This is a genomic window from Halobacteriovorax sp. JY17, assembly GCF_002753895.1.
In the GTDB taxonomy this organism is placed as follows: domain Bacteria; phylum Bdellovibrionota; class Bacteriovoracia; order Bacteriovoracales; family Bacteriovoracaceae; genus Halobacteriovorax.
Window position 1 is genome coordinate 173015 of record NZ_NJER01000003.1, and the last position, 57671, is coordinate 230685.

At 36.2% G+C, this 57671-nt stretch carries 55 protein-coding genes and 1 tRNA gene (2 of these 56 running past the window's edge); 26 read left to right on the forward strand and 30 right to left on the reverse strand.

All coding sequences use genetic code 11. The annotated features are described in order from the left end of the window. The 6 genes in view from CES88_RS13160 to CES88_RS13185 are tightly spaced (at most 10 nt apart) and all read left to right on the forward strand, a layout consistent with a single transcriptional unit that may run on beyond the window. Nucleotides 1-629, forward strand: the 3' portion of a protein-coding gene (locus CES88_RS13160; protein ID WP_290735173.1) for an outer membrane beta-barrel protein. 25 nt of this gene lie to the left of the window's left edge; the window shows 629 of its 654 coding nt (coding positions 26-654); its start codon lies beyond the left edge, outside the window; the stop codon is at nucleotides 627-629. Between the two features lie 2 nt (nucleotides 630-631). Beyond that, a complete protein-coding gene (locus CES88_RS13165; protein WP_290735177.1) occupies nucleotides 632-1423 on the forward strand; it encodes an ArsA-related P-loop ATPase in 792 nt (263 codons plus the stop codon). Beyond that, nucleotides 1420-2475, forward strand: a complete 1056-nt coding sequence (locus tag CES88_RS13170; protein ID WP_290735180.1) for an ArsA-related P-loop ATPase — start codon at nucleotides 1420-1422, stop codon at nucleotides 2473-2475. Before CES88_RS13165 ends, CES88_RS13170 begins: the two co-directional genes overlap by 4 nt. Before the next feature lie 9 nt (nucleotides 2476-2484). Continuing rightward, nucleotides 2485-3702: a glutamate--cysteine ligase gene (locus CES88_RS13175; RefSeq protein WP_290735183.1), complete on the forward strand. Its 1218-nt coding sequence runs from the start codon at nucleotides 2485-2487 to the stop codon at nucleotides 3700-3702. A gap of 10 nt (nucleotides 3703-3712) precedes the next feature. Then, complete coding sequence (locus tag CES88_RS13180) at nucleotides 3713-5095, forward strand: pyridoxal-phosphate dependent enzyme (RefSeq protein ID WP_290735187.1); 1383 nt, start codon at nucleotides 3713-3715, stop codon at nucleotides 5093-5095. After that, entirely contained in the window at nucleotides 5095-6264 is a 1170-nt protein-coding gene (locus CES88_RS13185; protein ID WP_290735190.1) for a PLP-dependent aspartate aminotransferase family protein, read from the forward strand. The genes CES88_RS13180 and CES88_RS13185 overlap by 1 nt, the downstream gene beginning before the upstream one ends. Here CES88_RS13185 and CES88_RS13190 read toward each other — a convergent pair. Then, a complete protein-coding gene (locus CES88_RS13190) occupies nucleotides 6261-6869 on the reverse strand; it encodes a hypothetical protein (RefSeq protein WP_290735193.1) in 609 nt (202 codons plus the stop codon). The genes CES88_RS13185 and CES88_RS13190 overlap by 4 nt on opposite strands. Next, a complete protein-coding gene (locus CES88_RS13195; RefSeq protein ID WP_290735196.1) occupies nucleotides 6850-7950 on the reverse strand; it encodes a hypothetical protein in 1101 nt (366 codons plus the stop codon). The genes CES88_RS13190 and CES88_RS13195 overlap by 20 nt, the downstream gene beginning before the upstream one ends. Before the next feature lie 258 nt (nucleotides 7951-8208). Between CES88_RS13195 and CES88_RS13200 the strand changes: the two genes are divergently transcribed. Continuing rightward, complete coding sequence (locus CES88_RS13200; protein ID WP_290735199.1) at nucleotides 8209-8937, forward strand: HD-GYP domain-containing protein; 729 nt, start codon at nucleotides 8209-8211, stop codon at nucleotides 8935-8937. Between the two features lie 59 nt (nucleotides 8938-8996). On the opposite strand, the gene CES88_RS13205 is transcribed toward CES88_RS13200, so the two are convergent. Next, nucleotides 8997-10046: a hypothetical protein gene (locus CES88_RS13205; protein ID WP_290735201.1), complete on the reverse strand. Its 1050-nt coding sequence runs from the start codon at nucleotides 10044-10046 to the stop codon at nucleotides 8997-8999. Nucleotides 10047-10131: 85 nt separating this feature from the next. Here CES88_RS13205 and CES88_RS13210 point away from each other — a divergent pair, with 85 nt between their 5' ends. After that, the gene (locus CES88_RS13210) at nucleotides 10132-10743 is read left to right on the forward strand and encodes a class II aldolase/adducin family protein (RefSeq protein ID WP_290735203.1); all 612 of its coding nucleotides are present in this window, start codon (nucleotides 10132-10134) and stop codon (nucleotides 10741-10743) included. Here the strand turns inward: CES88_RS13210 and CES88_RS13215 are convergent. The 4 genes from CES88_RS13215 to CES88_RS13230 are packed head-to-tail and all read right to left on the reverse strand — an operon-like array spanning nucleotide 10717 to nucleotide 16396. Continuing rightward, a complete protein-coding gene (locus tag CES88_RS13215) occupies nucleotides 10717-11703 on the reverse strand; it encodes a hypothetical protein (RefSeq protein ID WP_290735206.1) in 987 nt (328 codons plus the stop codon). The genes CES88_RS13210 and CES88_RS13215 overlap by 27 nt on opposite strands. Next, entirely contained in the window at nucleotides 11691-12512 is an 822-nt protein-coding gene (locus CES88_RS13220) for a DUF455 family protein (RefSeq protein WP_290735209.1), read from the reverse strand. The genes CES88_RS13215 and CES88_RS13220 overlap by 13 nt, the downstream gene beginning before the upstream one ends. A gap of 3 nt (nucleotides 12513-12515) precedes the next feature. Further along, nucleotides 12516-15152, reverse strand: a complete 2637-nt coding sequence (locus CES88_RS13225) for a helicase-related protein (RefSeq protein ID WP_290735212.1) — start codon at nucleotides 15150-15152, stop codon at nucleotides 12516-12518. Nucleotides 15153-15208: 56 nt separating this feature from the next. After that, nucleotides 15209-16396, reverse strand: coding sequence for a M20/M25/M40 family metallo-hydrolase (locus CES88_RS13230; RefSeq protein ID WP_290735215.1), 1188 nt, complete (start codon nucleotides 16394-16396; stop codon nucleotides 15209-15211). A gap of 167 nt (nucleotides 16397-16563) precedes the next feature. Between CES88_RS13230 and CES88_RS13235 the strand changes: the two genes are divergently transcribed. After that, nucleotides 16564-17553 carry a nitronate monooxygenase gene (locus CES88_RS13235; protein WP_365993271.1) on the forward strand — a complete coding sequence of 330 codons (990 nt, stop codon included), beginning with the start codon at nucleotides 16564-16566 and terminating at the stop codon, nucleotides 17551-17553. 8 nt (nucleotides 17554-17561) lie between these two features. Further along, nucleotides 17562-18608: a saccharopine dehydrogenase gene (locus CES88_RS13240; RefSeq protein ID WP_290735221.1), complete on the forward strand. Its 1047-nt coding sequence runs from the start codon at nucleotides 17562-17564 to the stop codon at nucleotides 18606-18608. 25 nt (nucleotides 18609-18633) lie between these two features. Here CES88_RS13240 and CES88_RS13245 read toward each other — a convergent pair whose 3' ends face one another. The 4 genes from CES88_RS13245 to CES88_RS13260 all read right to left on the reverse strand — a co-directional run bounded on the left by CES88_RS13245 (nucleotide 18634) and on the right by CES88_RS13260 (nucleotide 23218). After that, nucleotides 18634-20664 (reverse strand): M3 family metallopeptidase, encoded by a 2031-nt coding sequence (locus CES88_RS13245; RefSeq protein WP_290735223.1) that lies wholly within the window; start codon nucleotides 20662-20664, stop codon nucleotides 18634-18636. After that, a complete protein-coding gene (locus tag CES88_RS13250; RefSeq protein ID WP_290735225.1) occupies nucleotides 20661-21926 on the reverse strand; it encodes a hypothetical protein in 1266 nt (421 codons plus the stop codon). Before CES88_RS13250 ends, CES88_RS13245 begins: the two co-directional genes overlap by 4 nt. 76 nt (nucleotides 21927-22002) lie before the next feature. Further along, nucleotides 22003-22692, reverse strand: a complete 690-nt coding sequence (locus CES88_RS13255) for a hypothetical protein (protein ID WP_290735228.1) — start codon at nucleotides 22690-22692, stop codon at nucleotides 22003-22005. After that, entirely contained in the window at nucleotides 22679-23218 is a 540-nt protein-coding gene (locus CES88_RS13260; RefSeq protein WP_290735231.1) for a metal-dependent transcriptional regulator, read from the reverse strand. Before CES88_RS13260 ends, CES88_RS13255 begins: the two co-directional genes overlap by 14 nt. A 196-nt stretch (nucleotides 23219-23414) precedes the next feature. Here CES88_RS13260 and CES88_RS13265 point away from each other — a divergent pair, with 196 nt between their 5' ends. The 3 genes from CES88_RS13265 to CES88_RS13275 are packed head-to-tail and all read left to right on the forward strand — an operon-like array spanning nucleotide 23415 to nucleotide 26191. Continuing rightward, a complete protein-coding gene (locus CES88_RS13265) occupies nucleotides 23415-25025 on the forward strand; it encodes a hypothetical protein (protein ID WP_290735233.1) in 1611 nt (536 codons plus the stop codon). A 15-nt stretch (nucleotides 25026-25040) separates the two neighbouring features. Further along, nucleotides 25041-25436: a DCC1-like thiol-disulfide oxidoreductase family protein gene (locus CES88_RS13270; RefSeq protein ID WP_290735234.1), complete on the forward strand. Its 396-nt coding sequence runs from the start codon at nucleotides 25041-25043 to the stop codon at nucleotides 25434-25436. 26 nt (nucleotides 25437-25462) lie between these two features. After that, nucleotides 25463-26191 carry a polyprenol monophosphomannose synthase gene (locus CES88_RS13275; RefSeq protein ID WP_290735235.1) on the forward strand — a complete coding sequence of 243 codons (729 nt, stop codon included), beginning with the start codon at nucleotides 25463-25465 and terminating at the stop codon, nucleotides 26189-26191. Between the two features lie 48 nt (nucleotides 26192-26239). Here the strand turns inward: CES88_RS13275 and CES88_RS13280 are convergent, their stop codons facing one another. The 4 genes from CES88_RS13280 to ahcY all read right to left on the reverse strand — a co-directional run bounded on the left by CES88_RS13280 (nucleotide 26240) and on the right by ahcY (nucleotide 29797). Then, the gene (locus CES88_RS13280) at nucleotides 26240-27247 is read right to left on the reverse strand and encodes a hypothetical protein (protein WP_290735237.1); all 1008 of its coding nucleotides are present in this window, start codon (nucleotides 27245-27247) and stop codon (nucleotides 26240-26242) included. Between the two features lie 90 nt (nucleotides 27248-27337). After that, complete coding sequence (locus CES88_RS13285; protein ID WP_290735240.1) at nucleotides 27338-28009, reverse strand: hypothetical protein; 672 nt, start codon at nucleotides 28007-28009, stop codon at nucleotides 27338-27340. Next, a complete protein-coding gene (gene rpiB / locus CES88_RS13290) occupies nucleotides 28009-28449 on the reverse strand; it encodes a ribose 5-phosphate isomerase B (RefSeq protein ID WP_290735242.1) in 441 nt (146 codons plus the stop codon). Before rpiB ends, CES88_RS13285 begins: the two co-directional genes overlap by 1 nt. A gap of 52 nt (nucleotides 28450-28501) precedes the next feature. Then, nucleotides 28502-29797 (reverse strand): adenosylhomocysteinase, encoded by a 1296-nt coding sequence (gene ahcY, locus CES88_RS13295; protein WP_290735244.1) that lies wholly within the window; start codon nucleotides 29795-29797, stop codon nucleotides 28502-28504. Between the two features lie 154 nt (nucleotides 29798-29951). On the opposite strand from ahcY, the gene CES88_RS13300 reads away from it, so the two are divergent. Further along, the gene (locus CES88_RS13300) at nucleotides 29952-30890 is read left to right on the forward strand and encodes a phosphotransferase (protein WP_290735246.1); all 939 of its coding nucleotides are present in this window, start codon (nucleotides 29952-29954) and stop codon (nucleotides 30888-30890) included. After that, complete coding sequence (locus tag CES88_RS13305) at nucleotides 30883-32118, forward strand: hypothetical protein (protein WP_290735249.1); 1236 nt, start codon at nucleotides 30883-30885, stop codon at nucleotides 32116-32118. The genes CES88_RS13300 and CES88_RS13305 overlap by 8 nt, the downstream gene beginning before the upstream one ends. 4 nt (nucleotides 32119-32122) lie before the next feature. Here CES88_RS13305 and CES88_RS13310 read toward each other — a convergent pair whose 3' ends face one another. From CES88_RS13310 to CES88_RS13320, 3 genes are all read right to left on the reverse strand, one after another. After that, the gene (locus CES88_RS13310) at nucleotides 32123-32929 is read right to left on the reverse strand and encodes a hypothetical protein (RefSeq protein ID WP_290735251.1); all 807 of its coding nucleotides are present in this window, start codon (nucleotides 32927-32929) and stop codon (nucleotides 32123-32125) included. A gap of 65 nt (nucleotides 32930-32994) precedes the next feature. After that, on the reverse strand, nucleotides 32995-34713 hold the full coding sequence (locus CES88_RS13315) for an acyl-CoA dehydrogenase (protein ID WP_290735253.1): 1719 nt from the start codon (nucleotides 34711-34713) through the stop codon (nucleotides 32995-32997). A 110-nt stretch (nucleotides 34714-34823) separates the two neighbouring features. Beyond that, nucleotides 34824-35549, reverse strand: coding sequence for a hypothetical protein (locus tag CES88_RS13320; RefSeq protein ID WP_290735255.1), 726 nt, complete (start codon nucleotides 35547-35549; stop codon nucleotides 34824-34826). Nucleotides 35550-35797: 248 nt separating this feature from the next. Between CES88_RS13320 and gpmI the strand changes: the two genes are divergently transcribed. Together gpmI and pfkA are read left to right on the forward strand one after the other, a co-directional pair. Further along, nucleotides 35798-37333: a 2,3-bisphosphoglycerate-independent phosphoglycerate mutase gene (gpmI, locus tag CES88_RS13325; protein ID WP_290735258.1), complete on the forward strand. Its 1536-nt coding sequence runs from the start codon at nucleotides 35798-35800 to the stop codon at nucleotides 37331-37333. Between the two features lie 10 nt (nucleotides 37334-37343). Further along, complete coding sequence (gene pfkA / locus CES88_RS13330; RefSeq protein ID WP_290735261.1) at nucleotides 37344-38321, forward strand: 6-phosphofructokinase; 978 nt, start codon at nucleotides 37344-37346, stop codon at nucleotides 38319-38321. On the opposite strand, the gene CES88_RS13335 is transcribed toward pfkA, so the two are convergent. Beyond that, nucleotides 38302-38832: a hypothetical protein gene (locus CES88_RS13335; RefSeq protein WP_290735264.1), complete on the reverse strand. Its 531-nt coding sequence runs from the start codon at nucleotides 38830-38832 to the stop codon at nucleotides 38302-38304. The two genes, pfkA and CES88_RS13335, sit on opposite strands and share 20 nt — an antisense overlap. 137 nt (nucleotides 38833-38969) lie before the next feature. On the opposite strand from CES88_RS13335, the gene CES88_RS13340 reads away from it, so the two are divergent. Then, nucleotides 38970-39815, forward strand: coding sequence for a serine protease (locus CES88_RS13340; protein WP_290735268.1), 846 nt, complete (start codon nucleotides 38970-38972; stop codon nucleotides 39813-39815). Here the strand turns inward: CES88_RS13340 and CES88_RS13345 are convergent. The 5 genes from CES88_RS13345 to CES88_RS13365 all read right to left on the reverse strand — a co-directional run bounded on the left by CES88_RS13345 (nucleotide 39804) and on the right by CES88_RS13365 (nucleotide 44524). Beyond that, nucleotides 39804-40283, reverse strand: coding sequence for a hypothetical protein (locus tag CES88_RS13345; protein WP_290735271.1), 480 nt, complete (start codon nucleotides 40281-40283; stop codon nucleotides 39804-39806). The two genes, CES88_RS13340 and CES88_RS13345, sit on opposite strands and share 12 nt — an antisense overlap. 7 nt (nucleotides 40284-40290) lie before the next feature. Continuing rightward, nucleotides 40291-41550 (reverse strand): Glu/Leu/Phe/Val dehydrogenase, encoded by a 1260-nt coding sequence (locus CES88_RS13350; protein ID WP_290735274.1) that lies wholly within the window; start codon nucleotides 41548-41550, stop codon nucleotides 40291-40293. Between the two features lie 150 nt (nucleotides 41551-41700). Next, nucleotides 41701-42543, reverse strand: coding sequence for a hypothetical protein (locus tag CES88_RS13355; RefSeq protein ID WP_290735277.1), 843 nt, complete (start codon nucleotides 42541-42543; stop codon nucleotides 41701-41703). A gap of 270 nt (nucleotides 42544-42813) precedes the next feature. Then, on the reverse strand, nucleotides 42814-43713 hold the full coding sequence (locus CES88_RS13360; protein ID WP_290735280.1) for a ParB/RepB/Spo0J family partition protein: 900 nt from the start codon (nucleotides 43711-43713) through the stop codon (nucleotides 42814-42816). Between the two features lie 37 nt (nucleotides 43714-43750). Then, nucleotides 43751-44524 (reverse strand): ParA family protein, encoded by a 774-nt coding sequence (locus tag CES88_RS13365; RefSeq protein ID WP_290735281.1) that lies wholly within the window; start codon nucleotides 44522-44524, stop codon nucleotides 43751-43753. A gap of 205 nt (nucleotides 44525-44729) precedes the next feature. Between CES88_RS13365 and CES88_RS13370 the strand changes: the two genes are divergently transcribed. The 4 genes from CES88_RS13370 to CES88_RS13385 are packed head-to-tail and all read left to right on the forward strand — an operon-like array spanning nucleotide 44730 to nucleotide 48440. Beyond that, complete coding sequence (locus tag CES88_RS13370; RefSeq protein WP_290735283.1) at nucleotides 44730-45050, forward strand: rhodanese-like domain-containing protein; 321 nt, start codon at nucleotides 44730-44732, stop codon at nucleotides 45048-45050. 11 nt (nucleotides 45051-45061) lie between these two features. Beyond that, nucleotides 45062-46168 carry a quinolinate synthase NadA gene (gene nadA / locus CES88_RS13375; protein ID WP_290735286.1) on the forward strand — a complete coding sequence of 369 codons (1107 nt, stop codon included), beginning with the start codon at nucleotides 45062-45064 and terminating at the stop codon, nucleotides 46166-46168. A gap of 32 nt (nucleotides 46169-46200) precedes the next feature. Further along, a complete protein-coding gene (locus CES88_RS13380; RefSeq protein ID WP_290735289.1) occupies nucleotides 46201-47361 on the forward strand; it encodes a cysteine desulfurase family protein in 1161 nt (386 codons plus the stop codon). Nucleotides 47362-47363: 2 nt separating this feature from the next. After that, nucleotides 47364-48440 carry a hypothetical protein gene (locus CES88_RS13385; protein ID WP_290735292.1) on the forward strand — a complete coding sequence of 359 codons (1077 nt, stop codon included), beginning with the start codon at nucleotides 47364-47366 and terminating at the stop codon, nucleotides 48438-48440. Here CES88_RS13385 and CES88_RS13390 read toward each other — a convergent pair. After that, nucleotides 48437-49348 (reverse strand): hypothetical protein, encoded by a 912-nt coding sequence (locus CES88_RS13390; RefSeq protein WP_290735295.1) that lies wholly within the window; start codon nucleotides 49346-49348, stop codon nucleotides 48437-48439. The genes CES88_RS13385 and CES88_RS13390 overlap by 4 nt on opposite strands. Next, nucleotides 49341-50543: a hypothetical protein gene (locus CES88_RS13395; protein WP_290735298.1), complete on the reverse strand. Its 1203-nt coding sequence runs from the start codon at nucleotides 50541-50543 to the stop codon at nucleotides 49341-49343. The genes CES88_RS13390 and CES88_RS13395 overlap by 8 nt, the downstream gene beginning before the upstream one ends. A 97-nt stretch (nucleotides 50544-50640) precedes the next feature. On the opposite strand from CES88_RS13395, the gene CES88_RS13400 reads away from it, so the two are divergent. Together CES88_RS13400 and CES88_RS13405 are read left to right on the forward strand one after the other, a co-directional pair. Beyond that, on the forward strand, nucleotides 50641-52833 hold the full coding sequence (locus CES88_RS13400) for a hypothetical protein (protein WP_290735302.1): 2193 nt from the start codon (nucleotides 50641-50643) through the stop codon (nucleotides 52831-52833). A gap of 15 nt (nucleotides 52834-52848) precedes the next feature. Beyond that, a complete protein-coding gene (locus CES88_RS13405) occupies nucleotides 52849-53925 on the forward strand; it encodes an RluA family pseudouridine synthase (RefSeq protein ID WP_290735305.1) in 1077 nt (358 codons plus the stop codon). On the opposite strand, the gene CES88_RS13410 is transcribed toward CES88_RS13405, so the two are convergent. Together CES88_RS13410 and CES88_RS13415 are read right to left on the reverse strand one after the other, a co-directional pair. After that, nucleotides 53901-54635: an HAD family hydrolase gene (locus CES88_RS13410; protein WP_290735308.1), complete on the reverse strand. Its 735-nt coding sequence runs from the start codon at nucleotides 54633-54635 to the stop codon at nucleotides 53901-53903. The genes CES88_RS13405 and CES88_RS13410 overlap by 25 nt on opposite strands. 30 nt (nucleotides 54636-54665) lie before the next feature. Beyond that, nucleotides 54666-55280, reverse strand: a complete 615-nt coding sequence (locus tag CES88_RS13415; RefSeq protein ID WP_290735311.1) for a hypothetical protein — start codon at nucleotides 55278-55280, stop codon at nucleotides 54666-54668. 175 nt (nucleotides 55281-55455) lie between these two features. Between CES88_RS13415 and CES88_RS13420 the strand changes: the two genes are divergently transcribed. Then, nucleotides 55456-55531 (forward strand) — tRNA-His (locus CES88_RS13420). 320 nt (nucleotides 55532-55851) lie between these two features. Here the strand turns inward: CES88_RS13420 and CES88_RS16660 are convergent. Then, nucleotides 55852-56343, reverse strand: coding sequence for a transposase family protein (locus CES88_RS16660; RefSeq protein WP_365993273.1), 492 nt, complete (start codon nucleotides 56341-56343; stop codon nucleotides 55852-55854). A 14-nt stretch (nucleotides 56344-56357) separates the two neighbouring features. Between CES88_RS16660 and CES88_RS13425 the strand changes: the two genes are divergently transcribed. Next, complete coding sequence (locus CES88_RS13425; protein WP_290735314.1) at nucleotides 56358-56735, forward strand: hypothetical protein; 378 nt, start codon at nucleotides 56358-56360, stop codon at nucleotides 56733-56735. Here CES88_RS13425 and CES88_RS13430 read toward each other — a convergent pair. Continuing rightward, nucleotides 56662-57671, reverse strand: the 3' portion of a protein-coding gene (locus tag CES88_RS13430; protein WP_290735317.1) for an IS66 family transposase. It continues 526 nt past the right edge of the window; only the last 1010 of its 1536 coding nucleotides appear in the window; its start codon lies off the right edge, out of view — the gene reads right to left on this strand; it ends in the stop codon at nucleotides 56662-56664. The two genes, CES88_RS13425 and CES88_RS13430, sit on opposite strands and share 74 nt — an antisense overlap.

A 57671-nucleotide genomic window follows, 5' to 3' on the forward strand; every position in this document is an offset into this window, starting at 1 on the left:
CAAAATATGTAATTCCTGTTGCTTTCTTAGCAACAGGTTTTTCAGCCACAGCAAAACCATCTATAAAGAAATTAACATCTGATGAAAAGTCTAAAAATGTAGACTCATCAATACCTGCTTCTAGGAATATGAATCCTTTAAATAAGCACAGTATAGGTCTTGGTATCGGACAAACTTTTCTCATGAGTGAGTTTGCAGACAAAGGCGAAGACAAGATTACTTGGGATCTATTCTATAATTACTCTGCTAGTCACTCTTTTGACTTTCTAGCAAACTTTCATACTTCCAAGCATAAGTATCTCAATCAATACACACAACTAACAGGTCTGGCCCTTGGAATTAAGGCAAAGACTTTTCAATTTGATAACTTCTCACCATTTATCACAGGTGGTTTTGGCTTCTATCAACCTAAAGTAAGAAGACTCATTAACAATGAGCTTGTCACTTCGAAAACAAAAATGACTTTTGGTTATCATGCTGGGGCTGGCGCTGATCTTAGACTCAATGACAAATTTACAATAGGTGTTATGGGAACTCTTCATAATCCATTTGATGTTAAGCAAGACCTTCAACCGGAAGTTGAAGGCTCTTACGTCAAATTAATGATGACGACTTTCTACACTTTCTAAGCATGTCGCACCGACTTTACATAATTACAGGAAAAGGCGGTGTTGGGAAAACATCACTTTCACTCTCATTAGCAAAGAAACTTGCAGAAAGTGGAAGTAAAGTTCTCTATAACAGTTTTGATCAAGAAGACCAGACAGAGCTCTGTGAAGAACTGAATATCCCCTCCCTTCACTTAGAGCTAGAAAAATCGGCCGAAATTTACATGGGCAAGAAGCTTGGATCAGAAATGGTTGCCTCATGGATCATGAAAACTCCTTTCTTCAAATCCCTTTTTAATATGATTCCAGGTCTTGGTCACATGATTCTCCTAGGCCATGTAATCGACCTACTTGAAGATGATCCTACCCTTACAATTATTCTAGACTCACCATCCAGCGGACATGCAATGACCATGTTTGAGTCCTCTCATAATTTTAAAGAAATATTTGGGTCTGGATTATTAGTCGAAGACATAAACCGAATGCATCGATTTATTTACGCTGAGAATTCACTTAAAAACTATATTGTCTCTCTTCCAACTAAAATGGCCCTTAACGAATCCAAAGAAGTAAAAGAGCACTTACAAGATTTAAACTTTAGAAATACAGAAGTCATAATCAATGACTGTCTCTCACCTCTTCTTTCAAGCAAGGAAGAGTTACCAGATTTTTTGAAAATAAAAAATCAACTTGAGACAGCTGTTATTGAAGAATATAAAGAAGTTGCCACAAAGAAGGTCCCTCACTCACTTGGAGAGGACTTTCAAAGCGTCATACTCGATTTATCAAAGAAAGATATTGGAGAACTCTTATGAGTATTCCAAGTAAGAAAGTAGAAATTTTCTGTGGTACTGGAGGGGTTGGTAAAACCACTCTTGCAACTTCTAGAGCTGTCTCTCTTGCTAAAGATGGAAAGAAGGTTCTGCTCATTACAATTGATCCGGCTAAAAGATTGAAACAGCTTCTAGGCCTTGATAATCAAGACTCTGGTAATATTACTCCCGTTTCAACTAAGACTTTCTTTCCAGACGAAGAGGAATCAAGCGACCTCTACGCGTTATTACTTTCTCCTGCAAAAACTCTTGAACGAATAGGTACTGCAGAGGGACTTACAAAAGATCTAGATAATAGGATTTTAAAAGTTCTCACAAAGCCTTACGGTGGAATGAATGAGATCATGGCCGTTATAGAAGTACAGTTTCACCTAAGCCATAGTGACTACGATACAGTTATCTTAGATACTCCTCCAGGAAAACACTTTATTGACTTCTTGCAGGCGACACGAAAAATTGAACAATTCTTTGATAAGAGTTTCGTAGAAATCTTCAAATTTCTTGGAAAGAAAGTAGGACAAAAAAGTGCTCCTAAGAAATTATTTTCTAAAATTGTTTCTACCGGAATAAAGAAGCTCTTAAGTTATCTTGAAAAGGTTACTGGTTCAGACTTTGTAGATCTCTTTGTCGATGCAATTGGGTTTCTCTATCAAACAAAAGATCACTTTACGTCGGCAATTGAATTTCAAAAAGAACTGGGAAAGAAGGATTTCTCCAACTGGTTCTTGGTGACGTCCGCAGAGCATCATAAAGTAGGAGAAGCTCTTCACCTCCTCCAAGGGGCAGGTGAATTTATGCACGATGATAACTTTCTATGTGTCAACAAGTGTCACAAACCCTTCTTAGACAATTGGCATCCTCATGATACAGAGCTAGAATTACTGAAATCAACTATGCTCACTAAAGAAAATGAGTTAAAAACATTTGCAGGTAAAAACTTTCACAGAGTCCTTGAGTTCTCAGAGATACTCTCTTCAAAACCCTGTGAACATGTTACAAATTTAGCACAAGGTTGGAATCTACTTCGGTCTTAGGAGCAAATAATGTCATTTAAAATTAATACTAAAAGCGAATTTGAAAAATTTGTATCTGAAAACTGGAACGAAATTAATTCCTATATTGATACTAAGTTTGAAAAGAAAACGACTCCAATATATTCAAGCGTTGATATCAGAGAGAGCAAAGATAAAATAGCCCCAGTTGATCACAATATGTATCCTGCTGGGTTCAACAATCTCTGTTCACTCGACCTAGATTACGCGACGGAAGTTTTTGGTTCCGCAATCTCGGAAGTTGGCAAAGAAGTAAAGAGAGTTGGAATTATTCCAGAATCTCACACTAAGAATCTCTTCTACCTAGACCACCTAGCAATGCTAGGAAAAGTTATCAGCGATGCCGGGTATGAAGTGACTTTTCTAAGCTTTGACAATAACCTCTTTCAAGAAGGTGGCGAACTCAACTTAATTTCTCATTCACAATTCGATCTACAAATTCTTAAAGCAGAAATTAAAGATGGAAAAGTATTCTCAAATGGAATAGAGCAAGAATTCGTTATTTTAAATAATGACCAATCTGACCCTATTGATATTGATTGGAAGTCCGTCACTACACCTATCAATCCGACTCCTCTTATTGGTTGGTTTGCGAGACAGAAAAACAAGCATTTCTCTTTCTATGATCAAACAGTAAAGGATTTTTCAGCTCACTTTGAAATCAATCCTAATATTCTTCAGGCAAAGTTTAGAACAGTTGAAAATGTCGACTTTTCCTCTAAAGATGGATTAGAGCAATTAGGTCAGGCTGTTGACGATTTAAAGAGCGAACTACCAGAAGATAAGAAGATTTTCGTGAAGGCCTCTCAAGGAACTTACGGTATGGGTATCAGTGTCGTTTCTTCAGGAGAAGAAATCATTACAATGAATAGAAAAGCTCGAAATAAAATGGATGTAGGGAAGAATAAGATTAAGTTCACATCTCTTCTAGTCCAAGAAGGTGTAGATACAATTCTTCAATACGATGATATGCCCGCAGAGGTTGCGATTTACCTTGTTGCAGGAAAGAGTGTCGGTGGATTTATGAGAGCTAATAGCGAAAAGAAAGCCGATGGTAATTTAAATAGTCGCGGAATGGTTTTTAGAAAGTTCTGTATTAGTGAAATTAGACAGAATCAAGATCACAAAGCAAAAGAAGCTATGTATACGGTGATTGCAAGACTTGCAACGCTGGCGAGTACAGATGAAATAAAAGAAGTATTAAATTAAGGAGAGAGATATGATGAAAGGATCGAGAGCTAATGTTGTTGAAGCAATTGGAAATACTCCTATTGTAAAATTGAATAGTTTAGCAAAAGATAGCAACTGTGAGATTTATGTAAAGCTAGAGTTTATGAACCCTGGTGGATCAACTAAAGATAGAATCGGTGCTTATATGCTCGACCAGGCAATCATTGATGGAGACCTAAAGCCAGGTGGAACAATTATTGAGGGAACTTCTGGAAACACAGGAGTTGGTCTCGCCATGTGGGCAGCGGTACACAAGTATAAGTGTATCTTCGTTCTCGCTGATAAGCAGTCTCAAGAAAAAATTGATAACTTAAGAGCTTTTGGTGCAAAAGTTGTGGTCTGCCCTACTAATGTTGAACCAGAAGATCCTAGATCTTACTATAGTGTCTCAAAGAGATTGGCCCAAACTATTCCAAACTCTTTCTATGTTAATCAATATGACAACCTTCACAATAGAAATACTCACTACACGTGGACTGCTCCTGAAATGTTTGAACAAACTCAAGGAGATTTCGATGTCTTTATGGCCGGTGTTGGAACAGGTGGAACAATTACTGGTTGTGGAAAGTACTTCAAAGAGAAAATGCCAAATGTTGAAATTGTTGGAATTGACTGTGAAGGATCAATTATTGCTCATTATAAGAAAACTGGTGAAATGTGTGAAGCAAAGTCATATGTTCTAGAAGGCGTTGGTGAAGACTTTATTCCAGAAAACTATGATTTTGATGTTATCGATGATTTTGAAGTTGTCGGCGATAAAGAAAGTTTTCTCATGACTAGAAGACTTCTAAAAGAAGAAGGGATCTATGCTGGTGGTTCTGCTGGGGCAGCAATCTGTGGTGCTTTAAAGTATGCGGCAAAACAAACAAAGAAAAAGAAAATTCTTATTCTCCTTCACGACTCTGGAAATAGATACGCCTCTAAAATATATAACGATGATTGGATGAGTGATAATGGATACCTTGATTCTTCATTCAATGTTCAAATTAAAGATGTACTTAATGATATTGGAAAGAAAGGAACCATTCTTACAATTAGAGATACCTCAACTATTGGAGAGGCCATCAACATTATGGACTCAGAAGGCGTTTCTCAGCTTCCCGTCTTAAACTCACAGGAAGAAATTGTTGGTCTTGTTGCGGAAAAAAATCTCGTGAAGCCAGTTCTTATGGGAGAATTCCAGAAAGACGATAATATCTCTCTAGCCTTTTCAAATAAGTATAGAGTTGTAGATAAGAACTTGCTATTAGAGTCTGTTGCTGAAGCCCTTCTCCAAAAAGAAGTTGCGCTAATTACAGACAATAATAAACTTGTCGATATTCTGACGGAAATTGACGTTCTTCAATACTTCTCAAAGAAGGGCCATGTTTAGTGAAGAAATCAGAAGTTAAAGACTTAGATAAAGCTTCTAGAGTTATTCATGCTGGAGGACATCCCGACCCGGAGACGGGCGCGATCATGCCTCCTATTTATCAGACTTCAACTTACGTTCAATCAAGTCCAGGTGTTCATAAGGGCTATGAGTACACACGTTCGCACAATCCTACAAGAACCAGACTAGAAGAGTGCTTAGCTTCACTTGAAGAGGCGAAGTATGCTCTTGTCACTTCAAGTGGTCTATCCGCTGAAATGCTTGTTATGCACACTCTTCCAGCGGGTTCAACAATTCTCTGCGGTGATGATGTTTATGGCGGGACTTATAGGTTATTCACTACTGTATTTAATGAAATTCACAACTTTATTTTTATCAATACAACTGACTTAGAAGAAGTAGAGAGCAAGATTAAGGAACACAGACCAAGTCTTCTCTGGATTGAAACTCCAACGAACCCCCTACTTAAAATTACTGATATAATGAAAGTCACAAGTATTGCCAAAAAATATAAGGTAAAGACCTTGGTAGACAATACTTTCATGAGTCCTTACTTTCAAAATCCGCTCTCTCTCGGAGCAGATATCGTATTGCACTCAATGACTAAATACATTAATGGTCATTCTGATGTTGTCGGTGGAGCTCTTATGCTCAATGAGAAGAAGGTCTATGATAAATTGTGGACTCTTCAAAACTCAATAGGCCCAAGTCAATCTCCCTTTGACTCTTGGCTAGTCCTAAGAGGAATAAAAACATTGGCCATTAGAATGGAAGCTCATCAAAAGAATGCCATGAAAATTGCAAAGTTTCTTGAGTCTCATCCAATGGTTGAAAAAGTTCTCTATCCGGGGCTTAAAAGTCATCCTCAACACAGAATTGCAAAAATACAGATGTCGGGTTTTGGTGGAATGATAACTTTCTTTCTTAAGGGAGATATAAAGAAGTCGAAGAAGTTTCTCTCAAAAATTCAAATATTCTCACTCGCTGAGAGCCTTGGAGGTGTTGAGAGTTTAATTGAACATCCCGCGATCATGACTCACGCTTCAATTCCAAAAAAGACACGAGAAACATTAGGCATCACGGATAATCTGATTAGATTATCCGTTGGTATTGAAAATGTTGATGATTTAATTAGAGATCTTGAAAATACTTTTAAAATAATTCGTTAGAAGTCAGCAGGCCCGTCTTCTATGGTTTGTTCCATTGGTGGCCTCTCTTCTTTATTCGAATTATTGTCTATAACTGCATTAACTTTAATTTTACTTGGAAATAAAGTTCCTACATACTCACGACCTCTATTAAAGACAAGTCCATTTCTTAAGTATTTCTTTGTTAGCAAGTAAGTACAATATACTTTTCCGTGATCACTTGAAATATTTTCTTTTTCACCTGTAGCAAAAATTAATCCATCGTCCTGTAGGAGCTTTTCAATTTTCACTAACTCTTTACAGTACTCACTACTTCCGGCCTTACAACCAGCTTCTCTTTTTAAGACCTCTACACCACCTTCATCTTTCTTTATATGAACAGGTTCTCTACAGACATCTATTGTCCAACTATCTTTCATAAATTTAAATTTTGAATGATTAATGGTAATGGAACAATCACTCTTTGAAATAGCTAAAATATTTTTAGAGAGACCAAATGGTGCAGCCTTATGTTCCACAACGGCATCATAATTCCCTTGAATACACTCCATATCCGAAAACATATTCATTGAATATGAATTAGAAATTAAAAGAACAAATAAAATACTACATTTGAATAATTGCATTCTTACTTACCTCAAAAATAATCATCGTTGCGTCGTGAGAAAAGAACATTGAAGTTTTCTCTTTCTTAAGAGTATAGAAGACTTCATCCAATAATTCACGTCCTGATTTTTGAACATTTAAATTAGCTGTTTTTAGAATAACTTCCTTTCCAGGAGGATTGTCTAATAAACCACTAGAGAGAATGATCAACTTTTCACCTCTTTCGATGGAAACTTCAGATTCTTTAACCTCTTTAGAGTTTAGGAGAAGCAGAGAATTACCCGACTTCCATACTCTAGTTTTCATCTTTCGGAGGTCAATACGAAGAAATAAGACATCTAATTTTCTCTTCTCTTCTTTAACTTTTGAATTTTCAACTTCTAAATTTAAGCCCTTAATAAAATTGTCAATCTTACTATCGGTAAATGTACTACTTCCTCTAAGTTCGTCAAATTGCTTCATTATAATACTTGAAATAAGATATGATCTCGATCTTGCAAGTAGTAAGAGAACTTCATTATCCGTTGAAATAACATCAAAGAACTCCCCTCCCGAACTTTCTCCGGCACCAAACTTACTCGTGGCCATAAGGCCCTTAAAGCTCTCTTCTCTAATAGGAACTAATTTTTCGTGGATCTCTTTCACTCTTTGAAGCTCATTTATCGCTGCGGTCATGACTCTTTCCAAACTCTGCCCTACCTCATCTAAGTCCTCACTATCAACACTGTCAATTTGTGGATTAATCAATAGATTAAACCAAGGTCTATGTAAGTAATCAGGATCATCTATACTTAGTACACCTTTTATAAATCTATCGACAGAACAGATTTGTTCCAATTCTTTCGATGAAGAGTTACTCTTATCTCCAACCAAAATAACATTCCCATTAATATCCATTTTATTTTCATCGTAGAATAATTTGAACGCCTTCCAATCTTTAATAGATAAGAGAAGGATAACTTGATCATCTTTTAAGAGGTTTTCAAAAACTGTCGCTTGATCAAAATTGAAAGTTATAACCTCACAAAGGTAATTACTTTCCAAACTTCGAAACTCCGTTTTTAATTCAGCATCTTTAGACAGGACAACCACTTTCTTCATTTTCTTTCACTTGTTTTATAAATTTCTAATCTTAATAGACTAACAAAAAACAATAATTCAGAGTAGTTAAGGCAAAATTCTCTGCCATTCTCCCCTATATAACGTGCTCTAATTCTTGGCACTTAAGATGTTTTATTTAATTAGGTAACAGGTTGAAACTATTGATGAAAAAGTAAATTCTAAAGGTTTTTAGTCAAAATAACGATAAATGCTATGCACGCTATTACAATGAATACATAGCGAGGCATTGGGCTAAATATGGATAAGAAAAAAGATAATGTTATTTCTCTTCAATCAGTTGTCGCAAATGTTGCGATGCTTGACCTTGTAAAGCAGGTTCGCGAACTTCGAGAACAGCAGCAAGAAATGTGTGAAATGGCAGTAAAAAGTATGCTTAGAGCACTTGATGCTAAAGACCACTATACTTACGGACATAGCATGAGAGTTGCCTATTATAGTGTTACACTAGGAAAAGAGCTTGGTCTTAATGACGAAGAAATGTATGAATTAGAAATGTCTGCACTCTTTCATGATATTGGAAAAATTGGTGTTCCAGACGCTGTCCTTTTAAAACCTGCAAGACTTACTGAGGATGAATTTCTCAAAATGAAAGCACATCCAAGTCTAACTGCGGAAATTCTACAAGACTTTGATTGCTTTAAAGATATTGCGACATATGCTAAACATCACCATGAAAGATATGATGGTCGTGGTTATCCTGATGGACTAAAGGGAGAAGATATTCCTTTATTCTCTAGAATTATTTTGATTGCCGATACATTTGATGCCATGACATCAACACGCCCTTATAGAAAAGGTCTTCCATACGAAGTGGCCTTTAGTGAGCTTGAAGAATTTTCTGGTTCACAATTTGATGCTGCTCTTGTAAAGCATTTTATTACAGCAATGACTAGAGAGGACTCAAAAGGTGAAGATACTTTTGAACTTACAATTATTGATGGGAACTTTGCTAAAGACGCTGCTTAATTAATATAAAAATAAGTGAATAAAAAAAGGAGAAGCAATCGCTTCTCCTTTTTTTATTTCTACTTCTTACAAAAGTCTGTCTCTGTAATTGTATTGATATTGTAGACCTGAATCGTTCTACAGTCTTTGAAACTTCTATAAACATTTGAAGGCGAGCACTCAGGATCTTTATCGTTCTCTTTACTCCAATCACTATTCTTCTTGCACTCTATGTAGCTGTTTTGATCTACACATGCCCAGTGCTTACCACTACAGTTATAGACAAGTCCCCTTCCTGTTTCTTGATAATTAGGAGGTTCTTGGTACTCTAATTTTTCTTTAACGACTTTTTCAATCATTGTAGGAGCCTCTGGGTTATTTAAACTATCAATGGCCTCTGACATTTCATTCGCACCCTTCATACTTCCTTGATTTTCTTGTCCAAGATTATCTTCGCCTAGGCTAGAAGGAGTGCTCTCAACTTGTGAATTATCCTCAAAGCCTTCTTTTCCTAAAGAGTCTACTGTGTCTGGTCCTTCTTCAGGGGAATCATCTTTTAACTTAAGTTCATTTTCTACAACTTGAACATTTGTCTCATTAGATTCTACTTCTTTCTTCTTTTCCTCAACTTTAGCTTCAACTACTTCTGCTGGCACTGGCGCTGGATCTACCGGTTTATTTTCCACTTTCTTAGCGACTTCAGCAGGATTTTCTTTGGCGGTCTTAACAACTTTCTTCTTTCTCTTTGGACGATTCTTTCTAACAACAGGTTTAACTTCAGGAAGAACATTTTCGTCCTCTCCTCCATCGTCCATTAATATACTTGCTCCTAAGATAAGAACAAGACCAACTAATCCAAGTCGCATTACTTTCTGCTTCTTAGCCTTTGCTGCGTCTTCATCATCCTCAGATTCGTCATCCTCTTCATCATCTTCTTCAAACTCTTCTTCATCATCTTCAGATTCTGAGTCAGATAATTTATCTTTGACGTCTATTTCCTCTGTCTTCTCATCAAACTCACCTTCCTCGTCTTCATACTCTTCATCATCGTCATCAGACTTTGATCCGGGAAGTTTTGATTTAACAGAACTAGCAAAATCATTAATTTTATCTTTCAGGTCGTCGAACATTCTTCTTTCCTTTGAAGGATTCAATAACTTATAATATATGCAATCTTATAACTTATCGAAAATTAACAAAAAAGGTTGAGAAAAAGTGATCGATGACGGAGTAATTAAGTACGATAGGACAAACTTTACCCAATCAGGGCCTCTAGATCCTGCTTTATGGGAGGAAATAGAGTCCTGGAGAAAGAAGCTCTTTAAATTAAATCTGATTGGCGAATATCCAACTGAAAAAGTTGGTTTTGGAAATATGTCAAAAATTATAAGATGGAATGATCAGGCTGAGTTTATTATTACTGGAACGCAAACAGGAAAGTATGAAAACTTAACAGGAGAACACTACACTCTTGTGAATGGCTATGACTTAGAAGCAATGAAGCTAAAGCAAGTTGGTCCACTTGAGGCTTCTAGTGAGGCCCTTACTCACGCAGCAGTTTATGAAGCTAATAGAGATATCACTGCTGTCTTTCATATTCATAACACTACTATTTGGGAAAGAATGATTGAAGAGAACTATGATGCGACTCCTAAAGATGTCCCTTATGGAACTATTGAAATGGCAAACTGTGTAGGACAATTAATCGCAGGTAAATCATCAGGACTCATTGTAATGAAAGGCCATCAAGATGGAGTTATTGCTTATTCAAAATCTATGGACCAATGTGGTAAGTTGATTTTAGAACTCGCTGATAAATTTCTCTAAGTCTTGAAACACTTTTCTTCCATCTAAAGGCTTATCACTAAGTAGAGCAACAGAAATAAATTTATCGACAGGAGAGAGCAAGACAACCCTCTCTTCGAACTCAGACAGTACTTCTAAAAGTTCTTTAAAGTTTTTGGAAATAGTTATCTTAAGTATTCCCCAATAGACAAATTTTTCAGGAAAGATTCTATTTAAAGAATGAGCCATCAGTCCCATTGTTTTTCTATAATTAACCTCAACAAAGGGATGAAAACCATCTTTATAAGTAAAAGTATCAATTTGAATTGAATCTTTAGCCCCAAGTGAAGCGAGCTTATCCCTAATAACTTCTAGTATTTTAAAGTTCTCACCTCCTATACTGTCGTCAATACTTTTAAGTTCACCGCCTTTAAATTGGCCGTACTGATCAATGTAATTCTCTATTATAAAGAAGCTTTTATCATTGAGATTAAAAGTTACACCGTAGTCTTTATACTTTTCTACAAATTGAGAAAAAACAGATGTCGTGGATATCTTCTCTATATCCTCAAGATTTCTAATGACGCTAACTCCTCTTCCAGAAAATCCCCATTCAGCCCGAGCAATCATGGGATAAGTTAGCTTCTTAATTGCTTCATTTTTTGTGATAACAGAGGGAATAGGTATCCATCCCTCACGAATTCCAAGCTCAGTCATAGAGATTTTAGAGTTGAAAAACTTTTCTTTTTCTAAATCGACACACTTTCCCCACCATGGAATCGAGGCTCCTTTATAAGACACTTTATTAGAAAGGAGATTTAATGAAAGTAGATGTTCAAGATATTCTTCGCTAAATTTATAAGTGGTCTTTAAAATAGATTTTTCATTGGTATTGATAAAGAAGAAAATATGATCAAACCAGCTAGCGCCTTTAATCTTTTTAGAAGAACCTGAGAGAAAATTCTCATAATCCAAATTTAGGTGATATTTTACTTCTTCCATTCTCTTCTATTCGTTACAACAAAATCATCAGAGTAGTTTTTAACTCCGTCGATAAATTCTTGATCAAGACCAGCGCGTACTCTAGCGTCGTGATCAAACATCATGGCCTTTGCTCTCGCTGGAGTAATATTCTTTGGCAGAAGCTCATTATAGTATTCCCAAAGGCTCTTATCGCTTCTCCACTTATTCAACCAATTCCTTCCATAAGCAACATGGCTAATTTCATCTTCATAGACAATATTCATAATTTTTTCGGACTCATGGTCTTCAAAGTCTTTAAAAATATTTTCATAGAATTTTGCAAAATCTAAGTTAGCAGCTTCAAACGTTAGGGATACAAGTGCGAAGAATCCATCTAATTGATCAACTTCACTAAATTTCTTCCAGAAGAAATCATTAAGAGCAACTCCTCCAAATTCAAGACCTAGAGCTTCCATACGTTTCTTATAAAGAAGAAAATGCTTTTGCTCATCAGCGATAGTTGCAATTAATCCTCTCTTCGCCTTCAAGTCCATTTCATTACGAGTAGGTAGGCAAAGAATTGCAGCGGCCATCATTTCGATGGCCAAAAGTTCATGATTTGCAAAGAAGTGGAGAGCTGTTGCTCTTCTCTCTGGAACATGAAGAGATCTTGGCTTTGGAAATTTAATCTGAACATCAGAAAAAGCAATAAGCTTATCTCTTCCTGGATATAGTGGTTTCTCCACAATATTAAAAGAATTGTAGCTCGTAATCACTTTGGGATTTAGGAGCTTATCTTCTAAATGAGGAGAAAAGAGAAGAGTTCTAGCATACTCATCAATATTCATTGCTTATTTCTTCTTCCCGCTAAACTTTCTCTTCTTTTTGAAAGTCGCTTTTCCGCCACTATTTTTTCCAGCAGGAGCTCCTCTTTTAAAGGCCGCTGCTTTAGAGTTTCTACCACCTGGAGAGCGAGGTCCTCTACGACTAAATTTTCTCTGTTGAAAGCAATCTTCACAGATAGCAAATTTATGTTTCTCAGTAAGCTTTGTTCCACAGCTTGAGCACGTAGGAACAATTTTTTCCGAGAGTAGAACATTTAGTCTATCAACTGCTCCGCCTTTGTTTTCAAGAAGCTCAGCTTCATTAAAGAGAAAATTCTTATTATCAAAATGCCTTGCAAGCCATTGATAGAGCTCTACACACTTAATAGAAGTTTCAAGATAGTCGATGTCACTTGATTTAAAATCAATCGGCTCATTGAGAATGTTTTGAGATTTTACATAGTGAGATAAAATCCACATATAATATTGAACATGCTCTAATAATCCTTGATTAACCGGAGCACAAGCAAATCCAAATATTTCAGATGTCGTTAAAATATTTTCAGTATCAGTATCTTCAACCATCTCAGCAAGTTCAATCATTTCCTTAAGCTGAACGCAGAAGAATGGTTTCTTAAAATCCATCGTATGAAATAAGCGTAAGAACTCAGAAAGCTTAAGACCTGGAAGATTATTATCATCTAAGGCATTATTCACTTTATTAAAAATATCTAAGTCAGGTCCAACCATGCATTGAGTAGACTGAGCTAAATTTGCAGTAAGCGCATCGTTTATTTCTTTAATACCATTTTCTACTTTTGTTAGTGTTGTTACAAAGCCAGTAGGAAAACGCTTAAATCTTCCCGCACGACCAGCAATTTGCTTGATCTCACTTTGAGAGATTATAAATTCATGACCATCAATAAACTTAGACAGTGTTGAGAAAACAATTCTTCTAATTGGAAGATTCATCCCCATCGAAATTGCATCTGTTGAAACAATAATATCCGTCTCGCCCTCATCAAATTTACGAGCTTGCTCACGCCTTACTTCAGGACTTAATCGTCCGTAAACAATTGAGACTTTAAACCCAACTTTTTCTAGGTCTCTTTTAAAGCGAAGAGCATTTCTCCTCGAAAAAACAATAAGAGCATCATTCTTCTCAAGCTGACCAACAACGATTGGCTTAGGCTCAACATTTAGCTCCGTCATTCTGGTGTATTCTTTAACAATTAATTCATCACCACATAAGTCAGCAACTTCTTTTACCATTTCATAAGCTGATGGGTCCCCACAAACATGAATCTCTGGAGAATAGACATTCACTAGCGCCCTAGTCCACGCCCAGCCTCTTTGCTTATCCGTAATCATTTGAATTTCATCAATTACACAGCAATCGAAAATTTCACCAAAGCGTGCCATTTCAATTGTTGAAGAAAAATGAGTCGCACCTTCGTTTTCAATAACTTCTTCACCTGTAAGTAGAGTTGTTTTGGCACCTTTTTCATTTAAAGTATCGTAGAGCTCTCCTGCAAGTAATCTAAGAGGAGCGAGGTAGCAACCCGTCTTTGCCTTACTTAGCGCTTCAACAGCGTGATAAGTCTTACCTGAGTTAGTTGGACCCATATGATAAATAATTTTTCTCTTAATTTCTCTAGCATTAGAATGAATCCAGAACTCTCCAAGATAATCATTTAGGATTTTAGAGGAAACATCTTTCTTTTTTAGAACAACAATCGCTCTGACAAATTTTCTAAATTCTCTTTGAAGATATTTCTTTCCCTTCCACAGATTAGATCCTAATTGAGAGAAGAATTTCTCATACTCATGATCTTCAATTAAATCTTCTGAGAACTCGTTATTATTTAACCAGTCACGAAGGTGGGGAATAATATTTCTCGCATGATCTTTGGCGAGATCACTTGGGTAGTCAAATTTATCACTTAGATTATTTTTGATTTGAGATTCTAACCTATTTAAAGACGATCTCTTTAACTTATTTCTCGCCTTAAATAGAGACTTATCTAATTCTTTTTGTAAATTATTATAAAGCTCACCTATTTCTTCAATTGGTAAATTAAGAGAACTTTCAATTTTTTCAAAAGCTTTCTGAATATTTTCTTGGCAAGATTCAAAGATAAACTCTCGCAGCCTTGTTCTATAATTTGCAATACAACTTAAGCACTGGCAATCAAGATCGGAAACTTTAAGAGACAAGCTAAAGCTTTCTAAAATTTTCGTTTGAGACTTAACATGATTACTCTTAACCTTTTGCATCCATTCAAAGAATGCTTTCTGGTGAAGAGACATGATATTTAGACTAATTCCACCATCTTGACCAAAGTAGTATCTCTCTTGCTCTGGAAACATACAATCATCTAAGAAGATTAGGTCTAGAACATTATCTCTTTGAATAAAATCATAGAATGTTGTGTACTCTTTTCCAAAAAGTGGGATTAGTGATGGAAACTCTGAAAAGAATGTGTGGAGAGATATTTGAACTTCTTTTATGAAGTCTAGAATTATTTCTGCATCTTCAACTGAACGAACATAATCGTCGTCATCACTAAAGCTATTAATTTTTAAGATTGTTTTTCTTTCTGTCTCTAATAGGTTTTTTACTTCATCAAAATCTACTAAAGAAGGAACCTCAGATTGGGCCACGTATACTCCATATAAAATGTGTTGTGGCCCATCATAACTTACAGTATTAAATCAGTCTAACGATCAAGCTCTACTGCATAAGAAAGAGCAAGTTTAGCAAACTTTACTGCGTGAAGTGAACCACCTCTTGATTGTTCTATTGTATCACGAGCAGTATGAATATTGTGATTCATATCATTTTTCTTTGACTCAAAAGGCATTGAAGCTGGATAACCTTCTCCATGCCATGATGCGTGATCCGAACAACCGTACCCACATCTATCGTATCCCCAACCAACCTCAGGAAGATACTTATCTAGGAGCGTTCCGATAAATTCATTTTGTTGCTGATTAGTGTAATCAGTCATCATAACGATATCTAGATCTGACCCTTTAAAGTTTGTCATATCTAGTTGAAGAACACCTATAATATTTGCATTTTTTTGCTTCATGCTTTTAGCAATCGCCTTTGATCCAAGAAGTCCAACTTCCTCTGCTGCATAACCCATGAACTTTATCGTCTTCGTTGGCTTATAAGCTGAACCTGCAAGAACTCTAATTACTTCTGTTATAGTTGCAATACCTGAAGCATTATCATCTGCCCCAGGAGCCCTAGCTGTTGCTCTTCCCCAGAAACCTGCGATTGAATCTGCATGTCCACCAATAATGATCGTTTCATCAGATGATCCATCTATTGTTAAAATAACAGATGGCTGATCCCAACTAGAGTGCTCATAAAGCTCGACTCTCGCATCATTTCTATGCGCCACTAAACTTGCCCAACGATCCTTAATCCAATGAACAGCATCAACACCTGATTGTGATTTATAGTAACGATTCTTATAGCTAGATAATTTAGTAATTACCTCAGTTATATTCTTCTCACTTACTTGAGCAATTAGGTCTCTAACAGTCTCTTCTTCTGTAATTGAGTAATCTGCAAATGGAGCAGATTTAGCGAAATTTCTAACCTCTGTCGCATTTAAACTCTCAAGAGCTTCTTCAATGCTATCATGAACCATGAATCCACCACATCTATGGAATTTATCATGCATTTCATGACTTAATTCAGCAATAGCGTCTTCATCAATTTCTAAGAGTGAAATCCCTTCAACAGTTTTGATTGTCATAGATTTTTGTGCAAATGACTTATTAGTAAAGTTCACTGCATCGTTATCAATTGTAATTAATTTCTTACTTGGAGCAGCATTCACCGATGCGCTTAAGAGTAAAGAAAGTGAAATCCATTTCAACGAATTCTTCATTGTATATTCTCCTAATTAAAAATCTTCCTGATCTTTTTAATTATTGTAAAGCAGACTTTATTTAAATACTGCAAATAAGTTCTTACAAAATAAAACTTTATGGCGATAGGCATATATGTAAGAATAAATACAACTACTTAAGTTAATAGAAATGGAGACTTTTCGTGATAAATACTTGGTTAACTGAAACCTTTAAAATTAAATATCCTATCATTATGGCGCCTATGTTCCTCGTTTCAAATAATGAAATGCTTATTGAGGCTTCTAAATGTGGAATCATGGGCTGTATTCCAGCTTTAAACTGGAGAAGTCCAGAGGAGTTTGAAGAAGGTATAAAAGAATTAAAGGAAAAGTGCACAGGACCATTTGGCATAAATCTAATTGTAAATAAGTCCAATGTTCATCTAAAGAAGCAAATAGAAATTTGTGAAAAATATATTCCAGACTTCATTATCACTTCTCTTGGAAGTCCCGAGGAAGTTATCAAGCGCTGTGGCTCAAAAGGAACAAAAATCATTTGCGATATTGTAGATCTAGAATATGCAAAGAAAGTTGAGTCTCTTGGAGCTGATGCTGTCATTGCCGTCAATTCAGGGGCAGGAGGACACGCTGGGCCAACACCAACTTCTATCCTAATTCCTCTATTAAAAGAAAATTGTTCTATACCAGTGATAAGTGCCGGGGGAATTGGAACTGGCTCTGCATTATTTTCAACACTAGCACTTGGAGCGGAAGGCGCCTCAATTGGTTCTCCCTTTATTGCTTCTAACGAAAGTGGAGTGACAGAAGACTATAAGAAAGCTGCTGTTAAATTTGGTGCAAAGGACATTGTTCTAACTTCGCGTGTTTCAGGAACACCTTGTACTGTTATCAATACTCCTTATGTTCAAAAAATTGGTACGGAACAAAACTTTGTAGAATCATACCTAAATAAGAATAAGAAATTAAAGAAGTACGCCAAGATGCTTACCTACTACAAGGGAATGAAGGCCATAGAAAAAGCCGCTTTCTCGGCGACCTATAAAACGGTCTGGTGTGCGGGACCTTCCATTGAATTTTCAAATAAGATTGAGCCAGTGAAAGAAATTGTGGACAGATTAATATCTCAGTACGAAACTTCAGTGAAAGAGTTTCAAGCAAAGATCGCCCAGAAGTAGGAAGAGTAATGGCAGCAACGTTTATACTTAGAAAAGAATATAAGAGCTCAGAAAGAAGAACGCCTCTCACTCCAAGTGATGCAAAGAAGTTAATCGATCAAGGACACGTCGTAAAAGTTGAAGCTTGTCCCGATAGAATTTTTAAGAATAAAGATTATATCGATGTTGGTTGTAAACTTATTCCAGAAAATAGCTGGCCCGATGAAGATAGAGATTCATTTATTCTAGGTTTAAAAGAATTACCAATTGATGACTTTCCTCTCATTCATAGACATATCTACTTTGCTCATATTTATAAAGGGCAACATGGGGCTAAAGAAGTTTTAAAGAGATATAAGGACGGTGGTGGAAAACACTTTGATCTTGAATACCTTGTAGGACCTGATTCTAGAAGAGTCGCCGCTTTTGGAAAGTGGGCCGGATTTATAGGGGCTGCGATTAGTCTTGATAGGTTCTATCAAAAGCAAACTGGCCATCCATACCCCGCTCTTACTTCTTTTGAAAATGTTGAAGAACTCTTTCAACAAATATCTGAAAATAAGAAGAAAAGCTCTATTCATCCAAATGCTCTAATCATTGGTGCTCTAGGAAGATGTGGAAATGGAGCAAAAGAAGTCTTCGATAAATTTGAAGTAGAAACAACACTTTGGGACTACGAAGAAACAAAGAAAGGTGGGCCGTTTCCAGAAATAAGAGTGCATGACATTTTTATTAATTGTGTACTTATGACTAAGAAAATTCCTCCTTTTGTAACCCGTGAGATGCTAGAAAGAAAGAAGAAGCTTTCTATTATTGGAGATGTAAGTTGTGATCCAACAAGTGATCTCAATCCTATTCCTATTTACGATCACATTACGTCTTGGGAAAAACCATTTTTAAATACTTGCGAACTTGAATTATTAGCTGTTGATAACTTGCCATCAATTCTTCCAAAAGAGAGCTCTACTGATTTTTCAAGTCAGTTAATTAGTCATCTCTTAAATTTATCAACGACTGGTGAAAAAGATTTTGTCTGGAATTCGAGTTTAGATATTTTTAAAAAGCACTCACAATAAAGCGAGTGCTTTTATTAGAATTTATTTAAATTAATCCGCCTCTTTTCAAAAGAGCGTCAGGCGTTGGCTCTGCACCACGAAACTTCTTATAAAGCTCCATCGGATGTTCCGTTCCACCTTTTGATAAGATATTATCTCTAAATTTAGTTGCAATCTCTCTATTGAAAATTCCATTCTCTTTGAAGTGCTCAAATGCATCAGCATCTAGGACTTCGGCCCACTTATATGAGTAGTACCCTGAAGAGTAACCACCAGCAAAGATATGTCCAAATGAAGTCGACATCATTGTCCCCTTAACAGAAGGTAGTAAACTTGCAGGAGCCATGGCCTCTTTTTCAAATTTCTCAGGATCTATTACGTTTCCAATATCACCACTATGCCAGGCCATATCTAGTAAGCAAAAGCTAATTTGTCTCAGAGTTGCTCTACCTTCGTGGAAAGTTGCACTATTTTTAATTTTTTGAATTAACTCACTTGGAATCACTTCACCTGTTTCATAGTGCTTAGCAAATAGGTCTAAACATTCTTTCTCGTAGGCCCAATTCTCTAAGATTTGAGAAGGAAGCTCAACGAAATCCCAAAAAACATTTGTCCCTGAAAGACTTTCATACTTTGTATCAGCAAGCATTCCATGAAGAGCATGACCAAATTCGTGGAATAGAGTTGTTACTTCGTTAAAAGTTAAAAGAGAAGGCTTCGTCTCTGTTGGTTTAGTAAAGTTACACACAATTGAGATATGTGGTCTCTTCTCTACTCCATCAACATTAGACTGTCCTCTATAAGCAGTCATCCAAGCACCATTTCTCTTTCCAGCTCTAGGAAAGAAGTCTGCATAGAATGCAGCAATATGTCTTCCCGATTCATCAAGAACTTCATAAGTCATTACATCTTTATGGTACTTTTGCATCTCTTCGTTCTTCTTGAAGCTAAGCCCATAGAGCTTACTTGCAACTTGAAAAACTCCATCAACAACATTCTCTAACTTAAAGTAAGGCTTAAGCATCTCATCATCGATACTATACTTATCTTTCTTTAACTTCTCTGCCCAAAAAGCATAGTCCCAATTCTGTAAGTCAGATGGTCCACCATTCTTTACTACATACTCTTGGAGATCTTTCATTTCATTCTTTGCTTGATCTTTAGCTTTTGAAAGAAAATCTTCTAGAAAGTCAGTTACCGTCTTTGGATTCGCGGCCATTCTCTCTTCAAGAGTAAAGTGCGCATGAGAATCATAACCTAGAAGCTTAGCTCTCTTATGACGAAGCTCTGATAACTTTTTTATTATTTCCTTATTATCTAATTCATCGCCCTTACAAGACTTTGAACCGTTAGCCATATAGAGCTTCTCTCTTAGCTCTCTCTTCTCCGCATAAGTCATAAAAGGGATAAGACTTGGGTAATCAAGAGTTACTGCCCACTTTCCTTCATGTCCTTTTTCTTTCGCTAGAATTGCTGCTGCCTCAATTTCCCCTTCCGGAAGTCCTGCAAGGTCATCTCTACTTTCAAGAACCATTACGAATTTATTAGTTTCTTTTAAGTTATTATCTCCAAACTTTAAGCCTGAAGTCGAAAGCTCTTCATCAATTTTTCTTAGTTCTTCTTTTTGCGACTCATTTAACAGAGCACCATTGCGAACAAATGATTTATAATTCTTCTCCAGAAGTTTTAAATCTTCTGCATCTAAATCCATTGAATCTTTATTATCCCAAACAGCTTTAACCTTTAGAAATAATTTTTCATCAAGTCCTACATCATTCCCGTAAGCTGTCAGCTTTGGAGAAAAGTCTTTTGCAATCTCTTGCATTTCATCATTAGTTTCCGCAGATAATAAATTAAAGAAAACTTCAGCTGCTTTATCGATTATTTCACTTGAACCTTCTAAAGCAAGAATTGTATTTTCAAAAGTTGGCTCATCTTTATTATTTTTAATTTTCTCGATATTTTCTTTACCTACTCTAATCCCCTCTTCTAGGGCCGGTAGAAAGTGCTCATTTTTAATTTCTTCAAATGGTACTGTTCCAAAAACAGTCTTATATTCATTCAAGATTGGATTCATAAATACTCCTTATTTTGACTTAATACTTTCTCTTGTGTTCTAAACAAAGGAATTAATACAAAAAACCAAGCAATTAGACAAATTCCAAGGCAATATTCTACAAACGTTTCGCTTTGATAGAACACGAGAACTAGGGAAATTACACCTTTCGCAAGCCTATACACAAGCATATCAACTACATACTTCGCTCCAAATTTTTGTCTAGCAATAAGTGGAAAATATAACATCTCCTTTGCTGCTGCGAACAAAGAGTAGTCAGTTCCTTTAAAGAGAACAAAAGTCAGCATTACAGGAAATAGAGAAGCGGCACCTAAAGTAAAACTCAAACTTGAAACTAAGAAGAAAAGTATAGGAATAAAAAAGTGAATAGTTCTATTTTTTACGAGATTAAAGAGAAGTGGAATTATCAATATTTGCATAAATAGAGAAATTCCATTTATTGACGAGTAGAGATTTCCTAAATAGGAAACCTTCTCGGCCTTTGTTTGAACAAATCTCTCCAAAAGAATATTGAATTTAAAATTCGCAAGATTAATACAAAACTGAGAGAAAATAATAACTAGGGCAATAAGAAAAATATATTTTCTAACTTCTATTATTGAATGCAATGGAGATTCATTCTTTCTATCATCAATTTTATCAAGTTGATCAAACTTCTTTCCTGTTAACTGAAAACAGAGGCAGCCCACAAGAACAAAGAAAGTTCCAATAAGAGCTATTCCTTCCGCGCCCCCCATGGAAACTGCGTACTTTGACGTAATCAATCCTCCAAGAATTCCACCAACAGAACCCAATGCTCCCATTGGACCATAGATTGTTTTAGCTACTTTATAGCTTAAGATAGAATTTATAAATGCGAGTACAGTATGGACCATTAAAACAATATAAACTTCTTTCCAAATATAAAAGACATAAGCAAATAGATTCGATCCAGTATTAAGAGAATAAAGAGACAGTGAAAATACTAGAGCAGTCACTCCACCTATGGCCCAAAATATTTTATGAATTGAGCTTGTCGCTTGAAATTTATTAAAGATAGTTACAGTAAAACTCAGAGCAATGATGGAGTAGAACCAAACGTGGGGAGATTTTTTAGCACCATAAATATCAAGAAAGATTGCCTCTGCAGCACTTCTAATCATTGGGTATGAAAAGAATAAGAAGAACAAAGAGAGACTTCCTAAGATCAGACCTCTTTTCTTATCTAAACTTAATTCAAGTAGCATCTCTTTTAAATCTTTAAAGTAATTCTTCTCACTCATAGTTTCTAGCTCTAAATTAAATTATTAACTAGCTAATGATATACGAATGAGTTGCGACATGAAACAAAACAATAGATTATTTTAAGATTAAAAAGACGCTGCTCTTTTTAGAGCCAGAAGACTTAGAATAATTAATCCCTTTCGACAAAGAGACACCTGAATCTTTACTTGATAAGTCCTGCACGATACTTCCTAGATCCACTCGCTGTCCCTTACTCACTTGAATAGTTGTGATAAGGTTCGTTCTCTTATTTCCTAAGTTAATATCGACTTCTGTAAATTTCCCTCGAATCTGGCAGGAAATAGTAATCAAAGTATCATTTACAAATAATTGAGCGAGCTTTTGCTCCATTACTCTAATCATTGAAACAGATTTCCCCTCATTACTCTTTTGTTTTTCACCAATATGAATCTTGGAGCCAAACTTTATAGACTTTGTATTTTTCTCACTTTCTCTTAGAGTCTCTATTTCAAATAGACACTCCCTCTTCCTTACAGCAGAATTTCCCATGACCTCAAATTGATAATTCATTGAAAGATACTTTTGGAAGAGCTCTACCCTGTCTTCGCCCACGCCAACCTCTACACAGTGCCGAGCTCTATTTAGAGTGATAAGATCTTTTTCTAATTTTATTTGATTTAAATAGATTTTAACTCGCTCTAGAGAGACATTTCTCTTGAAGCAGTATTGTCTTAACTCCATAGCACGCAGACTAATTGATGAGAGAAGAATGAATAGAAGTAAGACTAGATTACTCTTTTTCACCAAGATGTGAGTCCCCCGTCTGACTGGCAAAGAACTTCTCAGCACTATCAAATTCGCAGAAGTCTAAAGATGATTGAAACTTAAATCCAGCAGGAACCTTTCCACCTTCTTTTTCGATTCTCTCACAAGTACATGCAAGATTCTTCATAAAATCAAAGAACTTCGTCCCTGTTTCAGAACTCATTAAGTGCTCCATTAAACAAGAATCTCTTTCAGCAGTCTCTTCGTTTACTCCAACAAAGTCTTTTAGAAAATAGAAGAGTAAAGTTCTAGAAGAAAGAATTCTATGAACTTCATCGTGACCCTTATCCGTAAGAATGAGAAATTTGCAATCTTCCTCTTCTTCGACAAAACCTTTCTTTTTTAAATTATTAAGTGCCGTTGATACACTTCCCTTAGTAAGCCCAAGGTCTTTTGCAATATCTGTAACTCTCGCAAAACCTCTACTCTCTTTCAACTTATGAATCGTCAGAAGGTAATGGGCCATCGAGTGTGATAATTCTATTTCGTGTGTTTTTCCAGTCATAATATACCTTGTATCAAACTCTATTGATGCGAGTCAAACGTCAACTTTTCTTTGCACTTAGGCAAAACTATAACACCCTCTCTTCACAATGTTAAGTTATTGATATTAAAGATTTTACTTAAGAGGTGAGATTTTCCCATAGGCCGAATTTTACTACCGTGATAAAATGATAAAGTATTGAAATAAGGAAATCACAATGAAGCTAAGGATCTTTTTAAGTTTATTCCTCCTCTTATCCACGGCTGATATTGGTGCCCAGGCAATCATGGATACTCAATTTGGGCAGAATAATGATCCATCCAACCTCACAGACCAAGACAAAGACCTGTCTGAAAATTTTGTTCATGGTGAAAAAGTTCAACGAATTTACGAAGAAGAATGTACTGCAAATAGTGAAACGGAAGATGCTTGTCTTGGAAATAAAGCTGATCCAAAATTCATGAAGATGAAGTCATCCATGGTCAGTGCTCTCGCCAAAGCCTATGCCATGATTATGGGGACTGCTGGCGGAGACCTAAGTACTACAAAAAGTAGTTGGGCCAAACCAAGTGATGCTGCCAAAACAGCGGATGACTCTGCAAACCAAACAACAAACAGCAAAGATGAACAGAAAGATTATTGTAAATATATACCTATCGCGACTGAAGCCATTGGAATGTTTAATACCACTACTGATCAACAATCTATTAGCAACCTACCTACTAAAGAATCTTCTCAACAAAGGGACTCTTTATTAAAGGCCGCTGCAAATCACGAAAGTCGAGCAAAAACAGCAAAAATACAAACAACAGGATGGGGGGCAGGAACAGCTTGCTATATAGCAATGATGTCAATGAGTAGTGCCACCTGGGGAAGTACTGGAAACCTACTTAAACTTGGCGCTTCAGTTTTATTAACAAAGTTTTACTATGATCAGATTGAGGCACACGAAAAGTATGCTGACAAGACAAAGGCTATCGCAGACAAGCTTCCAGGTAAGGGTGATTGTAACCCGATTACTGATAAACTATGTTTTTGCACTGAAGAGACTTCTAAGAAAAGACCTGATTACCAACAATACTGTCAGCCACAAATGAGCAACAGAGCGATAGCTTATACCTCAGAGAGAATGACTTGTATTAATGAAAATATGAAAGAGGATCCGGCATGCCGTTGTGCTCAAACAGATACATGTGTCGACAAGAAAGTTATGACAACCATCTCAGGCTTTAATGGACAAAGCTTACTTTCATCTCCTTCCATTAGTGACTTTAGCACTCTAGCAAAAGGGGAGCTAACTTCTAAGAGTTTAACTAACGCCCAAACAAGTTTAAATAATGCTCTAGCAAAACTAAAGGAACTTGATAGCAAAGTTGAACTTGAACCGAATACAATATTAAATGCAGCTCAAAAAAATGAAGCGAAGCTCTTAGAGAGTATGGGAATACCTGCAAACCTCGCTCAGAGAGTAGCAACGACAGCGCTTAGCTCTGAAGCCAAGAAGAATATGGCAAAGTTTAATGGAAGCTTTAATAACACAAGAAGAAACTACTCTAACTCATCAGCAAGAAAGAAGAACAATATTCTAACCTTTTCTGGTGGTGATGGAATTAATTCAAACAAGAGAACAGTTGTAAACAAGAAGCCAGACTTTCTTTCAAGATTTGGAAAGAAGAAGACTAAAAAGAATAGCCAAGAAGTACTAAAGTTCGCAGAGCAAGCAGAAAAGCAAGCACAGATATCTAAGAATAGTGATAGAAAAATATTTGATATTATTTCAAGAAGATATCAAGTTTCAGGCTGGAGAAGACTGGAATATATAAAATAATCAAAAGCAGGTGCCATGGAAGTGCAACAATTAAGGGAGAACTTCTCCCCTATTTTAATTTTTGATGATGAATGCTCACTCTGTCAGAGATTTACTGACTCAGTAAAACGAATGGAGCACACTACTCATATCAATTTTCAGCCATTAAATAATGTTGAATTATTTGAGAAATTTCCAATCCTAAACAAAGAAGAATGTGAGAGAGAAGTTCACTTGCTACTCTCTAACTATGAAGTCTTAAAGGGCCCAAAAGTTGTCGAGTACTTAATCACTCTAAATCCTACTATCAAAAAAATCTCTTGGTTAATTCAGTCTAACGCGGGCCAAAAAGCTTTAGATATTTTCTATAAATCCTCAAATCTCTACCGCGAGTCATTGCTAAATAGATGCCCAAAATGTAAGAATAAATAGAACTAATGAACTAGCTGGAGTTTGAATTGTTACCATTTGATAAAACGCTGATTATCATTCCAACTTATAATGAAATTGATAATATTGAGAGAATGATTACGACTCTCTTCGAACTTCATAAGGGAGTAAATCTCCTAATTATCGAGGATGGCTCCCCTGATGGAACAGCTGATGTCGTAAAGAAATTCCAAGAAGTTTATCCAACTCAATTACATATGATTCAAAGAACTGGAAAACTAGGCCTTGGAACTGCTTATGTCACTGGCTTCAAATGGGCGTTAGAGAGAGAGTATCAATTTATTTTTGAAATGGATTGTGACTTCTCCCATGATCCAGCTCAGGTCCCAGATCTTCTAGAGGCTGCTCAGACTAACGATCTCGTAATTGGGTCAAGATATATTGATGGAATTAGAATTATCAATTGGCCCTTTAGAAGACTACTACTTTCATACTTAGCTTCTATCTACACAAGATTTATCACTAATATTCCAGTTTTTGATACTACTGGTGGTTTTAAGTGCTTTTCAAGAAAAGCTCTTGAGTCTCTTGATTTAGAGAATATCATTTCTAAAGGATATATCTTTCAGCTTGAGCTAAATTACAAAGTCTGGGCCAAAGGATTAAAGGTAAAAGAAGTTCCTATTATTTTCTATGAGAGAAGAGATGGGCAATCTAAGATGGCCGGAGGAATTATTTTCGAAGCTCTATACTCAGTTCTAAGGCTTAGAGTTCACAGAATTCTGGGGAAACTTTAGAAATAGCCTCTTAGGAAAAAGAGGCTACGCTTTTAGCATTAAGGTCAATTACAGCCCTTCTATATTTTGAGAATAGACGACATTCACAAGAACTGGATCAAAGCCCTTCTTTAAAACTTCATCTTTAAACTCAATGATAGAAGGAAAGTTCTTTCCAACAGAAAGATCCCAGAGGTCTTTAAAACTGATACTTATATTTTCATTATCATTATTAAGATCAATTAAATCCCAAAGAAACGAGTAGACTCTCCACTCATTCGTCGGCCCCTTGCATACATCACTTGGAACGTGCTCAATTTCAAGAGGAGCACGTCTTGGAACCATATATTCAAACTTTGCCATTGGATCATTTAAATCGACTGAAACCCACGCCGAAAAGAAACTTGCCCAGCCTTCACTGAGAGCCAGCGCCTTTGAATAACACTCATCAATTCTGTGGCTTCCACCACCACTTCGACCAATTCTTCCGTGAGCATAAATGGCGTGACCGATCTCATGTCCTACGACATCCCACTGATAACCTTTCGTCACGTTAACTGTTCCATTATAGTAGTCACCACTTGAAGGAAATTTAATTTTTATTTTTCCATTAATAAAGTCGTCTCGGTCTATTTCTTTTAATTTTCGAGAAAGCGTTGCCGCCACATTTCTTACTTTAAAATATTCACCACCAACAGAGTCATAATCAAAGATTAGTTTCTGCCCTTCACTACAATTTCCTTCAACTTCTAATTCAAATTCTTTATTCCAATCCCCTAGAATTTTAAACTTCTCTAAGCTTAAATCTGCAGTGACTGAGAAATGATTTCCATTCTCACAATTCGTTCTGGAATCACTTTTAAATGAAAGATTCTGAACGGTTTCTTCAATTCCATTCTTTAGAATAACAGCATTTATAGAGACCCCTCTATTTCTAATTGGAAATGAAATTACCGAGTCCGGTGAAATTCTTGTATCAATGAGCTTTTGAAAAGAAGCTTCTGATAGATCCTCTTCGTGGGTAGTAGAGAATGCATTAAATGAGAAAAGAAAGAGCACGAGAGAAATAAATTTCATAGAAAATCCTTTAAATAAGTGAATACCTCCATGGTATCTTTTCATTTAAAGGCGTGTCATGACACTAGAAATCAAGAGTGAATCACTCAACTAACGGTCAAATGTCTTTCTAGAAAATATTTCTCTATTAAAAGGTATAAAAGTCATAAGGACAAAGATCCACACGCCACCAAATTCGAGGATTTCTCCTTTCTTACCACCGGCAATGAATTCAGTAATGATGACTAATAAGAGATACGCCCCAATATGAAAGTACTTAGGAAGAGGTATCGCCATTGAATCAATAATTATTTTAACTTTATCTATCTTCCTATAGAGAAAAGGAAGTATTAGAAAGTAGAAACCAATGAGAATTCCAAGAATTGTTCCAAAAATAAGTTTATTAATTTTTGTTCCACCAACAATTAAATTATGAAGATTAGTTTCGCCTTGAGAGTTATGAGTTAAAAAGAAATCAGATGATTGAATTCCCAAAACCCTCTGCCCCCAAGAAATTTCCTCACCTGCTCCAAAGAAGAACAAACAACCTAAGACAAAAGTACAAAAGAGAAATAACTTTCCTCTAAATGGACGTAGTATAGAAATTCTATAGAAGCATAGAACACAACCAACAAGAAGTCCTAAGACTGTTAACCATTCAACAAAACCATCCTCTCTAGCAAAAGTTCCTTCATACCAAGTGAGATCTATATGAGATCCAATAGCACCAGCAAGAGAGACAAGAAGAACAATAACATAAGCTAATCTTTCCAAACTAAACATTAAACATCTTCTCCGATCTCATTAAACATTGCGACTCTCTCTGCGTGGCGACCTTCTTGAAATTCAGCGCTCAGCCATATAGCAACTATATTTTTTATTTCATCTATTGTATTTATTCTAGCACCAATGCAAAGAATATTGGCATTATTATGCTCAATAGAAAGCTTTGCATCTAACTCGGTTCTACAAAGAGCTGCCCTTGCACCTTTATAGCGATTGGCAACCATTGAGACTCCTATTCCAGAACCACATAGTAGAATTCCTTTTACACCATCACGAACAACCCCTTTGGCCAAAGAGCTTGCGTAATCAGGGTAGTCGCAACGAGTATTTTCGAGAGTTCCCACATCATCAATTTGATGACCAAGTTCAATGAGGTAATTTTTTAGGAGTTCTTTTTCTTCGAATGCTGCGTGATCACAGCCTATGTAGATCTTCATATATTCATCCGTATAATTGCCCTTGTGCTACTAAACACAAGGGCAAAGAAATTTAATATCTGTAGTGATTTGGCTTATAAGGTCCTTCAACAGGAACTGATAAGTAAGCTGCTTGGTCTTTAGAAAGAGTATCAAGTCTTACACCAATTCTCTCAAGGTGAAGTCTTGCAACTTTTTCATCAAGGTGCTTAGGAAGCATGTAAACTTTGTTCTCATACTTATCTGAATTATCCCAAAGTTCCATCTGTGCCATAACCTGATTTGTAAACGAGTTAGACATAACAAATGAAGGGTGCCCAGTAGCACAACCAAGATTCACAAGACGACCTTCAGCAAGAAGAATTAATCTTCTTCCATCTTTACCGATGTACTGATCAACTTGTGGCTTAATATTAATTTTATCGTAGTTGTTATTTAAGTGAGCAACAGCAATTTCATTATCGAAGTGACCGATATTTGAAATAATTGCGTTGTCTTTCATCATATCAATATGATTAGCATTGATCACATCATAACAACCTGTAGTTGTAACAAAGATATCTCCAAGCTTAGCAGCATCGTTCATTGGCATTACTTCGAAACCTTCCATTGCAGCTTGAAGCGCACAGATTGGATCAATTTCAGTAACGATAACACGTCCACCAAGACCTTTAAGAGATTGTGCAGAACCTTTACCTACGTCACCGTAACCAGCAACAACACAAACTTTACCAGCGATCATTACGTCAGTTGCTCTCTTAATACCGTCAACAAGTGACTCTCTACATCCGTAAAGGTTATCAAACTTAGATTTAGTAACTGAGTCATTGATGTTGATAGCAGGCATTTTTAGTGTACCTTTTTCAACTCTCTCATATAGTCTATGAACACCTGTAGTTGTTTCTTCTGATAAACCTTTAATTCCTGCAATCATTTCAGGAAATTTATCGTGAACCATATTCGTTAAATCACCACCGTCATCAAGAATCATATTTAATGGAGAACCATCGGCCCACTTAAGAGTCTTCTCGATACACCAGTCAAATTCTTCGTCGCTAAGACCTTTCCATGCAAATACAGGAATTCCAGCAGCGGCCATAGCAGCAGCAGCGTGATCTTGAGTAGAGAAAATATTACATGAAGACCATCTTACTTCAGCACCTAGAGCAACTAGAGTTTCCATAAGAACAGCAGTTTGAATTGTCATGTGTAGACAACCAGCAATCTTAGCGCCTTTAAGTGGCTTTGATGCTCCAAACTCTTCTCTAAGTGCCATTAGACCTGGCATTTCAGATTCAGCAATTGTGATTTCCTTACGTCCCCAGTCCGCAAGCGTGATATCTTTTACTTTGTAGTCAGTAAATTCCATTTAATCCTCCAAGATTTGATGTCTAAAACTCGGATAATATAACACTTAGGGCACCATAGGAGCAAGAAACCTTTACCCAAGTCGTTGACCTAAGGCCTTAAAAAAGCTAAAAATCAGCATTATCGGTTAGGACACATTGCAACAAGGACACTTTGTGGGTGATTACACAAAGCTGAGCGCTACAGACGCTCAGAATATTATCGATTTATACGGACTCGGAAAGATCACAAGCTTGAGCTCTCTTTCTCTTGGAATATCAAATTCTAATTATAAAATTGAGATTGATGGTAGTGCATACTTACTAAAAGTCTCTAATGACAAAGGCTTTGATCATCTAAAAGAAGAGCAAGAAATTCTCACTCACTTAAGTGAATCAGGGTTTAAGTTCTCTCTTAGACCATATTCAACAAAGGCCGGCGAGAACGTTTATATTTACGAAGAGTACTTCGGGGTTATTTTTCCATTCATAGAAGGAATTGCGCCAGGGCCTTGTGATCAAACTTGTTTTGAAATTGGACGAGGATTAGCAACGCTTCACAGTTTAGAATGTGATACTGAAGATATTAGATCACATCACAGTGTTGGCTTTGGACCACAAGAGATTGTTGAATATACTGAAAGTGAAAAATGCCCAGATGATTTTAAAGAAATTGTTGAGTATATCTTTCCCGATAAATTGGTGAGCTTCATGGAACTCCCTCTAGAAAAAGGAATTATTCACGGAGATCTATACTACGACAATACTCTCTTTGATGAAAACCATTTGGCAGTCATCTTAGATTTTGAACAAGCAGGTGTTGGAGAATACTTATTTGACTTAGGTATTTCAATTTCTGGAACTTGTTTAGAGAAGGGAAGAATTAATTCTTCCTTAATAGATTCATACTTAAATGGATACGAAGATGTTAGGCCTCTTTCAATTTTTGAAAGAGAGAATTTAGATAAAGCTATAGTTATTGGGTTTCTATCGATCGCTCTATGGAGAATAAAGCGCTTCAAAGAAGGTAGTCTAAACCCGTTAATGGCAAATAGTTATCAAGAGCTTTTAAGTAAAGCTAAAATATTTTGGGACGACAGGACAAACAATGAATGATGAAAATACAGCTGAAAAATTAAATTGGTACTTCGCCTCTTGCCCTTCTGGAATTGAAGAGATGCTTCTAGAAGAAGTGAAGAAGTATGACGGTGAAAGCTTTCAACAATTTACTGGCGGTATTAGATTTAAGGCCAGACAGTGGAATATCATTGAATTAATCATTAACTCCAAGCTCGCGAGTAGAGTTTATCTTGAAGTTCATCAATATAAATTCTACAAAGATAATGATCATTTCTCTTTAGCAAAAGATAAGTGGTGGCATCACTTATTCTCAGTTAATCAAACTTTTAAAATTTCTACTCTCTTTGATAAAGACGCCAATAGATTCTTTAAAAACTCAATGGTGATGTCCCTAAGATTAAAAGATGCTATTGCAGATAGTTTCAGAGAAAATGTTGGTACTCGTCCTAGTATTTCAAAGGACTCGCCCGATATTTCATTACTTCAAAGAATCGAAGCTATTGATGGACAAAAAGGCTGGTTTAATAGAATTTATCTTGATCTATGTGGAGACCCTTTAAGCCACAGAGGTTATAGACCTCATGGTCACGAAGCTCCTTTAAGAGAAAATCTAGCGTCTGCAATCATTCAATCGACTGATTGGAATAAAGACGAAGATATTTTCATGGATCCAATGTGTGGATCAGGAACAATTATTATAGAGGCTCTATATCTAGCGGCAAACCTACCGGGAGCGTGGCTAAAGCTTCACGGACTCGCAAAAAAGAGCCAAATGTTCTCGTTCCAAGATCACCTCTGGTATAAAAGAGAAGATCACCAAGAAAGACTTGAAGAATATGCAATGGACCTCTTAAAGAAAGGCGAAGATAGTATTAATGAACTTCCTGGAGGACAATTCTTTGGAAGTGATCTCTCATCAAAAGCATTAAGTATTTTTCAAAAATCTTTAAAGCTAGCAAACTTTCCAAGTGACTTAGTGGAAATGGATGTTGCTGACGCGCTTACTCTTGAGCCGTACGAAGAAGCTCCTGGCATTGTTATAACCAACCCTCCTTACGGAGAGAGACTTGGACAAGAAGAAGACCTTCCAAAGTTCTATCACGAGCTAGGGGAAAACTTTAAGGCAAACTATAAAGGTTTTAGATGTTTTATACTTACAAGTGATCAGGAATTTAGAAAAGCGATTTCGTTACAGACATCAATGAGGAAGCCATTCTTCAATGGTGGAATCGAATGTCGTCTTCTAAAGTACGACATTCGTTAAAAGTTTATTCTCCAAATCTATCGACAAGTTTCATCGCTAGATTTGGATTTGAAAATTTCATTAAAGCATTCGAGTTTACAACCTTACTGGTATGCTTATCAGATTTTGAAAAGAAGTAAGGGCTGATATCAATATCTTTCAAAAATATTGTGTGCCCTTTACTTGAAAATTTTCTTTTAATAAATTCTGAATCAAGAAAGCAAACTTCTCGAATCATAAAGTTTCTTGCAACATAAATGATGACGCAAAAATCACTTAATTCTACTAAGCTCTTTCTAAGTTTTACACCTTTTGGCGACGAATGATCACCCCAGTGAACTTTCACTTCAACTCTCTTCCCTTCAAGGTAGAAATCAAAACCTCTTTGAGAAGTCGACTTTCTTTGATGAAGCCCAAAAATACACTTTGAATACCATTCACCAAGTTGAACGGGAAGCTTCTTACCATTTACAAGAATTTGTTGTGCAGATAAAACTTGATAGCATTTATTCACTGTTTCAACTGCATCGAAAATTGATTTATTATCTGGAAGTCCAAGAATTGATATATCTTTTCCTTGTCCACGCTTCAATTTTTTAGAAAATTGTTTTTCAAACCATTTCGTAAAATTATCAAGCTCAAAGAGTTCTAAAGAATCACAAACAAAACCTTGTTTTAAAAGTGATCCAACTCCCCCAATTCCCTGAAGCTTCTTTTGAACAAATTTCAAAGGAGCAAAACTTGATGAATTTTCTCCCCTAAGAAAGAACTCACCTTTATCGTAATCAGAACTTCCATGAGTCTTCTCATTAAATTCCGCTATAATTTTCAATATTTCAGAAGAGTCCATACTGTCCTAATTCATTAAATTCAAAGAAGATAGTAACACTAAAACTCTTAAAGCTCTAGCTCCATCAAATTGTTTTCAAAATTAAGAACACTATTTCCTATTCCAATATTTTTGACCAATTGATATTGGCAAAAAACTTTAAAGTCGACTATTTTGGACTGGTAATACTTCTTCTCTTCATCAGAAGCTCCAGCGGCCATTTTCTTCTTCGCCAAGCACGCATGTTCTAAAAGTTGCCAAGCAACAACAAGATTTCCACAATAATCTAGAAAATCTGTTGCATGAGAAAGTATTCCATTATGATTTTTCTTAGCGGCCATCTCACTAAACTTTCCTAGAACCTTTTCAGACATCTCCATCGACTTACCAATCATTGAGTTCTCATGATCAAATTCCTTTGCCTCTTCAGTTTCCATTACCGCTTTGATTTTCTTCCCAACTTCAAAGAATGTGTGCGCCTTATCTTTTAGAATTTTTCTTGTCACAAAGTCGATGGCCTGAATGCCATTCGTTCCTTCATAAATACTCGCAATTTTCGTATCTCTAATAAATTGTTCGATTCCATACTCTGTACAAAATCCATATCCACCATGAACTTGAACAGCATCAACTGCAACATTAAACCCTTGATCAGAACAATAGGCCTTACAAATTGGAGTTAGAAGGGCTATCTCTTTCGCTGCAATCTCGTCTCCTTTCTCTTCTTTATCAAAGAGATTCCCAGTGTAGATTGTTAATGCTCTCATTCCTCTAGAAAGTGCTCTCATTCTTAAGAGCAGTCTTCTCACATCAGGTAGATTACAAATTTCCGTTCCAAATTGAGTTCTCTCTTTTGCATACTGCTCAGTTAACATATAAGCTAGATTTGCTTGAGATTCACCTTGAAGACCACAAAGAAGTCTCGCCTCATTCATCATAATGAACATATTGGCCATTCCTTCAAACTCTTCTCCGATTAGCTCTCCAACACATTCTCCATTTTCACCAAATGTGAGCTCACATGTTGCAGAAGCATGAATCCCCATCTTCTCTTCAATTTTAGTGCAAACGACATTATTAGACTTACCAGTTTCAGTATTAAACCTTGGAACAATAAAAAGTGAGAGTCCCTTCGTCCCTTCAGCAGCCCCTGGAGTTTTTGCTAATACAAGATGAATATTATTCTCATAAAGATCACTCTCTCCAGAAGAGATAAAAATCTTTACTCCATTAATGGCATACTTTCCGTCAGCTACAGGCTTTGCTGTTGACTTACAGGCACCAACATCAGACCCAGCTCCCGGCTCAGTAAGACACATTGTCCCACCCCATTCGCCAGTCATCATTTTTGATACATAGAAATCTCTTTGGGCCTGCGTTCCTACTTGATTGATAACATTCATCGCTCCACGAGTAAGACCGTAGTACATAGAAAAAGAAACATTCGCTCCGATAGCAATTGAGTTACACGCAATAGAGATCGCATGTGGAGCAGGCATTCCTCCAATTTCCTCCGGATAACCAAGAGCGTACCAACCATTTTCATAGAATTGCTTATGAGGTCCATGAAAACATGCTGGAACTTTTACATTTCCATCCACCATTTTCACACCCTCTTCATCTCCAATCATTCTCGTTGGAAAGATTTCATTTTCAGTAAATTTATTAAATTGTTCGACAATATCTTTTAACTCATCATCACCATAGTCCGGTGCATGTTCACCAACGTTATTAACATCAAATAGGTTAAAATAAATATCCTGTAGATCTGTTTTGAAAACTGCCATAGTAAAGTCCTTTTAAATTAGTTCTAAACTATTATAAGGCCTTTTAAATTTTCATGGCAGGGGGAATTTGAAGAAAAAAAAAGGAGAGCAATTTGCTCTCCTATAATTTATTAATCTCTGTAAACTGCTACAGGATTGGCAATTATTGGTTTTGTTAAATCTATTACATACCAATAGTTGCTATGCTTAAATTTAAAGATTTTCGAGTAACTTGAGTTCGTTGTTGACCCATTGTTAAATCTATCGCTGAGATCTACCCCACTCCCATATGGAGTTGCTGTAACACCCGACGAAACTGTTTGCCATGAGTATCCGTAATAACTCTGAACCGCTTTCTCTACTCTTGAAGCGTTAGTAATAATACTTAGCATCCCATCTCTAAGAGATGTAATTGTTCCACCAAATTGGCTATCAGAGTCTGGAGCTGAGTAACTTAATCCATTCGCTGTAAAGTTTCTGATAATTGTTTGTCCATCAGACTCTAAGTATCTCCAGTAATAACGATTAATTTCTGATTGATACCCACTTAGTTGTTGTTCAAAACACTCATCTCCCCAACAGAAGTCAAAATCAAAATCAAAGCCTCCACCAGAGCTTACATTCTTTGGAAAAGAGTAAAGTCCAGAGCTACTCGCTTGCTCAAACATATAGTTTGCAACTTCGTTATAAAATTCTTGTCTAGTACTCGCACCGTTTCCAGTTCCGTTAGTCACTGTTGAAACAACAGGTGTTGCAATGCTACCAGTATCGGTTGAGTTCTTATCACTACCACAAGATGTCACGCCAAAGGCGATCATTGCGGCAACCAGTAAATGGAATGCTGTTTTAAATTTCATCTCTCACACCTCCGAAAGTGTATTTTCCCTATACGATTAAAATTAGTTCACTATTTAATAAGCAAATAGAGTGCCAACTCTTAAAGCCCTGAAACAGGGACTTAGAAAGCTCTAAATAGATAGATTTTTAAACAGTGACTAAATTTTAGACACTCTTCCTCACAAAAAGAGTAATTATTAGCCACTTTTTTTGGCCTTACCATCAGGTGTAGTTAGGGTAATATTGAAGAAATTCATAGGAGTTAAGTTTGAAATCTATCAAAAAATTAAGTGACCGAGCGCTACTTGTTATTCTCGACGGCTACGGATTAAGCGAATCAGATAATAAGAATGCTGTCCTTCACGCCAATACACCGAATCTAGACTTACTATTTAAGCATTATCCTTTTACTAAAATTGAAGCCGGTGGTGAAAAAGTAGGCCTCCCTAAAGGAGTTATTGGTAACTCTGAAGTAGGTCATATGAATCTTGGTGCAGGAAGACCTGTAAGACAAGATCTTGTTAGAATCAATGAGTCTATTGAAAATCATACTTTCAACACTCTTCCAAAACTTATCGAATTAAAAGAATCTGCGAGAAAAGCCTCTAAGAGAATTCATATAATGGGCCTTCTCTCTGATGGAGGAGTTCACTCACATATAGATCATATAAAAGAAACCATTAAAGCTCTTACAAGTGATGGAGACTTAGAGGTTTTCTTCCATGCTTTTATGGACGGAAGAGACACTGCTCAAGATGTCGGTCATAAGTATGTTGAAGAAATGAGTAAAGTTTCAAATTGTACTTTTGCCTCAATGCAAGGTCGCTCAATTGGTATGGATAGAGATAGAAGATGGGAAAAGATCAAGCTCGCCTATGACACCTTCACAGGACAGGGAAGTATTTCTAAAACATCCCCTATGGATTATTTAAAGTCTGAATATGAAAAAGGTATTTATGACGAGTTTATAACCCCGACTCTCTTTGGAGAGACTAGTGCAATGAAAGAAGGAGATAGTCTCTTCTTTATAAACTTTAGACCTGATAGGGCCATTCAATTAGCACTAGCTTTTAACGATCCAAAATTCAGTGAATTCAAGAGAGACTTCACTCCAAACTACTTTCTTTGCATGACACCTTATATTCCAGATGAAGTAGAGCTTCCAATACTCTTCAATAAAGAAAGATTGTCGGGAGTAATGTCGGAATACGTATCAAGTCTTGGTATAAAACAATTTAAAATTGCAGAGACAGAAAAGTACGCTCATGTAACCTTCTTCTTCAATGGCGGTAAAAAAGAGCCTTTTGAAAATGAAGAACACTTTCTCATCCCTTCGCCTAAAGAAGTTTCGACTTACGATCAAAAGCCTGAGATGAGTGCCTACCTCGTGACTGATAAATTGATTGATAAATTAGAAGATAAAGAGACAAAATTCTTTCTCGTAAATTTTGCTAACTCCGATATGGTTGGACATACAGGAAAGTTTGATGCCGCAGTAAAGGCAGTCGAAGCTCTAGACCTATGTGTAGCGAGGCTTATGAAGAAATGTGAAGAAGAGAATATTGCACTTCTTCTTACCGCAGATCATGGGAATAGTGATCAAATGATCTACGAAGATGGCTCTCCACACACTTCTCATACAAACTCCCTTGTGCCCTTCTCTGTATTCCACAAGGAGTTAAAAGATTGTGAGTTTCAAGTAAGTAGTGGTGAACATGCCTTAATGGACGTTTCCCCTACTGTTTTAAATATTTTAGATATAGAATGCCCAGACTCATTTACTGGTAAATCAATTTTTAAGTAAGGATAAGATAATGGCAGAAATTAAGAGAATAGGTCTTCTTTGTAGCGGTGGTGATAGTCCAGGTATGAATTGCGCAATTAGATCAGTTGTAAGATCAGCAATAAACGCTGGCCTTGAGGTTTATGGAATTCAAAGAGGATTTTCAGGGCTCCTTGAAGGAAATATAAAGCCATTAGATGTCTCAAGTGTTGGTAATATTATTCAACACGGAGGAACAATTCTTCAAACCTCTAGATGTCCTGAGTTTCATGAAGCCGATACCAGAAAAGAAGCCGCTCATATTTTAAAGAGAAAGAAAATTGATGCCCTTATAGTCATTGGAGGCAACGGTTCTTTTAATGGTGCCTATGCTCTCCATACAGAGCACGGAGTTCCAATGGTAGGAATTCCAGGAACGATAGATAATGATATCTCAGGAACTGACTACTCTATCGGTTTTGATACGGCCGTGCAGACAGCAATCGATGCTGTCGATAAAATTAGAGATACGGCGTCATCTCATGAGAGAACGTTCATTGTCGAAGTGATGGGAAGAAGATCTGCGGCCATTGCTCTTCATGTAGGAGTTTGCACAGGTGCTGAGAATGTCGTTCTCCCGAGTGAAACCTTAGATGTTGAAGAGATTTCAAATGATATAAAACGTGGAATAAAGCGGGGAAAGAATTCCTCCATTATTATTGTGGCGGAAGGTGAAAAAGAAGGCCTTAGCCACCGTATTCAAGAGCAATTAAAGAATAACTTCTCTATTGACTCTCATGTCTGTATTTTAGGTCATATTCAAAGAGGTGGAAATCCTTCTGGGCAAGATCGCTTTATAGCTTCTGGAATGGGTTATCTTGCAATTGAAGAACTACTCAAAGGAAATCACTCTTTTGTTACCTCTTACAGAAATGGCCATGTTGTTCCAGCTCCTTTTAATGAATGTCTTGAAAAGAAAACTGAATATCTTCCTCAGTACATAAATCTAGTTAAGACCCTATCGATTTAATACGGTACTCATCCAGTGGAAGATGAATAATCTCTTCCACTGGCAATCTCATAAGACCTAGACACTCAACTTGTCCTTTACTTGTAATTATTTTCCACACTTTTTCACATTTTGAAGAATTAAAATAATCTAGATAGCTACCTTGAATTTTCAATGGACGAATCTCTCCCTCAAGCGTTATCTCACCTCCGCAAATACAATCACTCAATCTTGAAATCGGTAAGCACTCAGCTAAAGACCAATACAAAATTAAAATAGGTAATTCTAACCATCTCACTTCTTCTTTTTGAAGACTTCCTCCCACTTCTTCTACACAAATTACATATCTTTTAAGAGGTATTCTCATAGAGGACTTCCTCGTGAGATAAATGATCTTCTCTTTCAATATCTTAGAATTACTTGAACCTACTTTTATCTCTAGCCCCGGAATTCCTTTTGTTGCATAAGCAAAGATATTTAAAGTCTTATAGACATTCTTATTTAGAATTATCCCTTTAATCATTGATTCCATAAACTCCTCCAAATTGGTCAAGCTCATTGCAATTTTCCAATTAAGTTATAAGGCTAACTCGTTATTTTTACGATCTAGAAGGGCTATAAAAATTACTTTAACTCACATTCAAGACTCATTTTTTGATAAAAGAGCCTATGAAAAGAATTCTATTTATCTTCATTATTTCTATTAACCTTCATGCAGGAATTGTAAACTCCGACGATCGTCATGAGATTTCAGACTCTCCTATTGAAATTCAAGATATCTCAAAATCAATTGCGGCATTAATTCCAAAATCTAGAGTACAAAAACTAGAAGATGGCCGTTTTAAACTATCTGGACTCAGCTATATTGATGATTTTAATTTCTGCAAAGATGAAAACTTTGTAAGCACTCAAAGACTAATCGCTAATTGTTCTGCCTCACTCGTTGGAAGAAATAAAATAGCTACTGCTGCCCATTGTATTGATGATGAGCAGGGCTATTCTATTAACGACTACTACATTGTCTTCGACTATACATATAATGGTGAAGCAATGGATGAATTAATTTTAGAAAGAAATAGTGTCTATGAAATTAAAAGTCTTCTTCAACATACCTTCGACTTTCCAGGCGATAAAGATGTTGCACTCCTTGAATTAAAAGAGAATGTTGAAGGGAGAGCTCCTCTTAGAATTGCAAAGAATAGAATCAAAGAAGGAAGCGAAATCTTCATGCTTGGTTTTCCGCTAGGACTTCCAATGAAATATCATGACAATGGATTCGTAACCAGCTCTACTACGAACTTAAAAGGACAGAGCTCTTTTACTCACAATCTTGATACATTTTCAGTAAATTCAGGCTCGTCTATTTTTTCATCAAAAACTAATGAGATTATAGGAATTCTTGTTCGTGGAACTGGAATGAATTATGAAATGAAAGATGAAAAGAAGTGTAATACCTGGGGAAGAGGCGATCATCATAGCGGCGAAGCTAATTATATCGATCTTCTAGATATCTAACGGTTCATCAGAACTATATATACAAGAAATAGAGTTTTCTAATTTGGAAGAATGGGTCAACTCAAGAGTATAAGCGAATGCGTTCTTTAGTTTTAAACAATCATTTTTAATACTACTTGAGCACTTAAAATCTGTATCACACTCGACTTTTAAAATAACAGACTTTGCGTATTCACAGACGACATTATTCTTTGAAAGAACATCAACTCTCCCTCTAATAAGACTCTGCCTCTTTGAAGAATTCTTCTTACAAAAATCAAGAATACTCACGACTCTTGAAGTGCAATCAATTTTCGTCTGTCCCTTTGCGACTTCAACAAGATTATTCTTTACGCCCATCGCTTTACAAACATCACGAAACGAATACTTCTCGCTAGAAAGAGAAATGGCCTTGTTCTCTAAAACTTTAGAGAAGCAAGGCCATTGCATAAATAATAAAATTAATAGTGCTAGATAAATTGGTTTCATCAATTTATTAAGCAGGGAAAAGACCTCTAAGTCTCATTGCTCTTTCTAGTCTTGCTAGAGCTGCAATGAAAGCGGCTTTCTTCATATCAGTATTATACTTTGTTGCAGTTTCGTAAACATTTTCAAATGAATCTTTAAGAATGTCATGAAGCTTACCGTTAATCTGATCAAGGTCCCAGAAAAAGTTTTGAAGTCCTTGTACCCACTCAAAGTATGAAACGATAACACCACCAGCATTACAAAGAATGTCAGGGATAATGAATCCACCGCGCTTTGTAATAATATCGATTGCTTCTCTTGTTAAAGGACCGTTGGCACCTTCAGCAACAATTTTAGCTTTAACATTTCCAGCATTCTCTTTGGTGATAACACCATCAATAGCCGCAGGAATAAGAACGTCCACATCAAGTTCTAAAAGTTGAGCATTTGTAATAAGCTCTACACCCTCTAGATCTTTTAAGAATTTTCCTTGTCTTGTCCACTCATAGCATTTTTCAATATCAAGTCCATCTTTATTGTAAACAGCACCCGATACATCAGAAATTGCTACGATCTTTGCACCTTGCTCAGACAAGTCTTGTGCAGCTGGAACACCAACTTTACCAAAACCGTGAATTGCTACTGTTGTATTCTTATCGATAGTCATTCCAAGTTTTTGGTAAGCAAAGTTCACACAATAAGCTACACCTTTACCAGTTGACTCCGCTCTACCAAGGGAACCACCAATTGTAATTGGCTTACCAGTAACAACACCAGGAACTGTATAACCTTTGATTTGAGAATATGTATCCATGAACCAGGCCATCGTCTGTCCATCAGTTCCAATATCTGGAGCAGGAACATCAATAGTTGGTCCAATAATCATATTAATTTCTGTAGCATATCTTCTAGTAAGAGACTGAAGCTCTTGACGAGATAACTCATTAGGATCAACTTCAATACCACCCTTAGCTCCACCAAGAGGAAGACCAACTAGGGCACACTTAAAAGTCATAAGCATTGCTAGTGCAGCTGTTTCAGATAAATCAACTCCTGGATGATAACGAATTCCACCCTTACCTGGTCCTAGAGTCATATTGTGTTGAACTCTATAGCCTTGAAAAGTTCTAACCGATCCATCATCAAGACGAATTGGCACAGCAACTTGAAGTGCTCTCTTAGGATACTTTAGTCTCTCAAGAATATTTCTATCTAGACCCATAACATCAGCCGCCTGCTCTAATTGCTCGTAAGCATCTTTAAAAAGTGGGGCATCAAATAAGCTCATAACGGCTCCCTTGAATTATTAGTATTTGCAAATTTATGTTCCAAATTTACTACTACTTAATACTACTGAATAGCAATTTTTTTAGAATTTTTTGGATTAGAAAGGAGGAGGAAATTGAGCTGCGCTTCACTGTGCAGCATTTTTGATCAATTAAAATTCTTTGTTAAATAGAAGCTCAACAGTCTGACCAGTTGAAGCGATATCTCTCTTTTGAGCAGTACTTACTCTTGCAGTGATTTCCTCTGTAAGAGGCCTATCTAATCGCATTTCGTACTCATTATGTTTAACGTCATAATCAAAGTTTGCCTTAAGGCCAAGTGCAGCAATATCTTTATTTACATTTAAATTGATTCTTCCATCTAACTTCACAGAAGTTTCATTATTGATCCAAGGATTCTCAACGAACATTAACGCTTTTCCTTGTAAGACTCTCGCCTTAAATTTAAACCTTAGGTTTCTAGAAACTTGAACAGCTGTCTGAGGCTTTAGCGCCTTTTGAACTTTTCCAACTCTATGTAGAGTTGAACCTTCTTCAGCTTGCTTAATTTCGCCAGAAAGTCTCTTATCTAGGTATTTTAAAATATATTTATTAAAGTACTTCTGCCTATCTTCTTGATCTCTTATTTCATATAGACCTGTTGAGGCCACATTCCAATTTGTTGCATATTCTTCAACTTGTTCCCAGCTATCGTAAGTCTCTCTCATTCCCTTCATTACTCCTGCAGTATCTTCTACGAGAATATTTTCATACCAAAGAGTGACGTTATTAGGTCTGTCACTTGCTTCAACATCTGGAACAAAATTACTTGGTGCTCTTGTGGCAACTTTCTTATATGGGTTTAGATTGGATAGCATTTCTGAATTATCTTTAGAAGACTGTCCAAATGCACTATTGATTGAAACAAAGGCGCAAATAAGCATCGTGGCGTTTACCAAGTTCTTCTGTCTAAAGTTTAGACGCCCTGTTAAATTTTTACATACTCTTCGCTTCATACAAGTCCCTATTTTCCGTAGTTTAATGTTTAGCTACTTAAAATAGTGCAATAGGCGTACCAAAATTTGAGAAATACTCCATTCCATACGTGAAATTGTATAACCCACTAATTATTCTAACAGATTCAATAAAAATAGCGAGTCCTTAGTCATAGAGGGAATCCTAGGCCTCACGCAAAGCAATAAAAATGTATTATTTTTTGACGATTAGTATCTAATGTATTGAAAATACAAAAAAGGGCCCTAAGGCCCAATTGAAAATAGCGGTGATTACTGGTCAACCATATCCTTAGTTTCTTCAACCAAGGCCTTTAGGATGTCTTTGGTCTTCTTATCTAGCTTTAAGTCCTTTTGCTTCATATTCATTGCTTTAAGGAACGCGCTAGCAGTGAGACCTTTTGGAAGAGCTGACTTCTTCTTAGTAGAAGTAGATGCAGTAGCTTTCTTCTTGGTTCCGGCAGCAACAACTCCAGACTTAATTGCTTTCTTAAGTTGTGATCTCTTTGTTATTTCTCCAGCATGAACAAGCTTTGTAAGCTTTGTCTTCAATAGAGATTTTTCAAGAGCATCTAATTCAAGAAGAACATATTTTTCAATATTGTGGATTTTAGCAGATTCTCTAAGTTTAACTGGCATTCTAGCAATCAGTAGAGACCTATGAACTTCAGACTTAGAAATTCCAAGTGCCGCACAGATCTTTCTCTCACTAGCTTTTGTTGCTTTTTGGTAATTTAAAATACCATCAGCTTTATCAATATAGTGAAGTGCTTCTCTTGAAGAGTTTTCAGAGAATTGAATCGCCATTAGCTCTTCTTCAGATTTATTATCTAAAATAAAGCATGGGCACTTCTTCATATTAATGAGGCTCATCGCCCTAAAACGTCTTTCACCACAAATTAATGTGTAACCTTTTTCAGATTTATGAAGAACGAGTGGCTGAATAAGACCATTAACTTTGATGTTTGCAGAAAGCTCTTTTAATGATGAATCATTAAACTTAGTTCTAACCTGCTCTTTTACAATGATATCTTTAATGAGAATTTCATCTAACTTAGCGCCACGAAGTAATCTATCGTCAGCTAACTTAATTAAGTCACGATTTAAATTCTCAGAAAGATCGATTGTCTTTCTTTTCTTTTTTGAAACTCTAGGCGCGAATGACTTTGCCATACGTTGGTACCCCACATCCTTGTGATTTAAAATTTAATTATAGATTAAGCGATTCCCAAAGGGTTGCGTAATCTTGTTTTCCTCTACTACTATTTCCCATCATAAATACAGGCTTTCTCATTGAGATAGACTCTTGCATTTGAACGAGGTTTCTAATAGGTGGCGTGATATTAAAAGATTGAGAAAGTTCAACAATCCTTTGTTGCTCAATTTTTCTTCTAGTATCTACCATTGAAGGAATTATAGAAAAATCCAATCCTGGATTTTCAGTTTCTTTAATAATCTCGAAAGTATCCATCAACTCTTCTAGACCATCAATTGAGTAGTCCTGCGCTTGAGTAGGGATAAGAATTCTATTTGAAGCAACAAGGGCCATTATGAGTTCATCACCTAACATTGGCGGAGTATCAATAACAACGTAATCATAGTCAGCTTCAACTTCTTGAAGACGAAGTCTTAGAAGTCTTTCTTTTCTTCCAGCATCTCTTCTAATCTCACCTTCTGATAGAATCAAAAGCTTTGAAAGATTTGCAAGATGTCTACTTGAAGGAACAAGAGTTATATTGTCATAGAACTCTCCATCGCCTTCCGCTTTAACCACAACGTCCTCTGCAGGAACATCACCGATTAACCACTCAGGAATTAGAGTTCTTTGAATTTGAACACCGAGAGTTGAACTTAGGTTAGCTTGAGAATCAAGATCGATTACAAGAACCTTATGGCCTTGGTTCGCCAAATGGCATACCAATTGATAACACTGCATTGTTTTACCAACACCGCCTTTATTATTGGCAACTGTGATAACTTCCATGAATCACTCCTTAAATACACTGATATCCGATTCCAGTGTTTTTTAAAGGTCGAAAAAGACCTAATATACTAAAATAGTAAAAAATGAGTCACACTTCGTCAAAGAAAGAACACAATTTTTTTTCATAGCTAGACACATAGCACCACGAGACTGGACATTATGAGAAAAATGAACAATATTTGGGCCATACGAAAGGGAGAAAATAATGATCAAATCAATCAACTCAACTGAGTTAAAAACAATGCTCGATAACAATGAAGAACTTGTGCTAATCGATTGCCGTGAGCAAGAGGAATGGGATGAGGGACATATTGAAGGCGCAAAATTTATTCCTCTAAGTAAATTCCCAGAAATATATGCAAACGATTTAAAAGATAAAGAAGCAAATATTATTCTTCAATGTAGAAGTGGAAGAAGAAGCTTGAATGCTTGTCAATTTCTTCTAGGTGAAGATTTTGAAAATTTAACAAACCTAGAAGACGGAATTCTTGGTTGGCAAAATAACGGTTACGAAACTGTAAAATAATTGGAAGAAAAATGCTCAACTTGTTTGAAGAAGATAACCAAGACCACTTACCTTTAATTTCTGAAAAAGATCTCTCAGATGCAGAAGTTCTTATAGAGTTAAAAAAAATTAAAGAAGAACTTAAAGACCAAGTTGTTGTTCTTGGCCATCACTATCAACAAGATGACGTCATTCAATTTGCTGATGTAACCGGAGACTCTCTTAAGCTTGCTCAAGATGCTGAAAAGCTTGATAAGCCTTATATTATCTTCTGCGGTGTTCACTTCATGGCAGAGACAACTGATATGCTTACGAGCGATGATCAAAAAGTTATTCTTCCAGATCTTCGCGCTGGCTGCTCAATGGCAGACATGGCCAATAGAGAACAAATCGACAAGGCCTGGGAGTTTATGCAAACTTCTACCTCAGAAAAAATTGTTCCTATTACCTATATCAATTGTTCCGCTGCCCTCAAGGCCTTCGTTGGTGCCAATGGTGGAAGTATTTGTACATCTTCAAATGCTAGATCAATAATCGAATGGGCCTTTGAAGAAGGACAAAAACTTCTCTTCTTTCCAGATCAGCACCTTGGTAGGAATACATGTGCCGAAATGGGTATCGGTCTTGATGAAATGGTTGTCTACAATCCAAATATGTTCAACGGTGGACTTACTGCTGAGCAAATTGATAAGGCTAAAGTAATTCTCTGGTACGGATACTGCTCTGTTCATCAAGGCTTCACTGCAGCTCAAGTTGAAACAATAAGAAAAGAAAAACCAAATACAACAGTCATCGTTCATCCAGAGTGTTCTTATGAAGTAGTTAAAGCTGCTCACGATAATGGATCGACTGCCTATATTATAAATAAAATTAAAGATGCTCCTGCAGGTTCAAGTTTTGCAGTTGGAACAGAAATTAATTTAGTTAATCGTTTGGCGCAACAATTTCCAGACAAAGAAATCATTTCCTTATCTCCTTACCAATGCCTTTGCACGACAATGTATCGCGTTAGACCTCGCTGGTTACTTGCCAGTTTCAGAGCGATAAAGGAAGATAAACCCATAAATATAATTCAAGTTGATAAAGAGACCACAGAGCTTTCACTGAAGGCCCTAAGTAAAATGCTTGAATTAAGTTAATTGATACACACGCCATATTTTAAGGAAGAAAAATGATTTATGCTGATTACAACGGTAGTGCTCCTATTTGTGAAGACGTTAAAGAATACTTTATAAAGAGACTTCAAGACGGACCTTTTGCTAACCCAAACTCAATTCATAGACTCGGTACAAAAGTTTTAACAGCAATGGAAAACTCTAGAGCAATTTGCGCCAAAATTCTTGGAGCAAAGTACACGCAAATTATTTTTAACTCAGGTGCAACGGAAGGTATCACTCAAGTTTTTCACAGTGTACTCGACTCTGCAAAAGAAGATGGTAAGAATTTTGTAATCACTTCTGGTATTGAGCATTCTGCTGTTATTAACTGTGCAAAATTCTACGAGAATAAAGGTTATACTCACAAAGTTGTTCCAACACTTGGAAACGGAGTGATTGATCTCAAGCAACTTAAAGAGTGGATGCAAGAATTTAAGGGACGTATTGCTCTCGTTTCTATCATGGCAGCCAATAATGAAACCGGCGTAATTCAACCTTTTGAGGAAATCGCAACTCTTTGTACTTCTGACAACGTCCCATTTCTCTGCGACACCACTCAATTTATTGGAAAGTGTGAATTCAATTTTCAAAAATCAAATATCGATTATGCTGTTACTTCTGGGCATAAGTTTGGAGCACTCACAGGAACAGGAATGTTACTGGCGAAGCATCCTGCGAAACTGCATCCTCTTGTTATCGGTGGTGGCCAAGAAAAGGGGATTCGCGGTGGAACTCAAAACTATCTTGGCTATGAAACTCTAGCAGTTGCCCTAAATAGTTTTCAAAATAACGGAGCTGATAAGTACATTGCTCTAAAAGAAAAAAAATTAGTCTTTGAAGCAGAAATTAAGAAGCGTTTTCCTCAAGTAGTCATTCTTGGTGAAGAAGCCCCAAGAGTTTGCTCAACTACTTATATCGCTTACCCAGGAATCCACGGTCAAGCCGTTCAAATAGAACTTGAATCAGCTGATATCTTTGTTACAACTTCTTCGGCCTGCTCAGATAATGAACCTGTTACTTCAAAAGTACTCCGTGCAATGGGAGTAAATGATGAAGTCGGACGTGGTGTAGTTAGAATAAGTTTAGGACATTGTAGCCCCCTTGAAAGTTATGACGAAATCCTCGAAGCTTTAACTAATGCATATGAGAAACTCGGGAAAATAAAAAGCTACTAAGAATGAAGAAACTAGTCCTATCGATCATCACTATTCTTATAATTGGAGCATGTGCTACAAGTAGCATTCCGACTAAGGTATTGAGCGAGCCTGACTGGAAACCTTCTTCAAATAGTGATACTGAAAAACAAATTACGATTTCATCAATTAATTTCTTTAATAGCTCCCTCGCTCCATTTAATGAGCACTTTGAAGGAATCGGTGAAGTTAAGATAGGTGGAATTCAACTTCTAAAAACATATTCATCTATTCTAAAGAAAAGACTAGATAATAAAGTTCTACTCTTAAGTACCGGCGAATTAATTAATGAGAACCAAAAAGGCGGAATTGATCCAATTCTAAAAGAATTTGAAAATATCGGTGTTGACGCCTTTCACTTATCAGAAAAAGAACTAAGAAAACTTCCTATTTCAAAAATTGATAAATACGATAATAAATTTATTAATTCAAATATCATAGATCTTAAAAAACAATCACCTCTATCTTCTAAGAATATAGAGAACCACACCATTAAGACAATTGACGGTGTGAAGATTGGTATAATGGGAATTACGACTTTTAACAATGCCGAAGCGAGAAAACATAAATACCTAAATGGGCTCTACTTTGAAGACCCTATCTATAGTATTTTGAAAACTCACGACCTCCTAGAAAGAAAAGGTGCCAAGATTTTTATTCTTATGGTCAAAGGCCATAAGAGATGTCCCGATAATAAGTGTGAGTCTACAAGAGAAGAGATGGAAAAACTTTTAAAAAGACTACCTCCTAATAAAATTGACCTGATCATTGGGTCTGAGCCAGAACTACTCAATGAGAAAATTAGTGGTATTCCTTTCATACAAAACTCAGGAGCAGGAAAATTCTTAAGTAGAGTTGATCTCTACTTCGATACAAAGAAAGAGAGAATTAATACTTCTAAAACAAAAATCCATTCTCCTATAAAGTTATGCTCAGAATTCTTCACAGCAACTAATGACTGCCACATTGAAAATGACTACTACATGAAAGGAAAAATTGAACTCATCAAAGAAAATAAAGAATATATGACTAAAGCTAAATTTCTAGGGATAGAAATTTAAATACAAATAAGCACACCATCTTCACCACAAATAACTTGTAGATCATCTTGGCAAAACCCTGCTGGACTGTCATCAAAGCACAACTCTTGTATATCTTTACCGCTCCAAAGAACTCCCCTAGGACATGCAGGCCTTCCCTTTTCTCCACACTTCACAGGAGAACAAGCCTTTGATCCCCCACCAACACAATTATAGTCGACCAAGTACTCCCAACCATAGAGGCAATCTCCACAATTTGAAGAACCAGTAATTTCGCATCTATCATTCTTCTTTTCACAGAAGTCAATCTCTTCTCTTTCTTTCAAGTCCCAATCACCAAACCAGAGAGATGTCATAAGAGTTTGTCTATTCGCTTGTGTGATTCGAACACCTTTACTCTGCCTATACGTTCCTGAAGAAGAATACTTTGCAAGGTTTGCTCTTATATAGTCTTTACTTCGAAGCTTATTAGGAAGAGTTATGTTCACTATCCTTTCTTTTTCTTTAAAGAGGTAGCTCATAGTTATTCCATAGACTCCATTTCTAACACTCTTACCTTGAATATGATCTGTAGAAAACTTTACTTTAAGTTTCTTGATTCCCTCTACTGAAATCAATTCATTCGAGGTTGGAAGAGAAGGACAATCCTGCTCAGAAAGTTTTTCAACAATCTGAAGAATACCTTCTTTATTTGTCACTGGAATTTTATAATTTAAACAATAGTGATCAGAAGAAATTAGGTTCTGCCAACTTCCTGCAGGTCTCTCAATAATATTTCCCGTAGTGAAAGATGAGTTTTCAGAAAAACCACTTTCTAAAGTGAATGCTAATTTTAAATGATTTTCAAATTGAGAAATTAACTCATTACTTTTATAAAGCCTATCACAAGAGCAAAGAATTAATAGAGATATGATTAGTATCTTATTCATACGAATTCCTCATACATCTAAAACCTATTTCCAAACTTCTCCCATCGACACCTTCTGGTCTATCTTTACCCCAGTCAATATTTTTATCAAGGTGTGCTAATCCATCCCAGTAAAGTTTTTCACCAAGTACATGTACATCACTTTCTGCGGAAAAATAAAAACTTGATGCCCTTAGGTTTCTTCTGCTTTCCAGTTTATTTGAGTAGGCTTCAAAAGGACCTCCCATCACTTGAAAAATTCCGCTCCAACTTGAAGACTTAGTCATATGACTTACAAATGGAGTAACTTCAAAACAATCTCTAGTGTAGGACTTCTCACAATCAAATTTTGATAGAGGGAGATCTTTATCCTTCTTTAATTTAAATAAGAACGACTCAGAATTTCTTCTTGTCCAAGGATAGTCATATCGAATAAGAGTTCTTCCTGCTCCATCGGAAGACCCTGACGGATAAAAGCTTGCGGCCTCAATAACTTGAGCTGAGGCTAACCTCTTTCCTTTGAAAGCGCAGAACTTCTCCATTTCTTCAAGGGAGAGAAAGGCAGATGGTCTCTCTAAAGGGTACTTCTTTTCAATGCCTAGGCTTAGAGTTTCTATCCACTCATTTACTTCTCTATTAGTAACCAAAAACTTATCAACGAAAATATTTCTATTAAAATTATCCCAAGTCCAAGAAAATTTTCTCTTAGGAGATTTAAAAGTTTTATATCCATAAGACTTTTGAGGAAGGTAGACATCTCTACATGTATCCTCTAAATCAATATTAAATTCGTTCTTATTTAACTTTAGAGTTACCCTTGTAGAGAAAATTGCGATTCCTCTCTCTAAAGAGTTTTGTCTTGAAACTAAAGTATAGAATTTTCCCGTAGAAAATTTCTTTGCTTTAAAGTTTTCATTTCGTCTTAGGTAGCAATTTAAGAAAGTTGAATTGCACTGAGAATAGGAAATATCAACATGGTCTTTCAATTTTAAGTCGGGACAATAATTACCAATATCATTCCATTCTTCAGTTGATGCCCCTTCAGACCACTTCTTAGAAATTTTCTTAGAAGACTCAATCACCCTATCAATAACTTGAACTTCTTTCTCAAGATTTTTTATAGACTGAACACTACTCCATCTTAGAAAGGCCACTATGACACCAAAAACAACGGAGCACATTACTAGAGTGAAAAGAATGGTCTTTACTTTTTTCATAAAACCTTTTTTACAGGACTTAAATACCATATGGCCTTATAATTATATAGAGGCTTTTATAGTAAAGAAAGGTCAGAATTGAATTGATGGGGGACCAATGGATTGGTTAGAAGAAGCAAATCAGAAAGATTCACATAGTGAAGTTCATTCATTCAAAGATTATATGGATATCTTTGACGAATTTCCAATAAGAGAAACAAGACCTACGTATAAGTATCTTTTAGATATGGTTCAAAGCTATGGCCAAGACAAAGATGGAAATTATAAAGTTTTTCAATATCAATACCCAGACTCTCCCCCAGTCTACGGACAAAGAAGAACTCAAAAGGCCCTTATTGAAAACCTTGAAAACTTTGAAAAAGAAGGCGTAAACAATAAATTCATTCTACTTGTTGGCCCAAATGGTTCATCAAAATCTAGTTTAGTTAGACAATTTATGAAGGGAGCAGAGTCTTATTCAAAGAAAGATGAAGGAATTCTCTATTCATTTAGCTGGATCTTTCCAATTGATAATTACATCAAAGGAAACCTTGGTTTTTCTTCTGATAGAACAAATAGAGATTTAAATACCTACGCCTACCTAGAGGACAAAGATATTTCAGCAATTCTAGGCAGTGAATTAAAAGATCATCCACTTCTCTTAATTCCTAAAGAATATAGACAAGAAATTTTAAATGAATCTCTTGCTAAAGATCCTAAGCATCTTGAGCTCGTAAAGAAGTCTTACCTCTACAAAAGTGACCTCTCTAAAAGAAATAGAATGATCTACGATGCCCTTTTGAAAAACTATAAAGGGAAGCATACTGAAGTCCTAAAGCATATTAGAGTTGAAAGAATATTAATCTCCAAGAGATACTCCTCAAGTGCTGTTACTATTGAGCCACAACTCCATGTGGATGCAAAACTTCAACAAATAACAATGGATAAGAGGCTCGCAAGCCTTCCTCCATCACTTCAAAGTTTAAATCTCTTTTCAATGCAGGGAGAAGTGGTCCTGGCCAATAGAGGGATTCTAGAATATTCCGATCTCCTTAAAAGACCTCTCGACACTTATAAATACTTACTTATGACAATGGAAACCGGAAGTATTAACCTTCAAGGAATTCTCACTCAACTAGATATTTTCTTTGTTGGTACAAGCAATGAAATTCATCTTGCCGCATTTAAGCAGCACCCTGACTTTAATTCATTCAAGGGTAGAATTAACTTTGTTCGAGTTCCTTACCTTTTAGACTTTAAAGATGAAATGAAGATATATAACGAGCAAGTTGAAGGGCTAAAGAATAATTCAGTCTTTGAGCCTCACGCTCTTGAAGCTTTTTGCCTCTTCGCTATTATGACTCGATTAAGAGCAAGTCAAACAAAGCACTTTGAGAACTCTAAGCTTGCTAAGATTGCCACAACACTCGATCCACTTGAGAAAGCAAAGTTGTATGCAATAGAAGAGTTACCAGAGCATTTAGATTCTGAGGACAGACAAATCTTAAAACTTGGAAAGTCTGATATTCAAGCTGAATTTGAAAATGAAAATCTCTACGAAGGAAAATTTGGAATTTCTCCTAGAGATATGAAAAACATTCTATACAAGATCACTTCTAATCACGAAACTATTACCTTCGTAGAAGTTATCGACTACCTATATAAGCTTATTCAAAAAAAGAATAATTACGACTTCCTCAACATGACTCCTCAAGGGGACTATCATCATCCTGCGCGCTTCATCGCTCTTATAAAAGATGAGTGTTTAAATAAATTCGACAGAGAGTTTAGAGAAAGCCTTGGTCTAGTTGATGATAGATCATACGAAGATTACCTAAAGCGCTATATTGAAAATGTTAATGCCCTTATTAAGGGAGAGAGAATTAAGAATATCATCACAGGAAAGTATGAAGATGCAGATGATTACTTCATTCGAGAGTTTGAGCAGAGTATCAATTTAAAAGAATCCTCTGACTCATTTAGGTCACATTTGATTTCTAAATTAGGAGCTTGGTTTCTCGATAATCCAGGAAAGAAAATTGTTTATAACGATGTATTCCCAGATGTCGTAGAAAGACTGCAAGAATCATTTAGAGTTGAACAAAAGAAAGTCATTCTAGAGATTTCAAAACACTTAGTTTTCTTTGAAAAAGAAATTGCAAGTACAGATGATGAAGAGACTAGAACTCCTCTCTCTGAAGAGAATAGAACTCAGATTAAGAAAGTTTTAGAAAATCTAATGAATAATTATAAATATTCACAAAATGGAGCACTTGCGCTAATAAAGTTTATAATTAAGGAACGTTATTAACTTATAGGCCATTAAATGCCCGTTATTGATAAAACATTTGGAAGGGATCAGTACACTGCCGTCTATCTTGTAGAAGAAGAACATGACGGTATGAGGCTAGATCAATACCTTCAAACTTATCTCGCAAGTTGGTCTAGGGAACAGGTTAAAAAGAAGATTCTAGAGGGCGATATTGTTATTAAAGATCGCCCCGGTAAACATCGCCCTTCGACCAAAATTTTCACGAGAGACATCATTACTCTCATCACAAGAAAAACAGAGCACGAAGACGAGTACTGGAATGGAGAATTATTAGAACTTCAAATGACTCCAGAAGTTCTCTTTGAAGACGATGATCTTATTATCATTTCCAAACCTCCCTATATGTCTACTCACCCAACAGGAAAGCATCTCTTTAATTGTGCGACAGTATTCTTTGAATCTCTTTATAAGAAGACTGTTCATTCAATACATAGACTAGACCGAGAAACTTCTGGCGCTTTAATGCTGGCGAAGAATCCAAAGTGCGCTCAAGTAATGACAGAGTCTTTTGAAAAAGATCTTGTTAGAAAGTGCTACTTCTTCATTGCTTACAATAGAGACTGGAATGGTGATTACTCATTTGAAGATAATCACAGACTTGGAGCCAGTGAAGAAGGATTGAAGAGAGTTTATATTAATCACTTTCCCACAGAATCTCATGAAGGAAAGAGTGCAAGAACGTTATTTGAAGTTATTCATGTGGAAGGTGATTACGTTCTAGGATTAGCTTTTCCTATTACGGGAAGACAACATCAAATTAGAGTTCACGCAATGATTAATGGTCTTCCTCTTGTTGGAGATAAACTCTATCTTGGAAACTTTAAAATGTTTCAAAGATTTAAGGACAATATTGCGACTAAAGAAGATCACGATCTCATGGAGCTTAGTCGTCACGCACTCCATGCAATAGCTCTTAGAGCTCCATATAAAGGTGAAGAGAAAATATTCTCTTCCAAAATTCCTCTCGATTTACAAGATTGGATTAAAAATAAAATGACGATTAAAATTTCTGATCTTCAATCAAAACTAGAAAATAAAATTCAAGACTACTTTAATAAGGTCACAAGGTGATTATAGACCCCATCTGGGCCATCATTTTCTTCACCTAAGAGAATTGTTTGCGGCTTATACTCTAGCTTACTTAAAATATCCTTAATACTCGAAACACCAACAGAATTTTGGAAATGGCGAAACATCGACTCATCATTAAGGGAGTCACCAAAGTAGATACACTCATCCATTGAGATATTTGGAAGATATTTTTCTGAAAAAACTTTTACAGCATTGTACTTAGAGACATCTCCACTCCAAAAATTCAAATGAACATTGGAAGTTGAAAAGTTTATTTCTTCTTTCTTTAAAAATCCTTTAACATTTTTCAAAAGATCAATATCTAAGAGAAGATCACTAAGCTCAATTGCTCTATCCGTTAATCTTCCATAAGAATCAGCACTTAAGGAAATACTTGAAAATTTCTTAAGTAGTCCCTTGGTCGCTATTTCTAAATTCTTAATATCTTTTCTTGCAATAAATGGCTCATCGACTGGGTTGCCATTCTTATCTCTTCGAACCAGCACACCTCCACCCTCAGCAATAACATACTCAAGAGCAGAGAAGTGAGTTATTAGAAAGTGTGCCCAAGAAAGAGATCTTCCCGTAACTATAATTAAAGGAATGGAATGTGACTTACAAAGACTCAAGATATCAAAGAACCTTGGGGTAAACTCAGTACCTTTTGTAAGTGTGCCATCAAAATCAGAAAAAATTATTTTTGGAATCATAAAAAGGGCCCTCGCTGGGCCCAGCTAAAATTACTGTATTGGGTAAGAAAGACCAACAAGGATTGAAGTGAAAGAATCTTTCAGTCCAAGTTGAACTTCAGCATTTGCCTGTAAGTGCTTATATTGCTCAAGAGGCACATTTCCATTAATACCAAGGTTTGCACTAATAGTTGATTCATAAGTCTTAGAATCGCTATCAAGAGAAAGTCCTACTGGCATTGAAAAGTATGGATAGGCTTCTGTTCCCCAAAAACTAAACCCTTTTGAAACAGTTGGAGCAAGAGAAAGCTTCGTTCTACTTTCTTCAAATTCCTTTGCCATTTCTAAAGTTGTTTTCACTGAAACTTTTGGCTGCTGATAGTAGTCAGGAAAAATTTCGTAATCTACACCAGTAAAAAATCTATTCGACATTTCACCACCAGAAATACCAAGTCCCGCATCAAAAATAGCCTTCTTAGAAAATTTCTGAGTATATCTAACTTGAGCACCAATTCCACCACCAGTTGAAGTAACACCTAGAACTTCAGATGAAATAAGCTTCTTCCCTGTCATCATTGGATAAGAAGAAAGTCCTGTCCCTAGGGCCCAAGCATTTGTAGTTAGTAGTGTTGCAGCTGCAATTGAAATGAATTTTATTTTCTTCATGTTCTCCATCCTTGAGAATACTAATTATAGGTAATTGTACTCAAATAGTTTAACGTGGAAACCACTTTCAAGTCAAAATTGACCGTACGCAACAATGTTTTTTTTCCACGATTTAGACTCTGAGATTGACGACAAGGGATAAAACCACTATAAATATCAACTCAAGATATCAATGGTGGCCGTAGTTCAGTTGGTAGAGCGCCAGATTGTGATTCTGGTTGTCGTGGGTTCGAGCCCCATCGGCCACCCCATTTTGTCTTGTTATTCAAATGCTGATCTCTTCGGAGTGAAACATAGCTAGGCCCGTTCACAACCCGTTCGGGCCTTTTTGTTTCTATCGGGAGTAATCGATAGACAGTGGAAAAAGAACCAAATATTCGATTTAGAAATAGCTTAAAGCATTCTTAAAATCTAAAATTCTTTCATTAGTAATCTAAATGAAAGCATGGTTTTCTTATTCATTATTTTAACAATTAAATATAGTTCACTCCTAAACATTGATAAAAGTAGAAACATTGCTCTTCCCAAACTCTATACTTTGATAATACTCAAAGAAGTATGAGAATATGCTCTATATTTGGATAAAAACTAAAGAATGTTCATCTACTCCAATTGTTGAAGACCATTCGTTTTGCCACTTTTTATTTTCTAACTTTAACTGTTCATAGAAAGCAGTGTAGACAAGCCAAGACGAGCATTGAAGTTGCTTTGTAACTCTTTTTAAATCCGAGAAGTTTGAAGCGCACCAACGAATGTGAGATCGAAATCGTTGAGTAGTTTTAAATCCTTTTTTTATTCCAGGAATTGGTTCTCTAAAAACAGATTTACAACTAGGGCACTTGAATCTTCTCTTTTTAATCTTTAAGAAAATAAGCTTATTTCTAATGGGAATATCTTTGATGTGAACAAAAACACGATCATGAACTTTATAAGATTTTGTTGCACATTTAGGGCAGACTTCAAATTCGTTAGTTTTATGACATTCAAATTCAATAACGTAATTCTTAAGGTAAGTTAGGTTTCTACCACGTATAAATTCTTGTAGCCTTTCTACGATTAGTATTCATGGAGGTTATCATGAATATTGAAGTCATTGAACTAATCGCAAAAGCAAATAAGATTCTCGCAGTTACTGGCCACGGATCAGGAAAGAAATATCCCAAGACCTTAAAGGATATTGTAATTTCTCTAAGGCTTGATCACAAAATTCCCGTTAAAGAAATTGTTAAACATATTCCAATCTCTGGCTACGCTGCAAGAGAATGGCCCAGACTTTCTAAAGAGAAGAAAAGTTTTACTAAAATTGTCGTTCAAGAAAATTCCCCGAAGATCAATCGAAAGAAAGCTCCGAGAAAAGAGAAGTATTTAGATCAAATTGTCTTTAACCAGAATCTTTTGATAACGCTGATAATTCTTCAGCTATTTGAGTCCTTAATCTTTCACTTATTCTACTAGCATACTCAAAAGGGCTTTCAAGCTCTTCTCCTTTAGCTGACCTGTGCGCCATTGTATTGATAAAGGATCTAGGGCTTAATCCATTTGATTTACACGACTCAATTACTGAATAAAAGAAAGTTCCAACGTCTGCTCCATTTATTGATTTGAAACAGTTGAAGTTCTTTCTTCCCATAACTGGACAGCGCTGTTTTCTCTCAGCCATGTTGTTATCAATAGGAACTGTCTCATCATTGAGAAATAGTTGAAGACCTTCTCTTCTATTTTGATAGTAATGAATAGCTTTTCCAAGAGAAGATGTATCGAGAAATTTTCCATCCATAGATTTTATCCAAGAATCAATTTCTTTAACTATTGAAGTTAAATTATCTAACCTAACTTCTTTTAAAGAATGAAGGTCATCTGCCATGTGCTCAACTTCGTAGAGCTTATCAATAAGGTCAATCACCACTTCTGATCTATCATCGTGATTCATTGCTTCGAAAAACTTTCTTCTAACGTGTGCCCAGCAAAATGCATGACTAATATTCTTATAGTCTTCATCTGAGTCTAAAAAGTTATATCCTGAGTAGCCATCACTTATAATACAGCCTTTCTCGTAACCTTGGATCATTTCTTTCGCGACTGTTCCAGATCTCGTAGGTTCAAATTGATAATAAGCTCCTCGAGGATTACTCATTGACCAGATATATCCTTTACTTTTATTTGGATTATAAAAATCAATTGGAGACTCATCAATATGAACCCACTTTTCAGAGAGGACGTCTTGTCTCATTAATTCGTTCAATGGAAATAGAAGATTATATAAATGCTCTGTCTGGCCATAAAGAGTTTTTACATCAACATTTATTCCAGCTCTTTTCATTTGTTTGCGCTGACGTTCAAGAGGAAGATGATCTTCAAACTTGTCGCAAGCAACTTGAGTAGCAAGTTGAA

What these genes read in the sequence shown, in the direction of transcription:
- CES88_RS13165 (WP_290735177.1), top strand. Translation starts at nt 632, where the DNA reads ATGTCGCACCGACTTTACATAATTACAGGAAAAGGCGGTGTTGGGAAA.
- CES88_RS13170 (WP_290735180.1), top strand. Translation starts at nt 1,420, where the DNA reads ATGAGTATTCCAAGTAAGAAAGTAGAAATTTTCTGTGGTACTGGAGGG.
- CES88_RS13175 (WP_290735183.1), top strand. Translation starts at nt 2,485, where the DNA reads ATGTCATTTAAAATTAATACTAAAAGCGAATTTGAAAAATTTGTATCT.
- CES88_RS13180 (WP_290735187.1), top strand. Translation starts at nt 3,713, where the DNA reads ATGATGAAAGGATCGAGAGCTAATGTTGTTGAAGCAATTGGAAATACT.
- CES88_RS13190 (WP_290735193.1), bottom strand. Translation starts at nt 6,869, where the DNA reads ATGCAATTATTCAAATGTAGTATTTTATTTGTTCTTTTAATTTCTAAT.
- CES88_RS13195 (WP_290735196.1), bottom strand. Translation starts at nt 7,950, where the DNA reads ATGAAGAAAGTGGTTGTCCTGTCTAAAGATGCTGAATTAAAAACGGAG.
- CES88_RS13200 (WP_290735199.1), top strand. Translation starts at nt 8,209, where the DNA reads ATGGATAAGAAAAAAGATAATGTTATTTCTCTTCAATCAGTTGTCGCA.
- CES88_RS13205 (WP_290735201.1), bottom strand. Translation starts at nt 10,046, where the DNA reads ATGTTCGACGACCTGAAAGATAAAATTAATGATTTTGCTAGTTCTGTT.
- CES88_RS13215 (WP_290735206.1), bottom strand. Translation starts at nt 11,703, where the DNA reads ATGGAAGAAGTAAAATATCACCTAAATTTGGATTATGAGAATTTTCTC.
- CES88_RS13220 (WP_290735209.1), bottom strand. Translation starts at nt 12,512, where the DNA reads ATGAATATTGATGAGTATGCTAGAACTCTTCTCTTTTCTCCTCATTTA.
- CES88_RS13230 (WP_290735215.1), bottom strand. Translation starts at nt 16,396, where the DNA reads ATGAAGAATTCGTTGAAATGGATTTCACTTTCTTTACTCTTAAGCGCA.
- CES88_RS13240 (WP_290735221.1), top strand. Translation starts at nt 17,562, where the DNA reads ATGGCAGCAACGTTTATACTTAGAAAAGAATATAAGAGCTCAGAAAGA.
- CES88_RS13245 (WP_290735223.1), bottom strand. Translation starts at nt 20,664, where the DNA reads ATGAATCCAATCTTGAATGAATATAAGACTGTTTTTGGAACAGTACCA.
- CES88_RS13250 (WP_290735225.1), bottom strand. Translation starts at nt 21,926, where the DNA reads ATGAGTGAGAAGAATTACTTTAAAGATTTAAAAGAGATGCTACTTGAA.
- CES88_RS13260 (WP_290735231.1), bottom strand. Translation starts at nt 23,218, where the DNA reads ATGACTGGAAAAACACACGAAATAGAATTATCACACTCGATGGCCCAT.
- CES88_RS13265 (WP_290735233.1), top strand. Translation starts at nt 23,415, where the DNA reads ATGAAGCTAAGGATCTTTTTAAGTTTATTCCTCCTCTTATCCACGGCT.
- CES88_RS13270 (WP_290735234.1), top strand. Translation starts at nt 25,041, where the DNA reads ATGGAAGTGCAACAATTAAGGGAGAACTTCTCCCCTATTTTAATTTTT.
- CES88_RS13280 (WP_290735237.1), bottom strand. Translation starts at nt 27,247, where the DNA reads ATGAAATTTATTTCTCTCGTGCTCTTTCTTTTCTCATTTAATGCATTC.
- CES88_RS13285 (WP_290735240.1), bottom strand. Translation starts at nt 28,009, where the DNA reads ATGTTTAGTTTGGAAAGATTAGCTTATGTTATTGTTCTTCTTGTCTCT.
- rpiB (WP_290735242.1), bottom strand. Translation starts at nt 28,449, where the DNA reads ATGAAGATCTACATAGGCTGTGATCACGCAGCATTCGAAGAAAAAGAA.
- ahcY (WP_290735244.1), bottom strand. Translation starts at nt 29,797, where the DNA reads ATGGAATTTACTGACTACAAAGTAAAAGATATCACGCTTGCGGACTGG.
- CES88_RS13305 (WP_290735249.1), top strand. Translation starts at nt 30,883, where the DNA reads ATGAATGATGAAAATACAGCTGAAAAATTAAATTGGTACTTCGCCTCT.
- CES88_RS13315 (WP_290735253.1), bottom strand. Translation starts at nt 34,713, where the DNA reads ATGGCAGTTTTCAAAACAGATCTACAGGATATTTATTTTAACCTATTT.
- CES88_RS13320 (WP_290735255.1), bottom strand. Translation starts at nt 35,549, where the DNA reads ATGAAATTTAAAACAGCATTCCATTTACTGGTTGCCGCAATGATCGCC.
- pfkA (WP_290735261.1), top strand. Translation starts at nt 37,344, where the DNA reads ATGGCAGAAATTAAGAGAATAGGTCTTCTTTGTAGCGGTGGTGATAGT.
- CES88_RS13335 (WP_290735264.1), bottom strand. Translation starts at nt 38,832, where the DNA reads ATGGAATCAATGATTAAAGGGATAATTCTAAATAAGAATGTCTATAAG.
- CES88_RS13340 (WP_290735268.1), top strand. Translation starts at nt 38,970, where the DNA reads ATGAAAAGAATTCTATTTATCTTCATTATTTCTATTAACCTTCATGCA.
- CES88_RS13345 (WP_290735271.1), bottom strand. Translation starts at nt 40,283, where the DNA reads ATGAAACCAATTTATCTAGCACTATTAATTTTATTATTTATGCAATGG.
- CES88_RS13350 (WP_290735274.1), bottom strand. Translation starts at nt 41,550, where the DNA reads ATGAGCTTATTTGATGCCCCACTTTTTAAAGATGCTTACGAGCAATTA.
- CES88_RS13355 (WP_290735277.1), bottom strand. Translation starts at nt 42,543, where the DNA reads ATGAAGCGAAGAGTATGTAAAAATTTAACAGGGCGTCTAAACTTTAGA.
- CES88_RS13360 (WP_290735280.1), bottom strand. Translation starts at nt 43,713, where the DNA reads ATGGCAAAGTCATTCGCGCCTAGAGTTTCAAAAAAGAAAAGAAAGACA.
- CES88_RS13365 (WP_290735281.1), bottom strand. Translation starts at nt 44,524, where the DNA reads ATGGAAGTTATCACAGTTGCCAATAATAAAGGCGGTGTTGGTAAAACA.
- CES88_RS13370 (WP_290735283.1), top strand. Translation starts at nt 44,730, where the DNA reads ATGATCAAATCAATCAACTCAACTGAGTTAAAAACAATGCTCGATAAC.
- nadA (WP_290735286.1), top strand. Translation starts at nt 45,062, where the DNA reads ATGCTCAACTTGTTTGAAGAAGATAACCAAGACCACTTACCTTTAATT.
- CES88_RS13380 (WP_290735289.1), top strand. Translation starts at nt 46,201, where the DNA reads ATGATTTATGCTGATTACAACGGTAGTGCTCCTATTTGTGAAGACGTT.
- CES88_RS13385 (WP_290735292.1), top strand. Translation starts at nt 47,364, where the DNA reads ATGAAGAAACTAGTCCTATCGATCATCACTATTCTTATAATTGGAGCA.
- CES88_RS13390 (WP_290735295.1), bottom strand. Translation starts at nt 49,348, where the DNA reads ATGAATAAGATACTAATCATATCTCTATTAATTCTTTGCTCTTGTGAT.
- CES88_RS13395 (WP_290735298.1), bottom strand. Translation starts at nt 50,543, where the DNA reads ATGAAAAAAGTAAAGACCATTCTTTTCACTCTAGTAATGTGCTCCGTT.
- CES88_RS13400 (WP_290735302.1), top strand. Translation starts at nt 50,641, where the DNA reads ATGGATTGGTTAGAAGAAGCAAATCAGAAAGATTCACATAGTGAAGTT.
- CES88_RS13405 (WP_290735305.1), top strand. Translation starts at nt 52,849, where the DNA reads ATGCCCGTTATTGATAAAACATTTGGAAGGGATCAGTACACTGCCGTC.
- CES88_RS13410 (WP_290735308.1), bottom strand. Translation starts at nt 54,635, where the DNA reads ATGATTCCAAAAATAATTTTTTCTGATTTTGATGGCACACTTACAAAA.
- CES88_RS13415 (WP_290735311.1), bottom strand. Translation starts at nt 55,280, where the DNA reads ATGAAGAAAATAAAATTCATTTCAATTGCAGCTGCAACACTACTAACT.
- CES88_RS13425 (WP_290735314.1), top strand. Translation starts at nt 56,358, where the DNA reads ATGAATATTGAAGTCATTGAACTAATCGCAAAAGCAAATAAGATTCTC.